General features: G+C 40.3%; 35 protein-coding genes, 9 tRNA genes and 5 pseudogenes. 30 read left to right on the top strand and 19 right to left on the bottom strand.

Annotation, left to right across the window (positions count from 1 at the left end):
• From ATS71_RS15565 to ATS71_RS15540, 5 genes are all read left to right on the top strand, one after another.
• A tRNA-Asp gene (locus ATS71_RS15565) sits at positions 1–77 on the top strand.
• A gap of 37 nt (positions 78–114) precedes the next feature.
• Positions 115–191 (top strand) — tRNA-Asp (locus tag ATS71_RS15560).
• A gap of 1 nt (position 192) precedes the next feature.
• Positions 193–269: transfer RNA gene (locus ATS71_RS15555), tRNA-Asp, on the top strand.
• A 596-nt stretch (positions 270–865) separates the two neighbouring features.
• The gene (locus ATS71_RS15545) at positions 866–1,456 is read left to right on the top strand and encodes an ATP-binding cassette domain-containing protein (RefSeq protein WP_058405640.1); all 591 of its coding nucleotides are present in this window, start codon (positions 866–868) and stop codon (positions 1,454–1,456) included.
• Positions 1,453–2,568: a DUF6136 family protein gene (locus ATS71_RS15540; RefSeq protein WP_058405745.1), complete on the top strand. Its 1,116-nt coding sequence runs from the start codon at positions 1,453–1,455 to the stop codon at positions 2,566–2,568. The genes ATS71_RS15545 and ATS71_RS15540 overlap by 4 nt, the downstream gene beginning before the upstream one ends.
• Here the strand turns inward: ATS71_RS15540 and fadE are convergent, their stop codons facing one another.
• A complete protein-coding gene (gene fadE / locus ATS71_RS15535) occupies positions 2,569–5,025 on the bottom strand; it encodes an acyl-CoA dehydrogenase FadE (RefSeq protein WP_058405639.1) in 2,457 nt (818 codons plus the stop codon).
• Positions 5,026–5,329: 304 nt separating this feature from the next.
• On the opposite strand from fadE, the gene ATS71_RS15530 reads away from it, so the two are divergent.
• Positions 5,330–6,094, top strand: coding sequence for a class II glutamine amidotransferase (locus tag ATS71_RS15530; protein WP_058405638.1), 765 nt, complete (start codon positions 5,330–5,332; stop codon positions 6,092–6,094).
• A 28-nt stretch (positions 6,095–6,122) separates the two neighbouring features.
• Here ATS71_RS15530 and ATS71_RS15525 read toward each other — a convergent pair whose 3' ends face one another.
• From ATS71_RS15525 to cmoA, 5 genes are all read right to left on the bottom strand, one after another.
• A complete protein-coding gene (locus ATS71_RS15525) occupies positions 6,123–6,851 on the bottom strand; it encodes a DUF3108 domain-containing protein (protein WP_058405637.1) in 729 nt (242 codons plus the stop codon).
• A 19-nt stretch (positions 6,852–6,870) separates the two neighbouring features.
• Positions 6,871–7,515: a phosphoribosylglycinamide formyltransferase gene (gene purN / locus ATS71_RS15520; RefSeq protein WP_058405636.1), complete on the bottom strand. Its 645-nt coding sequence runs from the start codon at positions 7,513–7,515 to the stop codon at positions 6,871–6,873.
• Entirely contained in the window at positions 7,515–8,567 is a 1,053-nt protein-coding gene (gene purM / locus ATS71_RS15515; protein ID WP_058405635.1) for a phosphoribosylformylglycinamidine cyclo-ligase, read from the bottom strand. Before purM ends, purN begins: the two co-directional genes overlap by 1 nt.
• A 192-nt stretch (positions 8,568–8,759) precedes the next feature.
• Positions 8,760–9,728, bottom strand: a complete 969-nt coding sequence (gene cmoB / locus ATS71_RS15510) for a tRNA 5-methoxyuridine(34)/uridine 5-oxyacetic acid(34) synthase CmoB (protein ID WP_058405634.1) — start codon at positions 9,726–9,728, stop codon at positions 8,760–8,762.
• A gap of 13 nt (positions 9,729–9,741) precedes the next feature.
• A complete protein-coding gene (gene cmoA / locus ATS71_RS15505; RefSeq protein ID WP_058405633.1) occupies positions 9,742–10,467 on the bottom strand; it encodes a carboxy-S-adenosyl-L-methionine synthase CmoA in 726 nt (241 codons plus the stop codon).
• A gap of 116 nt (positions 10,468–10,583) precedes the next feature.
• Here cmoA and ATS71_RS15500 point away from each other — a divergent pair, with 116 nt between their 5' ends.
• Positions 10,584–11,270: a DUF3334 family protein gene (locus tag ATS71_RS15500; RefSeq protein ID WP_006794039.1), complete on the top strand. Its 687-nt coding sequence runs from the start codon at positions 10,584–10,586 to the stop codon at positions 11,268–11,270.
• 108 nt (positions 11,271–11,378) lie between these two features.
• Here ATS71_RS15500 and ATS71_RS19395 read toward each other — a convergent pair.
• From ATS71_RS19395 to ATS71_RS19195, 5 genes and pseudogenes are all read right to left on the bottom strand, one after another.
• Positions 11,379–11,430, bottom strand: a pseudogene (locus tag ATS71_RS19395) (hypothetical protein); the annotation flags it as partial.
• 1 nt (position 11,431) lies between these two features.
• A pseudogene (locus tag ATS71_RS19390) lies at positions 11,432–11,542 on the bottom strand (hypothetical protein); the annotation flags it as partial.
• Positions 11,539–12,036 carry a M48 metallopeptidase family protein gene (locus tag ATS71_RS15495; protein WP_058405632.1) on the bottom strand — a complete coding sequence of 166 codons (498 nt, stop codon included), beginning with the start codon at positions 12,034–12,036 and terminating at the stop codon, positions 11,539–11,541. The pseudogene ATS71_RS19390 and the gene ATS71_RS15495, both read right to left, overlap by 4 nt.
• A 29-nt stretch (positions 12,037–12,065) precedes the next feature.
• Positions 12,066–12,645: pseudogene (locus ATS71_RS15490) on the bottom strand (DUF72 domain-containing protein); the annotation flags it as partial.
• A 1-nt stretch (position 12,646) separates the two neighbouring features.
• On the bottom strand, positions 12,647–12,914 hold a 268-nt coding region (locus ATS71_RS19195; RefSeq protein WP_327078262.1), incomplete at its 3' end, for a DUF72 domain-containing protein.
• A 248-nt stretch (positions 12,915–13,162) separates the two neighbouring features.
• Between ATS71_RS19195 and aspS the strand changes: the two genes are divergently transcribed.
• Together aspS and ATS71_RS19385 are read left to right on the top strand one after the other, a co-directional pair.
• On the top strand, positions 13,163–14,941 hold the full coding sequence (aspS, locus tag ATS71_RS15485) for an aspartate--tRNA ligase (RefSeq protein ID WP_058405630.1): 1,779 nt from the start codon (positions 13,163–13,165) through the stop codon (positions 14,939–14,941).
• 115 nt (positions 14,942–15,056) lie between these two features.
• Positions 15,057–15,286 (top strand): annotated as a pseudogene (locus ATS71_RS19385) (hypothetical protein).
• A 96-nt stretch (positions 15,287–15,382) separates the two neighbouring features.
• On the opposite strand, the gene ATS71_RS15475 reads toward ATS71_RS19385, so the two are convergent.
• Positions 15,383–15,706 (bottom strand): hypothetical protein, encoded by a 324-nt coding sequence (locus tag ATS71_RS15475; protein WP_058405628.1) that lies wholly within the window; start codon positions 15,704–15,706, stop codon positions 15,383–15,385.
• A 221-nt stretch (positions 15,707–15,927) separates the two neighbouring features.
• On the opposite strand from ATS71_RS15475, the gene ATS71_RS15470 reads away from it, so the two are divergent.
• The gene (locus tag ATS71_RS15470) at positions 15,928–16,647 is read left to right on the top strand and encodes an alpha/beta fold hydrolase (protein ID WP_058405744.1); all 720 of its coding nucleotides are present in this window, start codon (positions 15,928–15,930) and stop codon (positions 16,645–16,647) included.
• 50 nt (positions 16,648–16,697) lie between these two features.
• Here the strand turns inward: ATS71_RS15470 and ATS71_RS15465 are convergent.
• Positions 16,698–17,447, bottom strand: a pseudogene (locus ATS71_RS15465) (alpha/beta hydrolase family protein); the annotation flags it as partial.
• Positions 17,448–17,707: 260 nt separating this feature from the next.
• On the opposite strand from ATS71_RS15465, the gene ATS71_RS15460 reads away from it, so the two are divergent.
• The gene (locus ATS71_RS15460) at positions 17,708–18,547 is read left to right on the top strand and encodes an isopenicillin N synthase family dioxygenase (RefSeq protein ID WP_058405627.1); all 840 of its coding nucleotides are present in this window, start codon (positions 17,708–17,710) and stop codon (positions 18,545–18,547) included.
• A gap of 194 nt (positions 18,548–18,741) precedes the next feature.
• Positions 18,742–20,139 (top strand): DEAD/DEAH box helicase, encoded by a 1,398-nt coding sequence (locus ATS71_RS15455; protein WP_058405626.1) that lies wholly within the window; start codon positions 18,742–18,744, stop codon positions 20,137–20,139.
• A gap of 90 nt (positions 20,140–20,229) precedes the next feature.
• On the opposite strand, the gene ATS71_RS15450 is transcribed toward ATS71_RS15455, so the two are convergent.
• Both ATS71_RS15450 and ATS71_RS15445 read right to left on the bottom strand, forming a co-directional pair.
• The gene (locus tag ATS71_RS15450) at positions 20,230–20,973 is read right to left on the bottom strand and encodes a DUF3307 domain-containing protein (RefSeq protein WP_058405625.1); all 744 of its coding nucleotides are present in this window, start codon (positions 20,971–20,973) and stop codon (positions 20,230–20,232) included.
• Positions 20,973–21,596: a hypothetical protein gene (locus ATS71_RS15445; RefSeq protein WP_058405624.1), complete on the bottom strand. Its 624-nt coding sequence runs from the start codon at positions 21,594–21,596 to the stop codon at positions 20,973–20,975. Before ATS71_RS15445 ends, ATS71_RS15450 begins: the two co-directional genes overlap by 1 nt.
• A gap of 148 nt (positions 21,597–21,744) precedes the next feature.
• Here ATS71_RS15445 and ATS71_RS15440 point away from each other — a divergent pair, with 148 nt between their 5' ends.
• The 8 genes from ATS71_RS15440 (at position 21,745) to ATS71_RS15405 (ending at position 29,922) form a co-directional block, all read left to right on the top strand.
• On the top strand, positions 21,745–22,248 hold the full coding sequence (locus tag ATS71_RS15440; RefSeq protein ID WP_058405623.1) for a LabA-like NYN domain-containing protein: 504 nt from the start codon (positions 21,745–21,747) through the stop codon (positions 22,246–22,248).
• A gap of 163 nt (positions 22,249–22,411) precedes the next feature.
• Complete coding sequence (gene nudC / locus ATS71_RS15435; RefSeq protein ID WP_058405622.1) at positions 22,412–23,332, top strand: NAD(+) diphosphatase; 921 nt, start codon at positions 22,412–22,414, stop codon at positions 23,330–23,332.
• 9 nt (positions 23,333–23,341) lie between these two features.
• The gene (locus ATS71_RS15430) at positions 23,342–24,523 is read left to right on the top strand and encodes a cystathionine beta-lyase (protein ID WP_058405621.1); all 1,182 of its coding nucleotides are present in this window, start codon (positions 23,342–23,344) and stop codon (positions 24,521–24,523) included.
• Positions 24,524–24,667: 144 nt separating this feature from the next.
• Positions 24,668–25,156, top strand: coding sequence for a hypothetical protein (locus tag ATS71_RS15425; RefSeq protein WP_058405620.1), 489 nt, complete (start codon positions 24,668–24,670; stop codon positions 25,154–25,156).
• Positions 25,153–26,061 (top strand): ABC transporter ATP-binding protein, encoded by a 909-nt coding sequence (locus ATS71_RS15420; protein WP_058405619.1) that lies wholly within the window; start codon positions 25,153–25,155, stop codon positions 26,059–26,061. Before ATS71_RS15425 ends, ATS71_RS15420 begins: the two co-directional genes overlap by 4 nt.
• Entirely contained in the window at positions 26,061–26,435 is a 375-nt protein-coding gene (locus tag ATS71_RS15415) for a PH domain-containing protein (RefSeq protein WP_006794021.1), read from the top strand. Before ATS71_RS15420 ends, ATS71_RS15415 begins: the two co-directional genes overlap by 1 nt.
• A 197-nt stretch (positions 26,436–26,632) precedes the next feature.
• Complete coding sequence (locus tag ATS71_RS15410) at positions 26,633–27,421, top strand: putative porin (protein WP_058405618.1); 789 nt, start codon at positions 26,633–26,635, stop codon at positions 27,419–27,421.
• A gap of 224 nt (positions 27,422–27,645) precedes the next feature.
• Positions 27,646–29,922 carry an acyl-CoA dehydrogenase gene (locus ATS71_RS15405; protein ID WP_058405617.1) on the top strand — a complete coding sequence of 759 codons (2,277 nt, stop codon included), beginning with the start codon at positions 27,646–27,648 and terminating at the stop codon, positions 29,920–29,922.
• A 134-nt stretch (positions 29,923–30,056) separates the two neighbouring features.
• Here the strand turns inward: ATS71_RS15405 and ATS71_RS15400 are convergent, their stop codons facing one another.
• Both ATS71_RS15400 and cysK read right to left on the bottom strand, forming a co-directional pair.
• On the bottom strand, positions 30,057–30,491 hold the full coding sequence (locus ATS71_RS15400) for a hypothetical protein (protein ID WP_058405616.1): 435 nt from the start codon (positions 30,489–30,491) through the stop codon (positions 30,057–30,059).
• Positions 30,492–30,634: 143 nt separating this feature from the next.
• The gene (cysK, locus tag ATS71_RS15395) at positions 30,635–31,603 is read right to left on the bottom strand and encodes a cysteine synthase A (RefSeq protein WP_058405615.1); all 969 of its coding nucleotides are present in this window, start codon (positions 31,601–31,603) and stop codon (positions 30,635–30,637) included.
• A gap of 518 nt (positions 31,604–32,121) precedes the next feature.
• Here cysK and ATS71_RS15390 point away from each other — a divergent pair.
• The 10 genes from ATS71_RS15390 (at position 32,122) to ATS71_RS15345 (ending at position 37,294) form a co-directional block, all read left to right on the top strand.
• A complete protein-coding gene (locus ATS71_RS15390) occupies positions 32,122–33,273 on the top strand; it encodes a dicarboxylate/amino acid:cation symporter (RefSeq protein ID WP_058405614.1) in 1,152 nt (383 codons plus the stop codon).
• A gap of 150 nt (positions 33,274–33,423) precedes the next feature.
• A complete protein-coding gene (gene uvrY / locus ATS71_RS15385) occupies positions 33,424–34,074 on the top strand; it encodes a UvrY/SirA/GacA family response regulator transcription factor (RefSeq protein ID WP_058405613.1) in 651 nt (216 codons plus the stop codon).
• A gap of 9 nt (positions 34,075–34,083) precedes the next feature.
• Positions 34,084–35,907 (top strand): excinuclease ABC subunit UvrC, encoded by a 1,824-nt coding sequence (gene uvrC / locus ATS71_RS15380; RefSeq protein ID WP_058405612.1) that lies wholly within the window; start codon positions 34,084–34,086, stop codon positions 35,905–35,907.
• A gap of 42 nt (positions 35,908–35,949) precedes the next feature.
• Positions 35,950–36,495: a CDP-diacylglycerol--glycerol-3-phosphate 3-phosphatidyltransferase gene (gene pgsA / locus ATS71_RS15375; RefSeq protein ID WP_006794013.1), complete on the top strand. Its 546-nt coding sequence runs from the start codon at positions 35,950–35,952 to the stop codon at positions 36,493–36,495.
• A 140-nt stretch (positions 36,496–36,635) separates the two neighbouring features.
• A tRNA-Gly gene (locus ATS71_RS15370) sits at positions 36,636–36,711 on the top strand.
• Between the two features lie 29 nt (positions 36,712–36,740).
• Positions 36,741–36,814: transfer RNA gene (locus ATS71_RS15365), tRNA-Cys, on the top strand.
• Between the two features lie 36 nt (positions 36,815–36,850).
• Positions 36,851–36,936, top strand: a tRNA-Leu gene (locus ATS71_RS15360).
• Positions 36,937–37,001: 65 nt separating this feature from the next.
• A tRNA-Gly gene (locus ATS71_RS15355) sits at positions 37,002–37,077 on the top strand.
• An 18-nt stretch (positions 37,078–37,095) separates the two neighbouring features.
• Positions 37,096–37,169: transfer RNA gene (locus ATS71_RS15350), tRNA-Cys, on the top strand.
• A 38-nt stretch (positions 37,170–37,207) separates the two neighbouring features.
• Positions 37,208–37,294, top strand: a tRNA-Leu gene (locus tag ATS71_RS15345).
• Positions 37,295–37,663: 369 nt separating this feature from the next.
• Here the strand turns inward: ATS71_RS15345 and ATS71_RS15340 are convergent.
• Entirely contained in the window at positions 37,664–39,262 is a 1,599-nt protein-coding gene (locus ATS71_RS15340) for a BCCT family transporter (protein ID WP_058405611.1), read from the bottom strand.
• Positions 39,263–39,374: 112 nt separating this feature from the next.
• Positions 39,375–40,790: an alanine/glycine:cation symporter family protein gene (locus ATS71_RS15335; protein ID WP_058405610.1), complete on the bottom strand. Its 1,416-nt coding sequence runs from the start codon at positions 40,788–40,790 to the stop codon at positions 39,375–39,377.
• Positions 40,791–41,247: the final 457 nt, after the last annotated feature.

Raw genomic sequence — 41,247 nt, 5'->3', positions numbered from 1 at the left:
GGAGTGGTAGTTCAGTTGGTTAGAATACCGGCCTGTCACGCCGGGGGTCGCGGGTTCGAGTCCCGTCCACTCCGCCAACAAATCAAGTAATGACAAGTAAAAAGATATCTCTGCGGAGTGGTAGTTCAGTTGGTTAGAATACCGGCCTGTCACGCCGGGGGTCGCGGGTTCGAGTCCCGTCCACTCCGCCANGGAGTGGTAGTTCAGTTGGTTAGAATACCGGCCTGTCACGCCGGGGGTCGCGGGTTCGAGTCCCGTCCACTCCGCCACTTGTTATTTCCTCAATAACAAGGTTATAAGCATAATTTAGTTCTCACCAAAAGCATTTCTAGTATTTTAAAATTATCAATACTACCAAGCTATTAGATAAATAATTATTTTCATTCATTTTTTGTGTTTTAAATAATACTTTTAAATATACACATGTATTTGCCTTGAATAGGCTTATAACGTCACTGTAGATGCTATTTTTCGTTATCAGATAAAACCCACGGCCTAAATTTTTTACCGCCACAGGTTGCCTCAGAGCTAATTAAGTTGTTTTATATAAATCCGCAATAATACTTAATCATTTTGTGGGGCTAAGCGTGTCGCTACCTTGTTAAAAAATTCTCTTTTACGACAGCATGGTTGCAGAAGGTAGAGCAATGCAGGAGCAATTACCAAGAGCAACTAAATAGCGAATTTTTTGTCTGACTATTAACACGTTTTCCAGCCTCAAAATAGATCATCTAATTAAGCGAGTTGGTATTAGTTTATTTATAAAAATGAGTAAGTACTTCTAGCTACAGCAGTAGTCAAATCAATAAGTTTGCCTCTTTACTTTGTCGGCTTATAATAAAACCTTAGTTTAAAGGGATATTTTATGATTGAAGTCGTTGGCTTAAATAAGCAGTTTTTCAACAATGTAGTTTTCAAAAATTATAATCAGGTTTTTTCAGATCAAAAACTCTGTATAGAAGCGCCTAATGGCCACGGTAAAACTACATTACTTATGATGTTAGCAGGGCTTGATAAACCACAAAGTGGCTCATTTTTATTTGCCGGCAGTACTTTAAGTGAGCCTACAAAAACAGTAGCGATTGCCAGTGACCGAATTACGTTACCTGATTTTTTAACAGCTAAGCAAATCATTGATTTGTCTGTTCGCACAGTCGATTGCCAGTGGCCACATGAATTAGTTAAAGGGTTTAGCTTTACTGAATTTTTAAATACTCGATTTAGTGCCTTGTCTTCGGGCAATCAAAAAAAGTGTCAGCTTATTTTAGCGCTAATGCGAGAGTCATCTTACTTATTTCTTGATGAGCCAAGTGCTGCACTTGATCAAATGAGTATTCAGTACCTTTTAAACTTACTCGATGTTTATTTGATTGATAAGCTGAATGGGCAAATTATTATTACTTGTCATGAGCCTGCAGTGTTTACCACACATGGTTTCAGATGTGTGCCGTTATGAGTTTTGTGAGCGTAAAAAGCAGGCTTGAGCAGTACCATGCGTTTATAAGCTATCGGTACTTAGCGTACACGCTTGAGCTTAAGCAGCTGCTAGTGCAGCTAAAGAGCTTTGGTTTGATATTTTTAGTGGTGTTGGGTTCATCCATTTTGGGCTTGGTGCTGTTGCTCTTTTTAGGTTTAGGGAAAATTATAGACAGTACAGATGCGCCTTTAAGTGGTGCTCAAATGGCGCTGTTTTATTTGTTATTGCAAAGCGTGATGTTAAGCGCAATGAAACCGGCAATTAAGAATAGCAATCAACGGTTATTTCAGCGCACAATCGCTCGTCCAAGCTGGTTAAATTTAGCAGATATAAAATTGCTACTTATTAGCAATGGCTGGCTTATAGCTAGTCTGCTGTTAGCACTTGATTTAACCTTAGTACAGTGGATAAAAGTACCGCACTTTATCGTTTTTATATGCCTTCAGTTAGGTTTAGGCATTACCTGTTTATACAAACCTAGTGCACTCGTTTATGGATTTGTTTTTAGCACTTTATTTTTATTAACTTCTGTTGAGTTATCACCGCTTATTTATCATCTGGGTTTTGCAATTATCTTTTTCTTTAGCATTTTTATACCGGTAATTAATATAAATAGGATGGTGAGTGTGCGATCTTTGTTTGGTTTTTGGTTTTGTTACTTCATAAACCATAGCTGGACGTTGGTATGGCGTATATCGTTACTTTTATGTGTATTTATGGCATCGGCTGCTTTATTAGAAAAGCGTCCAGATCTTGTAAATATACTAGACACTGTGGCAATTGCTTTTATTGTACTTTTTAGCAGCTCATTACAATTTGATTGCACGAAGGTTTATGAACAATACCGCTTGTTTTTCAAAATGACTCATAAGGCGCGAGCGTTTAATATCAGCCAGTTTATACCCAGTATACTGTTGCTTTTAGGAGCCTTTATAACCTATAGCATTACGTTTGAGAGATTAAACAGTATGTTATTAAGCTTGGGTTTTATGTGGTGTTTATTGCAGGTTTATTTTGCACAAAAAAAACCAGCGCATTATGCGCTGGTTTGGATTATTTCTACCGTTGGGCTGCTTGCTTTACTAAATTAGTTAAGCAGCATCCACTTTTGTAATAACACTATCTCGAGCGGCTTTGCCTGCAAGCAAATCAGCAGGGTCAAAGTCATCTACGTTAATTACGTCTAAACGAGCCTGTTCTACAGCGGCTAACTTATCCGCTTCGGCTTGGCTTAAAATACCCGCTTCAAGACCCATTTGCGCTACTTTATCAAGTTGGAAGAACGGCAGTTTGACACCTTTCTCTTTACATACTCTTTCAAATAAAGGCTCAACTTCTAGCACGTCTTTCAGCGTTTGCTCCTGACGGCCTACAAGGTTAAGTGGCTCATTTGTTAAGTAAACATAACTTGCTAAGCGGTTACGCGTTTCGCTAGGCACTTGTAAGATTTGAGCTAGTTTATGCTCTAACTTATCAGTAGGCTTGCGCACCGGGCGACCAAACGGGAACAATAACACTTTCAATACGCCACGAAGTGGTGCAGAAGGCATGTTGTTAATCAAGTCAGCAAGCGCACGTTGACAGTGGTAAAGGTGATCCTGACAGCTCCATTGGACTAGCGCAAAATCTTCTTTCTTACGGCCTTCGTCGTTGTAACGTTTAAGCGTTGCAGATACTAAGTATAGGTAGCTTAATAAATCACCTAAACGTGCAGAAATACGCTCTTTACGTTTAAGAGAGCCACCAAATACAGCCATGCTTATGTCAGACATAAGCGCAAGTGAAGCACTAAAGCGAGACGCTATGCGGTAAAACTCAGCTGTTTCGTCATGGTAAGGCACACTTGTAAAACGAGCACCTGTAAGGGCAAGCCACTTAGTACGCACTAGGTTCGACATAGTAAAGCCAATATGACCCATTAGCGCTTTATCAAATACGTTAAGCGCTTCCTCGCGGTCTTCAATTTCACATGCACCAAGCTCTGTAAGCACAAATGGATGACAGCGAATGGCACCCTGGCCGTAAATGATCATATTACGGGTCAGGATGTTTGCACCTTCAACGGTGATGGCAATAGGTGCACCTTGATAGCCACGACCTAAATAGTTATTTGGACCAAGCATGATCCCTTTACCGCCAAGAACGTCCATTGCATGGATTGTTGCATCGCGCATTTGTTCGGTTAAGTGGTATTTAATAATCGCTGATACAACAGATGGTTTTTCACCTAAGTCAACCGCGCCAGTCGACATGCTTACTGCAGCGTCTGAACTGTATGCGTAACCGGCTAGTTTAGCCATTGATTCTTCAACACCTTCCATTTTACCAATTGGCAAACGGAACTGACGACGAATACGGCTGTATGCACCCGTAGCGGTTGCAATCATTTTAATGCCGCCGGCAGAGTTAGACGGCAATGTAATCGCACGGCCTACCGATAAACACTCAACTAGCATGCGCCAGCCTTGGCCAGCCATATCAGGGCCACCAATAATGTAATCAAGAGGTACAAAAATGTCTTTACCGCGAGTAGGACCATTTTGGAATGGTACGTTAAGCGGGAAGTGACGACGACCAATCTCTACTCCAGGAGTATCTGTTGGGATCAACGCACAGGTAATACCTGGCTCTTTCACATCACTTAATAAGCCATCTGGATCTTGTAATTTAAATGCAAGCCCAAGCACCGTTGCCACGGGCGCAAGCGTGATATAGCGCTTATTCCACGTTAGGCTTATACCTACAACTTCTTCACCATTCCATTGTCCTTTACACACAACACCGTAATCAGGGATTGAACTTGCGTCAGAGCCTGCTTCTGGTGATGTTAATGCAAAACATGGAATTTCATGGCCGCTAGCTAAGCGCGGTAAGTAATGGTCTTTTTGCTCTTTTGTACCATAGTGTTGTAATAATTCACCTGGACCTAATGAGTTTGGAACACCAACAATTGACGAAAGTAGTGTTGATTTACTCGTTAGTTTTTGAAGTACACAAGACTGAGCAAACGCAGAAAACTCTAAACCGCCGTATTCTTTTTTAATGATCATGGCAAAAAATTTATTATCTTTGAGGTATTGCCATACATCTTGCGGTAAATCAGTTAACTCGTGTGTTGCTTCCCAATCGTCTAGCATGCTACATACTACTTCAACAGGGCCGTCTATAAAGGCTTGTTCTTCAATAGTAAGTTTAGGCACAGGGTATTGATGTAGCTTTTTCCAATCTGGGTTACCGCAAAATAAATCAGCTTCCCACCAAGTTGTACCCGCATCGATTGCTGACTTTTCAGTGTCAGACATGCTCGGAGTTACTTTTTTGAATACCGTAAAGATAGGTTTGATGATGTATTGCTGGCGAATACCAGTAACTGAAAGAGGCACTGCGATGACCAAAAAGATCAACCAGCTAATTAAACCAAAAGCACCCGCAAAGGTACCAATTAATAACGTTGCAGCAGAAACACCAAGTGCTGTGTTCCAACTCGCTCTGTGGTAAATCGCAGTGCACAGCAGTACGATTAAACCGAGTGTAAATATGAGTGTCATTTTAATTCCTTAATAGAGGTCAGACCACCTCATTTAGAGTAGCGCTAGTCAGCTCAAGTTTCAAGTAAATTAGCGTGTAAAATTATAGTAAAAAGTCAGAAGTTTTGCTTTACAAAATACCTTTTAAGGGGACGAATAGTGCTTTTTGCCATACACATTATGTTTTTTATTAATTCAGAGCGTTAAAAATTTATAATTCAGGTAGTCATAATGATTTTTTTAAGTAAATATGCAACTAATCTAGCAAAATTTTTTTTGTAAAATGTACTGCTATTTATCCGTATTTTTTAAGGGCTATTTATAAATGTGTGAATTACTTGGCATGTCAGCCAATGTACCTACTGATATCTGTTTTAGTTTTTCTGGTCTTTTGGAGCGAGGCGGTAATACAGGTCCGCATAAAGATGGCTGGGGTATTACTTTTTATGAAGGTAAGGGCTGTAGAACATTTAAAGATCCTGAGCCCAGCTATAAATCTGAAATTGCTAAGCTTGTTAAAGCTTATCCTATAAAAAGCGTTTCGGTTATCAGCCATATACGCCAAGGTAATCGAGGTCGGGTATGCCTAGAAAATACTCATCCGTTTACGCGTGAGCTGTGGGGGCGCGAAATAACCTACGCACACAATGGCCAGCTTTCTAATTATCACGATTTAAAACCCGAATATTATCGCCCAGTGGGCAACACCGACAGTGAACTCGCTTTTTGTTGGTTGTTGGATAAAATTCGTGAAAAATACCCAAAGCGACCTTCTAACATGGCGTCAGTATTTAGATACGCAGCAAAGCTTTCGCATACGTTACGTGAAAAAGGTGTATTTAATATGCTGTTGACCGATGGTGTATTTGTTTTAGCGTATTGCACAAATAACTTACATTACATAACGCGCCGTGCGCCGTTTGGTAAAGCTACATTAATTGATGCTGATATGGTGGTTGATTTTCAAAAAGAGACAACCCCAAACGATGTGGTCACTGTCATTGCAACAAGGCCGCTCACAAACGATGAACGTTGGAAAAAAATGGAGCCAGGAGAGTTTTCGTTATTTAAAATGGGTGAGCTTATATAGCCCACCTATTTTACAAATAAAACTTCAGCTAATTAGCTTGAAGGTTTTTAGTGTGGTCAACCGTTGCGGTTGGGGCAGTCACAGTAAATGAATTCATTTGAACTTCAAACTGTTCAGTGCCTTTTTCACCTTTCCACATGCGCACAAGCATGTAATCCATTTCAGGTGCAAACCAAGCGAGGGCTTGTCGTTTGTCGGTATCGTATAAGCGTTTAACTTTAATTGCTTCAACGTTACCTATAGGCAAAGAAATCATCTCTGTGCCGACCACTTCAAAATTATAATCTCGACGGTTGCCTTTTTTATCAACAAGGGGAAACGAGAAATTTGTTTCTCCTTTTTTTAACCCTTCACGAACCTGAACTTGATACGAGATAGCATCCTGAAAATCATCAGTCCACTCGCACTTTAATGGGTACTCACTTGTACTGCTGGTAACAACCTCATTTTTTTTGTCAAAATCAATTTTGTAGTTTTTATCTGGTCCTGTGCCTTTACGCACCATTGAATAATGATCAGGCGAAACCTTGCCGTCTTTAAACGTAAATTTTGAGGTTTCTTTTCGTGAGTCAGAAAAAATCATCCACTCAATATCACTGTGGTAGGTTAATTCATAGCTTTCATTATCAAGCTTTTTCAGAGAACGGACCGCCGTACCATGATTACTGCCTTTACGCAAAATATCATAGCTGGCTTCGTATTGAGTCAATTCGCCTGCAATAAGGCTTGTTGGAAGTAAAGCGCCCGCACATAGCATTAGGGCGCTTATTTTTTTATTATGGGTAGTGCGCGCCGTGTGCAGGAAGTTGTTTTTTGTCAAGAACCGCATAATCTGCTTCCATAGTAAGTCTTTGTTCACTGAACCATTTGACCACCAAAGGATAAATTATATGCTCTTGTTCGTGCACGCGTTTTGCTAATGTGTCTGCTGTATCATCCTTGAGTACAGGTATTTGTGCTTGAAGAATAACCGGACCACCGTCTAATTCTTCAGTTACAAAGTGAACACTTACGCCATGAACATCGTCTTTTGCATCAATTGCTCTTTGGTGGGTATTCAGCCCCTGGTACTTAGGCAACAAAGATGGATGAATGTTCAACATTTTTCCAATATATTTTTGCACTAAGCTAGGTGTAAGAATACGCATAAACCCAGCTAATACAACTAGATTTGGTTCAAAAGAGTCGATAACGTTCATTAACTGCGCATCGTAGGCCTCGCGCGAGTCAAAATCTTTATGACTAAGGACTTGCGTTGCAATGCCTGCATTTTTAGCACGCTCTAGGCCATACGCGTCTGCTTTATTACTAATAACAGCCGCAATATGTCCGTTTATCTCGCCACGTTCACAGGCATCTATAATGGCTTGTAAATTAGAGCCACTGCCTGAAATTAAAACTACTAGACGAGTGGGTGCCATTACTTAGCACCACCTACAATGTCTACTTGCTCTTCGCCTGGAGCTGCATCTTGGATTTCGCCAAGGTGCCAAGCGTTTTCACCTAAGTCTTTAAGCATAGTTAAGCTTTGCTCAAGTTTATCGGCAGGAACAACCAAAACCATGCCTACGCCACAGTTAAATGTGCGGTACATTTCATGCGTAGTAATATTACCGTTTTCTTGTAACCAGTTAAAAACACTTGGCCACTGCCAGCTATCGCCTTTAACCACTGCCTTAGCAGATGCAGGTAGTACGCGTGGAATGTTTTCCCAAAAGCCACCACCCGTAATATGCGAAAGAGCATGTACGTCAACGTGCTTAAATAACTCAAGTAACGGTTTAACGTAAATACGTGTAGGCTCCAATAAATGCTCGCCTAGTGTTTTACCTTCTATAACTTGATTAGTGTCGGCGTTGGATACTTCAAGTACTTTACGAATTAAAGAAAAACCGTTTGAATGAGGACCGCTAGATGCAAGCGCAATAAGCTGATCGCCTGCAGCTACTTTAGTGCCATCAATAATTTTAGATTTTTCAACCACACCAGTACAAAAACCTGCCATGTCGTAGTCTTCACCATCATACATACCTGGCATTTCTGCTGTTTCGCCACCAATTAGGGCACAACCTGAAATTTCACACCCTTTACCAATACCGGTTACTACGTCTGCTGCTGTGTCTATGTCTAGTTTACCTGTAGCATAGTAATCTAGAAAAAACAGGGGTTCAGCACCTTGAACAATTAAATCGTTTACACACATAGCAACTAAGTCAATACCTACGGTATCGTGCTTTTTAAGGTCAATTGCCATACGCAATTTAGTACCTACACCATCAGTACCCGCTACTAATACTGGTTGTTTATAACCTTCAGGAATTTCGCACAGTGCGCCAAAACCACCAATTCCGCCCATCACTTCAGGACGACGGGTTTTTTTAACTACGCCTTTAATACGCTCAACAAGTGCATTACCAGCGTCGATATCTACGCCCGCGTCTTTATAGCTAAGAGACTGTTTTTGTTCGCTCACAGGTTTTCCTCAAAATAGTTGTTTTGGGTTGCTTAGAAACGCGCGTATTTTACAACAATTGCACCTGCGCGGCTAGCGTAAATATAGCTTTGAAATAATTAACAAGGACACTTGTCCGCTAGTTGCTGTATTAGTAAACAAAAAAGCGCCCAACGGCGCTTTTTAATAACAAAATAAAACTTAATATAGTAATTAGGCTTTAGCTGTGAGTATTGCTCTGAGTGGGGCAGGGTAACCTTCAATGGTTTTACTTGTATCGTTTGGGTCTAAAAAGTCGACTAACGATTCGTTTTCCATCCAATCAGTTTTACGTTGTTCGTCGAGCGTGGTAATTGCGCAATCTTTTATTTGTACATCTTTAAAGCCGACGCGCTCCATCCACAGTTTTAATGCAGCAGTACTTGGAATAAACCATACATTGCGCATTTTTGCGTAGCGGTCGGTAGGCACGAGTACTGTGTTTTCGTCGCCTTCAATTACTAACGTTTCAAGCACCAATTCGCCACCCGGGCGAAGCTGTGCTTTCAATTGTGCTAGAAAGTCGATAGGTGAGCGACGGTGATAAAGCACGCCCATCGAAAATACCGTATCAAAGGCTTTAAGTTCTGGTAGGGCTTCAACACCTAGCGGAAGTAAATGTACGTTCTCGTCTGGGTTATAATGTTTAATGGCCTGAAACTGACATAAAAATAAGTCAGACGGATCAATACCCACTACAAACTCAGCGCCTTCTCCGCGCATGCGCCACAAATGATACCCCGAGCCACAACCAATATCTAACACAGTACGGCCTTTTAACGGCTCAATATGTGGAAGGAGCCTGTCCCATTTCCAATCGCTGCGCCATTCGGTGTTTATTTCAATACCGTGCACACTAAATGGGCCTTTACGCCAAGGCATCATGCGTTTTAATAAATGTGTTGCTTGTTTTTGCTCGCCTTCGCTCATCTCCCCTGGTGCGCCAATCTCTACTTTAGTGGCTATATCAACGTGAGTTGTTTTTACCTCGGGCAAATTTTTAAGTACTTTTTGCCATTTAGGTAAATCCCCGTGGCTTGCCTCTAACTGCCAATGTTTTAATTGAGCGGGTAGAGTTTCTAGCCAGTGGCTAAGTGAGCTTTGTGCAATAGCAGCGTAAAATTGATTAAACCATTGAGACATAAATTACTCTTTATTATTTAATTGCTACCATTGAGCAAAAATTAAAACATTGGTACCACACTTGTGTTTGGCTAAAGCCAATATCACTTAACCTGTTAAGGTGCGTGCTGAGTGTATCGGGACGCATTACGTTTTCTATTGCGGTACGTTTTTGACTTATTTCAAGCTCAGAGTAGCCATTATGACGTTTAAAGTCGTGATGCAAATCAATTAATAAATTATCGCATTGCTCGTTTTCAGCTTTAATTTTTTCGCTTAGTAGTAACACACCGCCAGGCTTTAAATTAGCGTATATTTTTTCAATAACAGCTTGGCGCTGCGCATGAGGAATAAACTGCAGTGTAAAGTTCATTGCCACAACTGATGCATTTTTGATATCAAGCTCGTTAATATCCCCTAAAGTAACGGTTACAGGTACCTCAGATTTGAAACCCTGTAAATGCAGTTTGCAACGTTCAACCATGGCTTGTGAGTTATCCACTGCAATAATATGGCAATTATCGGTGCGAATATTACGGCGTATACTAAGCGTAACTGCACCAAGCGAGCAGCCTAAGTCATACAAGTTAGAATTACTTTGTGCATATTGCCCCGCTAATTTGCCCATAGTGCTAACAATAGTGGCATAGCCGGGCACAGAGCGCTGAATCATATCGGGGAATACTTCAACCACATTTTGGTCAAAGCTAAAATCTTTTACTTGTTGCTCAGAGGCGTAAATACTGTCTTTTATTGTCACGAAGGCAGTCTCTTTAAAAATAATAAGGTTATTTTAACATTTTATGCTGGATAGTCAGTGATAAATTCAGTAGGTTGGCTAGAATTATGAATAATAAGTACAAAAGAGAACGTTAAATGAGCAAAAGTAAAGTTATTAGCACCGACGATATACTAGCAACACTTTGTCACTCAGTGACAGGGGTACTTTCATCAGCAAGTGGTAACGAAATAAGTTACTCAGCCATGGTGCAAAAAATAACACGCACCTGCATGCGACCAGACATTGGTTGCTTTGTCTTATTTGATGGCGGATTTACAGGGCTTGTTGTCACCAACTTCACATCGCAAGCAGCAATGGAAATATACGGCGACTACATGCGTAACATGGGTATGCCGGAAGAAGAAATAGCACATAGCCATTTGTCAGACGATGTTTCAAACGTAATGGGCGAGTTAATGAACCAAATTGTAGGCGACTTTACCTCTAAAGTGCGCGAACAACTTCATACCTCTATTACGCAAAATCAGCCGAAAATGATGGCAATTAATAAACAAGTGCAAATTTCGGTCGATACCACAATGGATCGCCCACAAGCGCGCCGCGTTACTTTTACTACCCGCAATCAAAATATTTTCTACTTAGAACTGGCAATGGATAAAACTGAGTTTATTAAACTACACGACTTTGACATTATTGAAGCCATTGACCCAGACGACATTATCGAAAACGAAGCTAAGCAAAAAGCTGAGAAAGCGCAGGCTAAAAAAGAGCCCGTGCAAGACGATGCAGATGATGACTTTATGGCTGAACTAGGGCTGTAACACCTTAAAGTTAACAGTTTCTAGCTATCAGCTGAAAAGTTATTCAAAAAACGCGATTTGATATCGCGTTTTTATTTATGAATACTTTGATAATTGATTAGGTTGTATTTATATTTTAGGCTGACCGCTGACCGCTGACCGCTGACCGCTGACCGCTGACNGCTGACCGCTGACCGCTGACCGCTGACCGCTGACCGCTGACCGCTGACCGCTGACCGCTGACCGCTGACTGCTGACCGCTGACTGCTGACCGCTGACTGCTGACCGCTCATGTATACGGGTTCTCTCCCATCGCTACCACCACACAAAATATCCGTAAATCCAGCTCCAATTGGTGATAACTCGGCTCCATGTGGCAGCACAGTTTATAAAAGCTTTTATTGTGATCTTTTTCTTTAAAGTGTGCGAGCTCGTGTACAACTAAGGCTTTTAATAATGGCTCGGGGGCACGTAGTAAATCGCTGTTTATGGCTAAATCGTGTTTACGGGTTTTGCCTTGCATACGATAGGTGTGCGTACCCAATGCGTTGGTGACCATGTCGCCTTGTTTTTTAAATGCTGCGCGGCCAAATGGTGGGGCGTTTTTTAAATACTGTTTTTTTAAATCAGTGGCGTAGCTATAAAGTAGTTTATCGGTGGTTATGGTGTGCGCTTGCGGGTACTTTTTAAGTAAGTAGTCACAAACCTTGTTGTTACTAATTAGACTTAATACTTGTTCAACAATATTTGTAGGGTAGCCTGTAAAGTAACGGGCGTATTCACTCATTTTTATGTCTCTATATTCTTGTTTTATTTTTAAAAAAGGGCATGTTGCTGCGCTTCTTTCTCGCCGCTAAACGGATTAAGTACACTATGGTTATACCCAAGATCTTTACAAAATTGGCGTGCAAGTAATGGCGACTCACGATTATCAGCAGTATGAAAAAACACATAAGGGGATTTACCCTCATCAAGCCATTGTTTTACTTTACTAAGCCACGGCTTGTAAAAGGTTTGGTAGTCGTTTTGTAAATCAGCAATCACAAACCGTGCCATAGGCTCTGACCCCGTGGCAATTGCATGCACCGGCAAGTGAGGTTTTTTTTGCTGCGCATCTATTAACGCTTCGGTGGTTGGCTTTACTGCAAAAAGCGCTCGCGTATCCATAGAAATACGATTTATGTTGTTTGCCATTAATAACTGATTAAACGCTATTTCGGCTTCACCTTTTTTAAAAAAATCAGCATGGCGTACTTCTACACCATAGGTAAGCTCTTTAGGCAGTAAGCTAATAAAGTGTGCCAATTTGGATAAATCGTTTGGGCCAAATGCTTTGGGTAATTGCAGCATTATTTGCCCTGTTTTTTCAAGTAAAGGAGCAAATAGGGTTAGCCAANCGGTAAGCTCTTTTTGCACATTGGTCAGCTGTAGTTCGTGGCTAAAACGACGATGAAATTTAAAGGTAAATTTAAAATCGTCAGGTACGATTTGTGCCCAGCGCAAAGCAGTACTGGGTGATGGGTCGGCGTAAAAACTGGTGTTACCTTCTACCGAATTAAAATGCTGCGCGTATTGGCTTAGCATGTCGGCGTTTTTACATTGGCTTGAAAATAAATTGCCCTTCCATGCAGTGCTAGACCACTGAGGGCATCCAATATATAACATAAAAAATAGCTAATAAATTACATCGTGGCGCCAGTGTAGCAAATACCAACAGTGCCTGCTTTAAATTAACACCAACACACCAAACACGCCTAGCATCTTCAACCTACTTGGGTATAATGCAGGGCTTAATTTGAATATTCTTAGATTGCTTACGGCTTTATTTGAAGTGTGGTGGCTCTTTTTTAAATTATGCGCCTATAAAAACAAATAATTTTTACCGTTGAAGCCTTTTATCTGACAGGAAAACTATGCGCTCTATATACTGCGGACAGCTAAATAAAACTCACGTAGATCAAGAAGTTGAACTATGTGGCTGGATCAACAAACGACGTGACCTTGGTGGACTTATCTTTGTCGATTTACGCGATAGAGAAGGTTTAGTACAAGTTGTATTCGATCCAGAAGTTGAAGGACTAATGGATACAGCGAACAAGCTTCGTCAAGAATTTTGTGTTCAGTTAAAAGGGGTTGTACGTGCTCGCCCAGAAAGCCAAGTAAATAAAGACATGGCAACTGGCGAAGTAGAAATTTTAGGCACCGAGCTTACAATTATTAACCGTTCAGAGCCTTTACCGCTTGACTTTAACCAAACAAACTCTGAAGAGCGTCGTTTAAAGTACCGCTATTTAGACCTTCGTCGCTTAGAGATGAGTGACCGTATTAAATTACGCGCTAAAGCTAGCAGCTTTGTTCGCCGCTTTTTAGATGAAAACGGCTTTTTAGACATTGAAACACCGGTGCTTACAAAAGCAACGCCAGAAGGCGCGCGTGATTATTTAGTACCAAGTCGTGTCCACAAAGGTAGTTTTTACGCTTTACCGCAATCGCCACAGTTGTTTAAGCAATTGTTGATGATGTCGGGTTTTGACCGCTACTACCAAATTGTTAAATGTTTCCGTGATGAAGATTTACGTGCCGATCGCCAGCCTGAATTTACGCAAATAGATTTAGAAACCTCGTTTATGAGCTCGGATCAAGTACGTGGTATGACTGAAAAAATGATCCGTGAGATGTGGCAATCATTACTAAACGTTGATTTAGGCGACTTCCCAATTATGCCTTACAGCGAGGCAATGAGCCTTTACGGTTCTGATAAGCCAGATTTACGTAACCCAATGAAATTAGTTGATGTTGCAGATTTAGTAAAAGATGTAGAGTTTAACGTTTTTTCAGGCCCAGCTAATGACGAAAAAGGCCGCGTAGCTGTATTAACAGTACCAGGTGGCGCTAAGCTTTCGCGTAAGCAACTTGACGATTACACTAAATTTATTGGTATTTATGGCGCTAAAGGCATGGCGTGGATGAAAGTAAACGACCGTGATGCGGGCGTTGAAGGCGTGCAATCGCCAATTGCTAAGTTTTTAAACGAAGAGGTAATTACCCAGTTACTTGCGCGTACTAACGCACAAACGGGCGATATTATTTTATTCGGTGCAGATAAGCGCAACACAGTAAATGAAGCAATGGGCGCGCTTCGCCTTAAAATTGGTGTTGATTTAGAAATCACTAACCTTAACAGTTGGGCACCACTTTGGGTTGTTGATTTCCCAATGTTTGAAGAAGACGATGAAGGTACGCTTCACGCAGTACACCATCCGTTCACAGCACCAAAAGATATTAGTGCAAGTGAGCTTGAAGCAAACCCAGCAGCGGCTATTTCAGATGCCTACGATATGGTATTAAACGGCTACGAAGTAGGTGGTGGTTCGGTACGTATTCATAATGCAGATATGCAAGAAGCCGCATTTAGAATTTTAGGTATTGAGGCACAAGAGCAGCAAGATAAGTTTGGCTTTTTACTTGATGCCCTTAAATACGGCACACCACCACATGCTGGTTTAGCATTTGGCCTTGACCGTTTAGTTATGCTTTTATGCGGAACAGATAACATTCGTGACGTTATTGCTTTCCCTAAAACTACACAAGCGTCTTGTTTATTAACAAACGCACCTAGCAAAGCGAATAGTGATTCGTTAACTGAACTGGCAATCAGTGTGGTAGAAAAAGCAGCCCCTAGCGAAGAGTAATTTGCGCTGAGTTTAAAGCGTTGAATTTAAAAACCCTTAAGTTGTTTGCTTAAGGGTTTTTTTGTGGTTAAATTTAGCGCAGATTGTAATTTAACCACTATAAAAAGGAATTTCCATGTCAATTAATGTCACTTTTTTTGCGAGTTTTTAGCTTTTCTTATTGTGCTGTGTATCCCTGTTTTTGCTGTAATTAGCTACAAAATAGGTAAGCGAAAAAGCACCAGCCCCGGTGTTTTAGCCATTGTAGGCGGGTGCTTAGGATTGTTTCCACTATTCGGGCTAATTTATATTGCGGTACTTGCGCTTAGAAAAGATTTACCAGAGAGAGGCGACTATAGCCATTGATAATTGTGAAGAGGAAAGGGTTAAGTATAAAGGTTAGCTAAAACAAAAGAAGCAAAGGCGATACCTAAGCTTCTAAACGTTACATGCGTTGTTTAATTATCGGCTAGGGCCATTTTTATTGCGTGCACTGGCTAGTTGCCTAGCAATCGCTAGTAACGCCGGTGAAATATCGTCAGCGCCATTTTTAATTAAAGCAGTAACATCACCCGATGAAAACAGTCCATCACGCGGTGATTTAATTCCTAATTCACGAACAAAGTCCTTTGTTTTACCTGTACTGCCGGTTTCAATAAACTTAAATATAATGCGTTCATTGTTGTTTTTAGCGGGGGTTTTTAATGTGCTAATTTCATCATTAATTAAGGTTAACTTTTCTTCTAGAATTTCAATGCGCTGTTCAATGGTGCTGTATGATTTCATGTGTCGGATCTTTCACTGAGTATATTGGAACAATTGCGCCTATTATCGCACAATTTTGCGGATGCGGCTGTTAGTCTTTTTCAACATTTATTAATCTGCAGTTTAAATGTAATAAATTTGGTATAACCACACAGACTATTATTACTTTAAAGGCTGTTATTAAGATTATAAAACGCCTAAACTAACTGGTATTAATTATAATAAACAATATGTTAAGTAATATGCCTCAAACACTTTTTTATCTCACACTTCTTTTTATAAGTGTAAGTTCCTATGCAAGCGAAGCGTTTATTACAGACATCAGCCGTGATCGCGAGATCCCAGTTAGCATTTCGTTACCAACAAATAACGTTAAATGCAGTAAACAAAATAAATGCCCCGTTTTCTTTATAAATGCAGGGTATGGTATGAGCCATAATCGCTATACTTTTGCCAGTGATGAGTTTAATAAACAAGGTTATCTAGTAATTGCAGTGGCCCACGAATTGAAAACCGACCCTACGTTAAATGTACATCCCCCTTACATGACTACCCGCATGGAGAACTGGCATCGCGGTGTGGTCACTCTTAAGTTTTTAGTCAATGAATTAGCAGCCAAATACGCAGAGTATGATTTCTCAAAGCTCACTTTATTTGGTCATTCTAATGGTGGAGATATTTCAGCCTTGTATGCCGCAATGTACCCTGATGAAGTAAGCGTTGTAATTACGCTTGATCATCGTCGTATGTTATTGCCTCGTAATAAAAATATTCGTGTACTAACACTCAGAGCCAGTGATTACCCAGCTGATGCAGATGTGCTTTTAAGCGATAAAGAGTTGGACGAATTTCCGGTTACTCAAATTCGTATTGAAAAATCTCGCCATAACGGTATGTATGATGGTGGCCCCAACTGGCTGGTTAAGAGAATGAGTAAAGAAATTGCTAAGTTTATGAATTAGTAGGTTAACGCGCCGTTTTAGCAGCGCGTAATGGCAAGTTCTTCTTATGCGAAATTTACGTAGCGGTTTGCCCAATGTGCAATGATTGTTGCAGCGTAGTCGGCATCGCTTTTATTAGTAAGCAAATGATCGGCGTTATCGAGGCTTATAAAGCTTTTTGGGTGCTTAGCGGATGCGTAAATTTTTTCAGCTTCAGTAATGTTTACGGTTGTATCAACCGGTGAGTGCATTACTAATAAAGCGCGTTTAAGTTTACTGATGTGGCTTTTATCGTATTTAGCTATATCGTCGATAAATTGCTTTTTAATGGTAAATTCGCGCCCAGCCAAACTCACTTTTGCTTCGCCATCTGCGTTTATTTCATCTAAATGGGCTTCAAAATTATGTGCTACATGTTGCGCATCTGACGGTGCGCCAATTGTTGTGATAGCTGTAACTTCAGGAATATATTGTGCAGCAGCAAGCACGGCAGCTCCCCCTAAACTGTGACCAATGAGCAATTGCGGGGCTGCAAAATGCTCACGCAGATGATCAGCTGCTGAAACTAAGTCTTGAATGTTTGATGAAAAGTTACTGTTAGCAAAGTCACCATCGCTGTTACCGAGGCCTGTAAAATCAAAACGCAGTACAGCAATTCCTTGTTGTGTTAAAGCACGGCTAATACGCGTTGCTGCGGCAATGTCTTTACCGCAGGTAAAGCAGTGGGCAAATAGGGCATAAAATTTTATGTTGCTATCGGGGAGTTCAAGTTGTCCGGCAAGTTCTAAGTTATTACTTTTAAAAGATACTTTTTGTCGCATGGGGCGCCTTTTTGAACCAATAAAATACGTTGTAATACTAGACCAGATATAAGTACTAATGAATGCAAATTCAATGGCTTTTATTTATTGATCTTGATCAACGCACGCTTTGATGGTGGCACTTTACGGACATATGTCCTTATGTTTTTGGGGCTGTTTGTCTATCCTCGCATGGCGCTATAATGAAGTCCTTGCTACTTTATATACTTAAAAGTATTTGAAGTACTTCACTTCAAACAACCTATTCACTGGAACGTACAATGCAATTACCTACTGTTGATTATAAAGCTCCCGATGCGGCTGCACAATTTGTTGAATCGTTAAGAAACACTGGATTTGGTGTTTTAAAAAATCACCCAATTCCACAGTCTTTAGTTGAGTCTATTTACAAAAACTGGCAAGACTTTTTTAACTCAGAGCAAAAGCACGACTTTTTATACTCTAAAGAAACACAAGACGGTTACTTTCCGCCTTCAGTGTCTGAAGTAGCTAAAGGCTTTACCATTAAAGACATTAAAGAATACTTTCATGTTTACCCAAATGGGCGTGTACCTGCTGATCTTGAAGCCGACGTACGTGAGTACTACCGCTTAGCAAATGAGTTTGCTGCAACACTTTTAAGCTGGGTTCAAGCTGAGGCGCCTGCTGATGTGCGTGCTAAGTTTTCGATTGATCTTAAAGATATGATTGCAGACTCTGATCAAACATTGCTACGTATTTTACATTACCCACCAATGACGGGTGATGAAGAGCCTGGTGCTATTCGTGCTGCTGCTCATGGCGATATTAACTTATTAACCGTATTACCAGCATCAAACGAGCCAGGCTTACAAGTTCAAAAGACAGACGGCGGTTGGTTAGATGTACCGTGTGATTTTGGTAGCCTAATTATTAACATTGGCGATATGCTGCAAGAAGCATCTGGCGGTTATTTCCCGTCTACTATTCACCGTGTTATTAATCCAACGGGTAAAGCGTCTACTAAGTCGCGTATTTCATTACCGTTATTTTTACACCCTCGCCCAGACGTTGTACTTTCAGAGCGTTACACCGCGGATAGCTACTTGCAAGAACGTTTACGCGAGCTAGGTGTTAAGTAATACATAAGCTTAATTAAGCCTTACTGTTAGGTTTAAGCATTACCAAAAAACGGCTTTTAGCCGTTTTTTGCGTTTTAGGCCTAGTAATATAGGGCTTCAATTGAGCGCAAAGTAAATAATGTCATGCATTCTAGCCCACGACAGGTATAATGCGCGCAACTGGCCGTTTTGGCCTTATTTAAAAGAGAGTTTATATGAGTTTTGAAGGTCTAGGTTTATCACAGTCTTTAGTTAATGCGGTTTTAGAAAAGGGCTATGAAACGCCAACGCCAATTCAGGCTCAAGCAATTCCTGCAATTATTGAACGTCGTGATGTAATGGCGGCGGCACAAACTGGTACAGGTAAAACAGCGGGTTTTACGCTGCCACTTATCGAACGATTATCAACAGGCCCAAAAGCAAAAAGTAACCATGTACGTGCGCTTATTTTAGCACCTACGCGTGAGCTTGCACTGCAAGTAAGTGAAAACGTTGAAGAGTACGCCAAGCATTCAAATGTGAGTTCGTTTGTTGTGTATGGTGGCGTTAAAATTAACCCGCAAATGCAGCGCTTGCGCAAAGGTGTTGATATTTTAGTGGCAACGCCTGGGCGTTTAATTGATTTACATAATCAAAATGCCGTTAAGTTTGATAGCGTAGAAGTGCTCGTTTTAGATGAAGCTGACCGCATGCTTGATATGGGATTTATTCACGATATTAAACGCCTTATTGCTAAAATGCCTGCTAAGCGCCAAAACCTCATGTTCTCGGCTACGTTTTCAGATGATATTCGAGCGTTAGCTAAAGGATTAATAAACGATCCGGTTGAAATTTCAGTTGCTGCAAAAAACACCACAGCTAAAAGTGTAACGCAAAGTGTTTACGCGGTAGATAAAGGCCGAAAAACAGCCTTACTCAGCCATTTAATCCGTAGCAACGATTGGCAACAAGTGTTAGTTTTTAGCCGAACTAAACACGGTGCCAACCGATTAGTTAAGCAACTTGAACGCGATGATATTGTAGGCGCAGCGATTCATGGTAATAAATCACAGGGTGCCCGTGTAAAAGCGCTAGATGGTTTTAAAAGCGGCGAAGTGCGTGTGCTAGTAGCGACTGATATTGTGGCTCGTGGTCTCGATATTGTTGAGCTCCCGCATGTAGTAAACTACGACTTACCTAATGTATATGAAGATTATGTACACCGTATTGGTCGTACAGGGCGTGCCGGTGCATCGGGCCATGCAATTTCGTTTGTAACGGTCGATGATGCAGTCGATTTATACGGTATTGAACGCTTTATTGGTGAACTTATTCCTCGTGCAGAAGAAGAGGGCTTTGAGCCAGTAAACCCAGTAGCAGAACGCGCATTAGACGCACGACCATTACCTGCTAAAAAGCCGAAGAAAAAACAGCCTTTTAATAAACCTAAATCGGACAGTAGTAAGCCAAATAGTAAAAAGCCAAATAATGGCGGCAACGGTACGGGTCCTCGTCGTGGCGGTTCTAAAAAACCTGCTGCTAAAACAGATGACAACACACAAAACCCTTGGGCAAAGCGCCAGTCGGTAGGCGGAAACAGCCAGCGCCGTCGTCGTCCAAATAATAATGACTAATACCAATTTGCAATAATACTTAATTACCTAGCTTTAATTAGTTAGCTCTAATAAAAAACGCGCTAACTTTTAACGGTAGCGCGTTTTTTGTTAGTGTATTAAATACTTTACCATTAAACCAACAAACAAAGTCACACTCACGCTTAGTAGTGTGCCAAGCATGACGTATTCAGTAAGCTTTTTATCTTTACTAGCGCTTAAGTCGCCAAATCTAAAGACCGACTTAGCTGCTAATAAAAAGCCAACACCAGCAAATTGATCAAGCAAAATAAAGCTTAGCATTAACACGCGCTCTAACATGCCAATACTTTGCCCAGCAAGTACCAAGCTACCATTACTACTAAAGTTACCCGTTAAACGCTCTAGCATCATTCTAATAAATACTGCACTTGGACTTAAAATAATTAAATATCCACACACAACCCACAACACATTTGGGTTAGTGACAAGTGAATATAGGGTTTCTAAAAATTGCGTGTTATCGCTCAACCACACGCTTAAATAGATTATTACGGCTATATGGGCGAGCTGATCCAATAAAAAGGGCACTACACCTTTGCTTGAGTAAGATTTAGCTATATCAATAGCGTAATGGCTAAGCATTATAACAGCCGTTGCAATAACAACACTGCTAGTTTGTTGCCAGCCATAAGTGTATTCCCACACGCTGATAATTATTGCGCTAGTAATGCCATGCACTAATACATGAAAATACAGTTTAGTTGCCTTGAAGTGGCGGGTATTTCTGTCGTTAACCCAGCTCATAGGTTGCCAGTAAAAATCAGCCAATAAATGGCCAATAATTAGGGCTACGAGTAAAAACGAAAAAGCCATTAGCATCTTCCTTGATTTATATTTTTTATAATGTTGCTCGCATGCTCTAAAAATCGTTCGATAAGTTGGTAATGGGCTAAATTAAGTAGCTTAGTTACGTTTTCTCTGCTGGTTTTAAGATCTTTTGCTAAAGCTGCATGGCTGTTATCGGTACTCGTTAAATAGGCGTACAAAGCATTGGCTTGTTTTTGCGTTATTTTAGTAAGGAGTACATCAGCAAAGGCTAGATTAAGGTTTAAGCTTTCATGGATGTTTTCAAGGGGAGTACTAAATAAAAACCGTTGATTGGCTATTTGATCAAGGCCATGACCCGAAAGAGTAAATGCTGACCCCGTGGCTGTTTTTATATCATTACGCGGGTTATCTATTTGCCCAATAGCCATACTTTGCCTAACTTCGTACCCCGATGCCTTTAAATATAAATAAATCAAAACAGCATGCTTAAACAAATACTCAGGGTTATTAATTTGTAGTTGAAAAGAATCGCCTCGGTAAATATTCCACAGTGTACTCTTGCCCGATACACTACGTAAACTTTGCTCTAGCTCATAAAGCATGGCATCGTACTGATGTTTAGGAATAGTTTGCGATTTAATAATATCGCCGCTGATCACACCAATCATAACAATCCAAAATAGTTACTTTTTAAAATGTAACCAAAAATGGTTACATGACGCTATGTAACTAATTTAGGTTACTTATAAGCAAATAGCAAGGTACACTGAACTTTAAATTATTAGGCTATGGCTATTATTCTGACTAGGGCATTACATGACTTCATTAAACCCGCAGCAAAACATTAAACCGCGTGTAGGCATATTTGTTGACGTACAAAATATTTATTACACGTGTAGAGAAAGCTATAGAAAAAACTTTGATTACAATGCTTTTTGGCGAGTTATGCAGGAGCAATATGAAATCGACTGTGCTTTTGCCTACGCTATTTATCGTGGAGATGAAAAGCAAAGTCAGTTTCAAAACATTTTGAGAGCGATTGGTTTTGAAGTAAAACTAAAGCCGTTTATTCAGCGCCGAGATGGCAGTGCTAAAGGCGACTGGGACGTAGGTATAACTATCGATATGCTAGAGCAAGGAAAGAACCTCGATAAGGTGATTTTACTCTCTGGCGACGGTGATTTTGCACTGTTACTTGGGCATTTAAAAAATGAATATAATGTGCCGTGTGATGTATACGGGGCAGACAAGTTAACCGCCGAAGTACTTAAACAAAGTGCAGAACAGTTTCATTTGATTGATGATAGTTTATTACTTTAAAGCTTTAAAAATAGAGGCTAAGTGCCTGCAACATGAGAGTTTTTAATACAGAGCCTATATAGTTCATTTAAACCTAATATAGGCTTTTTTTATTGGTGTAATCAATTGGGTTTGCTAGGTGGTTATGTTAATTTTAAGCGATAACGAGTAATTAAGGATTTACATGCTCAACTACAGTGATATGCCGCTTGATAGATGCTCCAATGTACGAAAAGACCCAACGTGGTTTAAAGGTCAGATGTCGTCGCAAAGCGTGTGGCTTTTGGTAAAAAACAACGAGACATTATTTATTAAAAATACGCCTCAAATAATGTTTTTACCGTACGAGCAGATTACACAGCTAAACTTAACCAATGCCCTGTTTTTAGGCTTAAACACCACAAAAAAGGGAGTATTTGCCCTCGATGTATCTGATATTGACGACACAACCCTTGCCCCCATAATAAGTGGCGCAGAGTTTATGGATATTCGTAAACAGGGGCCGCTTGTTGATATAAAAGAGGGGTCTATTGCTGCGCTTGCCCGTGGGCTATGTTATTGGCATGCAACTCATCGTTTTTGTGGGCGTTGTGGCAGTAAAAACCACTTAGTTGAAGCGGGGCATTCTCGTTTATGTGAAAACGAGCGCTGTAAACACCCCACGTTTCCTCGTACCGATCCTGCGGTAATCATGGTTGTAACTAAAACGTTTGCCGATGGTATTGAGCGTTGTTTGCTTGGCCGCCAAGCAGTTTGGCCTAAGGGAATGTATTCTTCATTAGCCGGCTTTGTAGACCCAGGTGAAACTTTAGAGCAAGCTGTTGCCCGTGAGGTAAAAGAAGAGGCAGGGGTTGAGGTTAATGACGTCACTTATGTAGCGTCTCAGCCTTGGCCATTTCCTTCATCTATTATGCTTGGCTTTTTTGCCAAGGCAACGTCTGAGCAAATTAACGTAGATAAAGACGAGCTTGACGATGCTAAGTGGTTTAGCCGTGAAGATTTGGCAAATTTTGGTAACTGGCATGACGAAGGCGAGCATTTAAAACTTCCTCGTACTGATTCTATTTCTCGCTATTTAATTGAACATTGGCGTACTAATCCATAAGGAATAACCATGTCGAGTAACAGTAATAAAAATACTCAGCTTGTGTCATCTGGACGCAAAAAAGCTTACACCCATGGTGTAGTAAACCCCGTAGTGCAGCGCGCATCAACGGTGGTATTTGATTCAGTTGCAGAACTTAAAGAAGCGGCAAAAAAACGTGGCGATAAAACCCTCTTTTATGGGCGTCGTGGCACGACCACACACTTTGCATTGCAAGAGGCTATTACCGAGTTAGAAGGCGGTGAAGGGTGCGCACTTTATCCATGTGGGGCTGCTGCAATTAGCCAAGCGTTATTGTCGTTTTTAAAAACGGGTGACCATATTTTAATGGTTGATAACGCGTATGAGCCTACTCGTGATTTTTGCGATAAAATTTTAGCAGGGCTTGGAATTACCACGACTTATTACCCGCCAACAATTGGTGCAGGCATAAAAGAGTATTTTAAGCCAAACACCAAGGTGCTATTTTTAGAATCTCCTGGCTCCATAACTATGGAAATTCAAGACGTACCAGCCATGGTAAACGTAGCCAAAGAACATAACGTAATGACCATGCTGGATAACACGTATGGAAACGGCCTTCATTACCGACCGTTAGAGCATGGTGTCGATATTAGTATTCAAGCGGCAACAAAGTACATTGTTGGTCATTCAGATGTAATGATGGGGGTTGCAGTGGCTAATAAAAAATATTGGCCAACGCTTCGTGAGCATTCTTACTTATTAGGGCAGTGTACAAGTGCTGACGATGCATATTTGGCACTGCGCGGTTTACGCACGATGAGTGTGCGTTTAAATCAGCATGAAAAGGCGGCGATAGAGGTGGCAAAATGGCTTGAGCAACATGAGTTAGTTGATCACATTCGCCATCCAGCCTTTGAAACCTGCCCAGGCCATGCGTTTTTTAAGCGTGACTTTGACGGCAGTAATGGCTTGTTTTCAATTGTTATGAAAACAGGGAATCAAAAAGCCATAGATGCATTTTTAGATAGCCTTCAGCATTTTAAGATGGGTTTTTCGTGGGGGGGCTTTGAAAGCTTGGTCACCGCCAATTTAACCATGAAAGGGCTGCGTTCAACCACCGGGTGGGATTTAGGACCGGTTATTAGATTGCATATTGGCCTTGAAGATATCGATGACTTAACAGCTGATTTAGCCCAAGCGCTTGAGGTATACAAGCAGCATTTATAATTACGCGCTAGTTACATTTAAATGGTTTGTTACAAAGCTCACTCTTCGTGGGCTTTTTTTTGCTGGTAATTCAAGGTGTTTACACTTAGTGTTGTTACATTAAGCTTTAATTTGCAGCATTAACAACGTCATTAAGGATAGTCAATGGCAACACCATTACCAATAAACGTAGGACGCTTAACCCAAATTGCGGGTTTTGATCTAGTGCGTATGTTTTTAACTAAACGTGGGCTTATAGCCCTTGCGGCATTTGCACTTGTTTGGTTAATTATTTTGCGCTACCCGATAGGGCTAGTGGGGGGCGTTGGCCGTGCATTGTCGATATTTTTAATTCTTATAGTTACATTTACACCGTTTGTGGCGTTAATGACTTTAATTAATACTTTTGCACGCTCGTCGCGATTATCAATTGTACTCGCTATTTTATACTTTACAGCAGGTGGTATTGTAGTCGGTTTATTACAGTGGCAAATACCGGTATTGAGCGTGCTTGATTATTTATTTCCGGGTGTACAAATAGAGCAACTTGCGGGGCAAAACCTGCCATTATTAAGTGCTTTGGTAATCCCACTTGTACAAACCGCAGTGCTACTTGCCGTGGCTCAACGTATTTTTGCAAGGAGCTCACTATGAGTACACTAATTACAGGGCGTAACTTGAGTAAGTCGTACGGCTCTAAACTTGCGCTTAACAATGTGAACTTTGAAATTGAGCAAGGTGCGCCCGTTGCACTTGTTGGTCCAAATGGTGCGGGTAAAACGACGTTATTTAGTTTGTTGTGCGGTTATATATCGCCAACCAAAGGTGAGCTTGAAATACTCGGGCATAAACCAGGCAGTGCTGCGTTATTTAATAAAGTCAGTGCTTTACCGCAGGATGCGCAGCTCGACCCGCGTTTTAATATAGACAAGCAACTTGCTTTTTATGCCAAATTACAAGGTATGAGCACCAAGCAAAGTCACACAGAAGCATTGCGCGTGCTTGATTTAGTTGGGCTGCGTGAAATTGCTAAAAACCGCGCAAGTGATTTATCGCATGGTATGCGCAAACGTGTAACCATAGCGCAGGCTCTTATTGGTTCGCCGCAAATTGTTATGCTAGATGAGGCAACTGCAGGACTTGATCCTATTCATGCCAGAGAAGTACGTGAGTTGGTGTCAACGTTGAGCTCTGAAGCAACCTTTATTTTAAGCTCGCACGATTTAACTGAGCTTGAGCGGTTATGTTCCCAAGTGCTGCATTTAGATAAAGGCGTATTGAGTGAGCATCAAACAAAAGTAAATCAAACCGACAAACACTTTTACACATTAATGCTAAACGAGATGTATGAAAACGTTGAGCAACAGTTACAGTTACTCAATGGTGTAAGCTCTGTTTATATGAGCCAACACAAAGAGTATGTTATTGAGTACAACCAATCTGAGCAGGCACTTGATATTGCACTATTACAGTTTTGCCACCAACATAATTGGCAATACAGGCAATTGGTTAATGGCCATACATTAGAAAATCAAATTTTTAAACAGGAGAAAGCATAATGGGTTTATTAAGCGGATTAATGGGTAACGCAAGCGAAGTTGATGATTCTGATTTAGAAAAAGTACTCGCTAATACATTAATTGAGGGTGAGCACGTCGAAAAAGCCTATAAAGTTATTCGCGATATGTTCATTTTTACAAACAAGCGCTTAATTTTAATTGATAAGCAAGGTGTAACTGGTTCTAAAATGGAAATGGTGAGTATTGCTTACTCTAAAATTACCAAGTTTAGCAAAGAGAGTGCAGGGCACTTTGATTTAGATGCAGAGCTTAAAATTTGGATTGGATCTGACCCAACGCCACTTACAAAAGAGTTTAAAGCGGGCGATAACATTAATGAAGTTTACAGAGTAATTAGCCAGCACGCTCTATAATTGTACAAATACTTTAAGTAGTTGTTGACTAAATGTAGCAACTACTTTAATTTTACAGTTTCTTACACCTCCTTACAATTAACTCAACAAATACAATAGTTTAATTAAGTTTTCATTCAGTTTCTCGGCGTTAGCATGTGCCCACTTTAGTAATTTAGCTAAAGCATAAAACGCAATGTACAAAGGGAAGTCTTACAATGAAAAAATTAGCAGTTATTATTTCAAGCATTTTATTATCTAGCACTGCGGCTGCTGCAGACAGCTATAACTCAATCAGTAACTTAAGTTACAAAGACAGCGACAACAACGATACCGTTGCTGTAGATTCTATTTATTACCTATCGGCTAAAAAAACATTAGGCCCGTACGACCAATTTGAATACATTAATAAACAAAGCAACATTTACGGCGCATACGCTGATGACGACTTTAGCGATACAACGTTAGTTGGTGGTGAGTACTTTATTAATGAGTTTGTTATTGGTGCGTCATACACAAACCTTGATGTTGGTAATCATAACGAAGCATATACAATTTCTGGCGGTTACTTTTTTAACCCAGATTTACTTGCAAAAGTGACGTTAGTTGAAAATAAAGATGGCGAAGACTTCGCTTTATTCGATTTAGCGTATAACCATATGCTAAACACTACCGATTACATTGGCGTAACGGTAACATCTGATGACGACTTTGATTACCGCGCCGTCGCAGCTAAATACTTTATTGATTTACAGCAAGGTAACTACCTAACGTTTGAAGGTAAATACGAAAGTATTGATGACGCTGAGAACCAATGGGTGGCAGAAACGAATTACTATTTTTCAAAAGCGACCTCTGTATTTGCAAGCTACGATAAACAAGATACGTACAGTTTTGGCGCTCAGCACTTTATTAACAAAAATATTGGTCTTAAAGTAGGTTACGAGAACAATGCTGATGATTCTGATAACGATGCGTACTTTGCTAATATGCGTTTTCAGTTTTAATTAAGCGTTTAATCGCATAAATTAAATCAGTTAAGTAACAAAAAGCCCACATTTGTGGGCTTTTTGTTGTGTGTAATAAACGTGTAATCCTACTTATCGTTATATTTTAAAGTGCAATTAGCTAGGCTCATCATTTTAGTGGCACTCGACTGGCTACCCATTGTATTTAAACTAAGATGGGCCATACTTAGGGTATTATTTTTTAATGTGAAAGGAATGTACGCATGTCGGTATTTATCATTTTACTGGTTGTAATAGTGGTTATTTTTGCTGTTAAAGATATTCGCCTAAACCTGATCAGTAGACCCACGTTTAAAATGTTTAAAAAAGTACTTCCACCGCTTTCGCAAACAGAGCGAGAAGCAATGGAAGCGGGTGATGTTTGGTGGGATGGAGAACTATTTAGTGGTAACCCTGATTGGAAAAAATTACACAGCTTTCCAAAGCCTGAATTAAGTGAAAAAGAAAATGCATTTATGGCTAATCAGGTAGAAACCTTAATGGCCATGCTTGATGATTACCAAATAGTGCAAAAAGATAAAGACTTGCCAAAAGAGGTATGGGAATACTTAAAAACAGAAGGTTTTTTTGCGCTGATCATTCCAGAAAAATTTGGAGGTCGAGAGTTTTCTGCCATTGCTAATTCGACCATAGTGTCAAAAATTTCAACAAAAAGTTTAACTGCGGCTGTGACTGTTATGGTGCCAAATAGTTTGGGGCCGGGTGAGTTATTGCTACATTATGGAACTAAAGAGCAACAAGACCGCTGGTTACCCACCCTTGCCAATGGCGAAGATGTACCATGTTTTGCACTTACCGGCCCTGAGGCGGGGTCTGATGCCGGTAGCATTCCAGATTCTGGCGTTGTATGCAAAGGGCAGCACAACGGCGAAGACGTAATTGGCCTGCGTTTAAACTGGTCAAAACGTTACATTACGCTTGCACCGGTGGCCACAGTATTAGGGCTTGCCTTTAAAATGTACGACCCAGATGGTTTACTAGGAGACGAAAAAGAGCTTGGTATCACGTGTGCGCTTATTCCAACCGATCATCCCGGTGTGAAAACAGGTGAGCGCCATTATCCACTGAACATGGCATTTATGAACGGTACAACCTATGGTGAGGACGTGTTCATCCCGCTTGATTGGATTATTGGGGGTCAAGAATGCGCAGGACGTGGTTGGCGCATGCTGGTGGAATGTTTAAGTGCAGGTCGAGGTATTTCGCTACCGGCGTTGAGTGCTGCAACCGGTCATTTAGCAGCTAAAATGACTTCAGCATATGCCATGGTACGCCAACAATTTGGTGTGTCTATTGGGCAATTTGAAGGCGTGCAAGAGGCCCTTGCACGCATTGGCGGTTTAACTTACACCCTAGAGTCATGCCGATTAATGACGGCAGGCGCAATAGATTTAAAACTCAGCCCTTCGGTTGTCACTGCAATTGCAAAATATCATATGACTGAGATGGGCCGTACTGTTATGAACGATGCAATGGATATTCATTCGGGCAAAGGTATTCAGGTTGGGCCTAACAACTATTTAGCACATGGTTATATGGGAATACCGGTTTCAATTACGGTAGAGGGCGCAAATATTTTAACCCGAAATTTAATGATATTTGGCCAAGGAGCTACCCGCTGTCATCCATTTGTTTTGAAAGAAATGGAAGCCGCTGCTCTTGAAGATGACGATGCTGCTCTGAATCAATTTGATGGTTTATTAATGAACCATATATTATTTGCAGTAAGTAATGCCAGCATGGCATTTATACATGGTTTAACACGTAGTTATTTTGCAAAAGCGCCAGTTGGTGGCGAAACTGCCATTTATTACAAGCATTTAAGTAGAATGAGCAGAAGCTTGGCTATTTGTACGGACGTGGCAATGTTAATGTTAGGAGGTGAGCTAAAACGTAAAGAGATGATATCAGCCCGATTAGGTGATGTATTGAGCCACTTGTATTTAGCCTCTACGGTTCTAAAGCGCTACGAAGACGAGGGCCGTCAACAAGCCGACTTACCTTTTGTTAAATATGCGATAGAAACATCATTATTTGAAATAGGCCAAGCGTTTGATGGCTTTTTTAAAAATTTCTCAAACCCAGTTATTAATTTTGTGCTTAAACGTATTGTATTTCCAATTGGTAATCATTATGAAAAACCGAGTGATGAAATTGCACAACGTATTTGTGAACATATGACTCAACCCGGTGTGTTTAGAAATCGTTTAACGCATTTGTGCTATGTAGATGAAAACGCGGGTACTGGAGTAATGGAAAGTGCATTTTTAGCTATGCACGATATGCAAGCCCAGTTTAAAGATTTAAAACAATGGCAGCGCAAAGGCAATATTCCTGCAACACTCGATATTGAGGGGGCAATTAATTTTGCATTAAATAATGACTTAGTAACGCAAACCGATGCTGATGCTATGCACCATGCCAATAAGCTACGCAAACAAGCAATAGCTGTTGATAATTTTCAGCAAGGTGAGTTGTAATCTCCGTTCGCTTAATTAAATGATCTACTTTAGCTCCGCAAAATGATTAAGTATTATTTCGGAGTTGGTATAACTAATTAATTATTGAGCAAATAAAAAGGCCTTACATGTGTAAGGCCTTTTTATTAATTACTTTAACGTGCGTATGGGTCGGCGACTATTTTATCGATATACCATTTACCTTTTTTACGTAGCATTTTTACGCTTCGCATATCATCTATTTTGTTACCGTTTAAATAACCAGTAAAAATAAGATTTATTTTAGCATTGTCGCCATATTGCTCGCGCACACTCATGTTGGTCATATCAACTTCAATAACAACCTCATCGTACTGCATGTTAACTAAGTTACGCGTAAATTGTTTGGCTGTACCGTACGACTTCATAATTCGCGTAAGGTTGGGTGTAGCCATGGTTGTTGCTTTTTGAAGATCTTGCTGATTGTACAAGGCGTCAAAGTAAGCTGTTGCGGTGTCGCCGGGTGAATCACCAAGTTTTTTCACATCATCACTACAGGCAACTAAAAACAAACACAGAATAAGGCTGACTAAATAGGTTATTTTTTTCATGTTAATTTTTGTTAGTTAGTTTTATTTAAGTGTGTGGTGAATTAGCTAATATGTAAAGACATGGAAGGTAAATAAAAAGATATTACAGAGTAAATAATAAAAAAGGATGCCTAGGCATCCTTTTAAAAAGTACTTAGTAATGCTTATTGAACAAGCTCTTGGTCACTAAACTCTTCATCAAAGAGTGGGCTTGATAAGTAACGTTCAGTAGCACTTGGCAAAATAACAACAATGTTTTTGTCAGCATTTTCTGGTTTTTCAGCAATTCGTTTTGCTGCTACTACTGCAGCACCTGAAGAAATACCTACTAGTATGCCTTCTTTTTTCATTAGCTCGTGTGCCATTGAAATCGCATCTTCGTTAGATACTTGCTCTGCAGCATCAATTAAGCTCAGATCTAGGTTGCCAGGAATAAATCCTGCACCAATACCTTGTATTTTGTGTGGCCCTGGCTTAACTTCTTCACCGGCAAGTGTTTGGCTGATTACCGGAGAGTTAGTTGGCTCAACAGCAATAGACTTAACGTTTAAACCTTTTTCTGTTTTAAGGTAACGACTAACACCTGTGATAGTTCCACCAGTACCTACACCCGCTACGAAGTAATCTACTTTGCCGTCAAGCGCGTCAAAAATTTCAGGACCTGTAGTCTCAAAGTGTATTTTTGGGTTTGCTGGGTTTTCGAACTGCTGTAGCAAAATGTATTTTTCTGGGTCTGTTGCTTGAATTTCTTTTGCTTTTTGTATTGCACCATTCATGCCTTTAGCACCGTCTGTAAGTACAAGGTTAGCACCCAGTGCTTTAAGTAGTTTACGGCGTTCTAAACTCATTGTATTGGGCATTGTAAGCGTTAGTTTATAACCACGTGCTGCGGCAACGAAAGCCAGTGCAATACCTGTGTTACCAGATGTAGGCTCGATAAGTTCTTTACCTTCAGTTAGCTGACCTGCTTTTTCAGCCTCCCAAATCATCGATGCACCAATACGGCATTTTATACTAAAGCTTGGGTTACGCGCTTCCACTTTAGCGAATACATTCCCACCTGTAACACGTTTAAGTTTTACCAGCGGTGTATTACCGATACTTAGTGAGTTATCTTCAAAAATAGTAGACATAATGTTCCTTTGGATACAATCTGATCAACGTGCTAATAGCCTTTGCTACTAACTATATGTTGACACTTTACTGAGAGTTTAAAAAAATAAAAGTAAAGTTTGGCTATAAGATATATCGATTGAGCTTATAACTAAGTGAAATAAAAATCTATATTAGCAGTGCCTTTTGTTATTAGGTGCGCATATTAAGTTTAATGATAAGACGCTTTTATTAGTCATGGCGATTTTTTACTCATAAATAAACTAAAGAAAAGTGTAAATACTAAAAGCGTAGCCTTTATATACCAACACAGTCATACGCAATTTTTTACGCGCTTTTAATTGGCTTAATAGGTACAGGCTGTATGCACTAACAACCAATAAATTGAATGAATTTGGCGTTCGATAATCTACTGAGCGCAGATGTACTTTTATATTGATGATTATTTATGCAAATAAACCTTAGTTCAGCGGTTTTATGACACAAGCTAATCAAAACATGATAAAAACGTTTATCTAATAATAATTGAGTAATAAAAATGAAGTTAATCTTAAAGTTAATTGCCGGTATTGTGGCTGGTATATTGGTGGGCTTTTACGTGCCTTTAACAGGTGTTGAACTCTTATTCACGGTTAAAGAGTTAATTGGTCAAATTATTTCCTTCACTATTCCTCTTATTATTTTATTTTTTATAGCTTCGGGTATTGCCGGGCTTCCTAAAGGGTCTGGCCACTTACTTGGTAAAACGGTTGGATTTGCTTATAGCTCTACCGTTATTGCCGGCACGCTTGCCTTTTTGTTAGTCAGTGCTGTTATTCCATTTTTAAGTGGCGGTATTACGTTCGAAGCCGAAGTGGCCACCGAGATAGGCAGTTTTATTGATATAGAAATCCCACCACTAATGGGTGTGATGACTGCGCTTGCGACGGCTTTTATATTTGGCATTGGTATGAGCCAGCTTGAATTAGACACACTTAAAAAGGTATCAGATCAGGGACGTGATGTAATAGATGCCTTATTGTCAAAAGTGATTATTCCTGCATTACCATTTTATATTGCAGGTGTGTTTGCTGAAATGACTGTAGCGGGCACAGTGATTGATACGCTGCAAACATTTGGAGTGGTATTAATTGCGGCTCTTGTTATGCACTGGTTATGGTTAAGCGTTTTATATATTGCTACGGGAATTTTGTTAAAGCGTAATCCACTTGAGCTAGTTAAAAATATGTTACCTGCTTACTTTACTGCATTAGGTACTATGTCGAGCGCGGCAACAATCCCAGTATCTCTGCAATCAAGTAAAGCAAATAATGTAAAAGAAGATGTTGCAAACTTTACAGTACCTTTATGTGCCACCATTCATTTGTCGGGTTCAACTATTACCATTGTTACGTGTGCTATGGCTGTTATGTTTTTATCGCCAGGTATGGAAGTTCCATCGTTAATGGGTATGTTGCCATTTATTTTCATGTTAGGTGTTGTGATGATAGCTGCTCCAGGCGCACCGGGGGGCGCGGTAATGTCGGCTCTTGGCCTTTTAACCAGCATGCTTGGATTTAATGAAGGGGCAGTAGCGCTAATGATTGCATTGTACTTAGCACAAGATAGCTTTGGTACAGCATGTAATGTAACAGGCGATGGCATTATTGCACTGTGGGTTGACCGTTTTAGTGAAAAATCAGCGTCTTAAAGTGCTGGGCACATTGACTCCAGTAGTTATAACTTTAGTTAATGTGCCAAAATGAGAGCGATAATATTAGTTATTGTTTCGCTTTAACTGTGTTAATGTGACAAATTGAATTATTTAGACGCGTATTGTTGAGTTAATGAGGGTATTGCATTGATTAATGTACTTTTAGTTGATGATCATGAACTAGTACGAACCGGGATCAGGCGCATTTTAGATGATGTGCGTGGGTTTAAAGTTGTAGGTGAAGCAAAAGACGGTGAGGCAGCCGTTCAGTTTTGTCGACAGCACACACCTAACATCGTACTTATGGATATGAATATGCCTGGCATGGGTGGATTGGAGGCAACTAAAAAGATTTGTCGCTATTGCCCTGATGTAAAAATTATTGTTCTTACCGTTAATTGCGAAGATCCATTTCCGTCTAAAGTAATGCAAATTGGTGCACATGGTTTTCTTACCAAAGGAGCCGGCTCTGATGAAATGGTTCGTGCCATTCGTTCAGTCCATGCAGGTCAGCGCTACATAGCGCCTGAAATTGCACAACAAATAGCACTTACGCAGGTTACTGGTCGCACAGACGAAAATCCGTTCCAGAGTTTATCCGAGCGCGAACTTCAAATAATGCTTATGATCACCAAAGGTGAAAAAGCACAAGATATTGCAGAACGCTTAAATCTAAGCTCTAAAACAGTTAATAGCTATCGTTACCGTATGTTTGAAAAATTAAACGTAGGTGGCGACGTTGAACTTACACATTTAGCTATTCGTCATAAGATGATTGACATAGACATTTCGTACTAATCTTTTTATATGTCTGAATTTGATCACGTACACTTTTTAAAAACGCTATCAAGCGAGCCTGGTGTATACCGCATGCTTGATAGTGACAACCAAGTTATTTATGTTGGCAAGGCTAAACAACTAAAAAAACGCGTAAGCAGTTACTTTAGATCCAACATCACTGATAGCAAAACCCGTGTTTTAGTCAGTAACATCAGTGATATTGAAGTTACACTGACTAATACCGAAACCGAAGCGCTACTGCTCGAAAATAACCTCATAAAAAAATATCAACCTCGTTACAATATTCTATTGCGAGACGATAAGTCGTACCCTTACATTTTATTAACACACCACAAACATCCTCGTTTAGCGTTTCATAGGGGTAGCCGCAAGATAAAAGGCGAGTACTTTGGTCCATTTCCGAGTGCAGGTGCTGTTTCGGAAAGTTTGCGCTTAATGCAAAAGATATTTCCAGTTCGCCAGTGTGAAGATGCCTATTATCGCGCCCGAAGCCGCCCTTGTTTGCAGTATCAGCTCAAGCGATGTTCTGCACCGTGTGTCAATAAAGTTACCGAAGATGATTACAGCGAACAAGTTGATTATGTCCGTAAATTTTTAACGGGTAAATCGGATGAAGTGATTGCTGAGCTAATAAAAAAAATGGAAGCGGCTAGCATGGAGCTCAATTTTGAGCTTGCAGCAAAAGTACGTGACCAAATAATGCTACTACGTAAAATGCAGGAGCAGCAGTCTATTTCAGGTAATTTTGCAGAAATGGATGTGGTGGGCTTCGCGCATTTAAATGGGTTAAACGGCATACATTTACTCATGATCCGCGATCACAAAGTATTAGGCAGTAAAACGTATTTTCCTAAAGTACCGAAAGATTCAAGCGAGCAAGAGATTTTAACCTCATTTTTAGGGCAGTATTATTTAGCGCCAGGTGCAACAGGGCGTATTGCTAAAGAAATTATACTTCCGTTTGAAATAGAAGAAAGTAGCGCGCTAAGCGAAGCACTTACGCAAATCAGTGATCGCAAAGTGGCGCTTAAAGTGGTTACGCGTGGAGAGCGGGCGCAATATCTTCAACTAGCAAATAAAAATGCGTTAAACAGTATTGCTGTCAAACAAAGTACACAAGACTCTATTAATAAACGCTATGCCCAATTAAAAGCAACATTACGTTTAGATGATATAGCACGGATGGAATGTTTTGATATCAGTCATACCATGGGAGAAAACACGGTAGCAAGTTGTGTTGTGTTCGATTCGCAAGGACCAAATACAAAAGAATACAGGCGCTACAATGTAACCGGCATAACTGGTGGTGATGATTATGCAGCCATGGAGTTTGCTTTAAATAAACGTTACAACAAACTCGTTGATGAAGACAAAATTCCCGATGTTATATTTATAGATGGTGGTAAAGGACAGTTAGGACGGGCAGAGCAATATTTTGCTAATTGGTCTCATACTAAAATGCCTCTTTTAGTAGGGGTTGCAAAAGGCACAAGTCGTAAACCTGGTCTTGAAACCTTACTTATAGATGGAGGGCGTAAAACAATCCCGATGGATTCTGATGCACCTGCACTTCATCTTATTCAACATATCCGTGATGAGTCTCACCGTTTTGCAATAGCAGGGCATCGAAATAAGCGTCAAAAACAACGCACACAATCCTTGCTAGAAGAAATAAATGGAGTAGGTTCTAAGCGTCGCCAAACATTATTAAAATATTTAGGGGGCATGCAGGGGGTAAAAGCTGCTAATATAGAACAATTAAAGAAAGTTCCCGGGATCAGCCCTGACATGGCTGAGAAGATATTTAACCATTTACATGACAAGGGCTAGCCCTTCATGCGAATATAAAAGAAAAGACATATCCAAGTAGTTATGTGGAATATTCCAAACACACTCACAACATTTAGACTTTTTCTTATCCCCATTTTCTTGGTGATATTTTATTTGCCTTATAGCTGGGCTTTTTTTGCTGCCGCTTTTATTTTTTGGCTAGCATCAATTACCGACATACTTGACGGTTACCTTGCAAGAAAACTAGAACAATCAACACCATTTGGCGCTTTTTTAGATCCTGTTGCTGACAAAGTAATGGTGTGTGCGGCACTTGTTGCTCTCTCAGATCAATATCAGTCAATGTACATGACTATTCCTGCACTTATTATTATTAGTCGTGAAATTGTTATATCAGCATTAAGAGAATGGATGGCTGAGCAGGGCAAGCGTGGCAACGTGGCTGTATCAAATATGGGTAAAATAAAAACTGCTGCGCAAATGTTAGCCATCATTGGATTGATTTGGCAATATGATACATGGATGAATTATTTAAGTTTTGGACTACTCTATATAGCAACGTTTTTGACCTTGAGTTCTATGCTGCAATATTTGAACGCAGCATGGAGTGAATTGACCAAAAATTAACTGTAAATGTATAATAACGCACCGTTTTAGATAAAAAACAAGCAAACAGTTCAAAACTAGCATTTTTTGTATTGACGCGTTTAATAATCTCTGTAGAATGCGTCCGTGTTGAGAGGGCATAGCCCCCAAGATAACGAAATGCGGCACTAGCTCAGTTGGTAGAGCGCGACCTTGCCAAGGTCGAGGTCACGAGTTCGAGCCTCGTGTGCCGCTCCACGTTATCTAAGGTTGTACCCCAGTACTGGGGCGGAATGGCAGAGTGGCCATGCACCGGATTGCAAATCCGTTTACCCCGGTTCGACTCCGGGTTCCGCCTCCAATCAACGCTCCACATGCTTTAAATAGCAAACTCGATGCCCGAGTGGTGGAATTGGTAGACACAAGGGATTTAAAATCCCTCGCTCTTAGAGTGTGCCGGTTCAAGTCCGGCCTCGGGCACCACTTTGTGGTTTAGTTATATGCACCAACATATACCTTTTAAAAAGAAACTTTAGAATTAATATGATGCGGCACTAGCTCAGTTGGTAGAGCGCGACCTTGCCAAGGTCGAGGTCACGAGTTCGAGCCTCGTGTGCCGCTCCAAATTATTTGGAAGGTTAAGGCGGAATGGCAGAGTGGCCATGCACCGGATTGCAAATCCGTTTACCCCGGTTCGACTCCGGGTTCCGCCTCCACATAATTTACTCCACACGCTTTAATTAGCAAACTCGATGCCCGAGTGGTGGAATTGGTAGACACAAGGGATTTAAAATCCCTCGACTAACAAGTCGTGCCGGTTCAAGTCCGGCCTCGGGCACCATCTTTACTAAAAACTAAATTAAATAGTCTTAATTTAAAGCCACCCCTCACTTTAAAACACCTAAAGTTTGCTAGTTTAAGTTCCCACATTTTATTTTTAACACCAACTTACCTCTAATATATTTTTTACTGTGACTGAAAAAAATAAGAACGATAATGATTTAATTACTATTGGCAATTACACCTGCATCTACACTTAAGTAAATCAGATATTTTTAACGGTGTGCGCGAAAAATTTGCCCTATCTAAATGATGAAGTAACATTGGGATCTGATGTTAATGAATATGAATATATGTAAGGCGTGTCTAAGGTAAATTTTAAAGTCGATGTGTAAGCGACCCATCAGGGCCACTTACAAAAGATGAACTGTTATTGCAGTTTACTTTGGGCTTTGTAAAACGGGTATTCACTTAGTAAGCCCTGTATAAGCGCAACGCACATTAAAATTAGTATTATTGAAAACGGTAGGGCAGTTGTAACGACTCCTGATTGAAGTGCTTCTAATGCTTGCGAGCCTCCAACCCAAAGTAATACTGCTGCTATCATACCTTCTACAGTTGCCCAAAATATACGTTGTGGCACTGGTGCATCTATTTTACCGCCAGCAGTTATACCGTCTATTACAAGCGATCCCGAGTCAGATGAAGTAATAAAAAAGACTAAAACCAAAGCGATAGAAATAATAGAGATAAAGCTAGAAAACGGAAGCTGTTCGTAAACTTGAAATAAAGTAACTGAAATATCAGTTAAACCATTTTGACCAAGTGGCCCAACTTTCTCTATAACTTGTGTAATTGCCATATTACCAAATACACCCATCCATACTAAGCTAAGCAGAGTTGGTAGGCCTATTACAACAAGTAAGAATTCTCGTACAGTTCGCCCTTTAGAAACCCTAGCTATAAACATTCCTACAAATGGTGACCAAGATATCCACCACGCCCAATAAAATACAGTCCAAGAATGCATCCAGTCTTCATCGGGTCTATTAAAAGGATTACTCAATGGCACAAAGTGTTCTGCGTATGCTTTAAGGGTAAACCACACGGCAGGAATTGAATCAGAGACTGTAAGTACGATAACAGCTAACAATAAAATAAACGCGCAGATTAAATTAACATTGCTTAGTACTTTTACACCGCCTTCAATACCTCTAATAACAGAAAAAATAGCAATACAAGTTACTAATCCAATAACTGATATTTGAAAAGCTGTGCCGAAATCTGTACCTAATAGGTAATTTATTCCACTGGTTGCTTGTTGTGCACCAAGCCCTAACGATGTAGCTAAACCAAATAAGGTAGACAGTACCGCAAGTATATCTATGATATGTCCAAGCCAACCCCAAGCACGATCACCAAATAAAGGGTAAAAAACAGAACGTATAGATAAAGGAAGACCTTTGTTGAATGCAACAAAAGCCAGACTTAGCCCAACCACGGCGTAAATCGCCCATCCGTGTAAGCCCCAGTGGTACATAGTTGCACCTAAAGCTAATGAATGTGCTTGTGCTGAATTTGCCTCAACTCCCATGGGCATATGATACCAACCGGTATAATAGGCTGTTGGCTCTGCAACTCCCCAAAATAGTAAGCCAATTCCCATTCCTGCTGCAAAGAGCATGGAAAGCCACGACATGTAACCATGTTCTGGACGAGCTTTTATACCTCCTAAACGAATTTTACCTAAAGGGGAAAATGCTAAAACACCGCAAAAAATCACAAAGGCGTTGGCTAATAGCATAAAGTAACTATCGAATTGATTAATAATAGCGTCTTTAGTTGAAGTTAGTGCATCACGGGTAAGTGTGGGGTCAAAAACTAAGGTAAGTATTACAAATAAAACAACTAAAAATGCGCTTATTCCAAATACAGGGTTATGGATGTCGAACCCCCATTTTTGCACATTATCTTGTCCAACTTGATAATCAGTCGTGTCGATACTGTACTTTTTTGTTACGTCATCCATTAGGTCTCCTTTTTTTACAGATAACTTTTTAATGCATTCCTATACGTCAATAAATATAAAGTAGTAGTAAAAATAAATCTAAAAAAGCGAGCTGGAGCTCGCGATTTAATTTTTATTTCCAGGCCAGAGGGTCGACCTCTTTATTTAGCTTTGGGTGTTTGCTCTTATCAAATGTAGGAGTTAGGCCTCTTTTGCGTTGTTCGTTGTAATCTTTTGAAAGCCATATCACAACACCTGACAACATAAAAAGTGCAATAACATTAACAATAGCCATTAAACCCATTGATATATCGGCTAATGTCCAAATTAACCCAAGCTCACCTACTGCCCCGAACATAACCATTCCTAAAACAATCAAGCGAAATATAAACATTCCTTTCTTAGAGTTGTGTTCTAAAAACATAAGATTGGTTTCTGCATAAGAGTAATTCGCAACGATAGATGTGAAAGCAAAAAATAAAATTGCGATAGCAATAAAGTAGGTGCCCCAACTTCCAACATGCTCTGTTAATGCGGCCTGAGTAAGTTCTATACCCAACACTCCTGACTCAGGTATTAATTGTTGAGATAATAAAATAAGTGCAGCAGTCGCAGTACAAATTACAATTGTATCAATAAAAACCCCAAGCATTTGCACATACCCCTGTGATGCTGGGTGAGGGGGATAAGGGGTTGCAGTTGCTGCAGCATTAGCAGCACTACCCATACCCGCTTCATTAGAAAACAATCCCCGTTTAATTCCTTGGATCATGGCTTGTATTACACCATAACCTATTGCGCCAGCACCGGCTTGTTCTATTCCAAAAGCACTATCTATTACCAGCATAAATACATCAGGAAGTGCGCTTAAGTTAACAGCACAAACATAAAGCGCAACACACAAATAGGCTAGAGCCATAAAAGGAACAACCATTTCAGCAAATCGAGAAATTGTTTTAAGGCCGCCAAAAATTATGATCCCAGAGCCAATAACTAAACAAAGACCCACAATATATTTTGGAATATCAAATGCTACTTCAAAAGCGGCTGCAATAGAGTTTGATTGCACAGCATTAAATACCAGACCAAAAGCTAAAATTAAACACAGTGAGAACAAAACTCCCATCCAACGCTTACCTAAGCCGGTTTGCATATAGTACGCAGGACCACCTCTAAAATTACCATCACTATCTTTAGTCTTGTATGCCTGAGCAAGTGTACTTTCAGCAAAACTTGTTGCCATACCAATCAAAGCAATTAACCACATCCAAAAAATAGCACCTGGGCCACCAAGGTATAATGCAACAGCGACACCTGCCATATTGCCAGTGCCCACTCGGGCTGCTAGTGAAGTACAAAAAGCCTGAAATGAAGAGATCTCGTTATTACCGCACTTTCGAGAGCCAAACATAACCTTGAACATATGTGGAAATTGTACGAATTGAATAAAACCCAATTTAAAGGTAAAGAATAAACCCGCTGCTATTAATAAGTATACGAGAACGTGACCCCATAAAAGGCCACTAATACTATTTATTATATCTGCCATAACTACTACCTAAAGACATGTGTTAAAAAAGTGACCGCAACTTACCATAGGAATGACCAAGTGTTTAGGATAAACGGCCATAAAAGTAGAGTTATCAACAGTGGGTTGTGGGTAACTTGTGTTTAGGGTGTGCGCTTGCTTGGGGTGTAATTTAAATAAGTTTTTTAGTAAAAAAAGGCTTGCGTTAAATTCGCGGCTCCCTATAATGCGACCCCACTGAGACGGCAGAGCAGGCAACGCTTAGCGAGGCAAGCAAACCACTTAGTGAGTCGAGTGAAACTTAGGTTTAGATTTTTATAAAGTTTAAAATTAAGTGTTGACAAAAACACAGGAAAGCGTAAGATTCGCTTCCCTTGAGTCGCTAAGGCAACTCAAACGTTCTTTAACAATATAAAGCAATCATCTGTGTGGGCACTCGTACAGATTGAGTTCTAACAGCCAAACTACTTCGCTCTTT

This window comes from Pseudoalteromonas sp. H71 (assembly GCF_001468485.1).
Lineage (GTDB): Bacteria > Pseudomonadota > Gammaproteobacteria > Enterobacterales > Alteromonadaceae > Pseudoalteromonas.
This window is presented reverse-complemented; position numbering and strand designations above follow the sequence as displayed.

Excerpts from the sequence above, each read along its gene's own strand:
- ATS71_RS15545 (WP_058405640.1), top strand. The coding sequence starts at position 866 with ATGATTGAAGTCGTTGGCTTAAATAAGCAGTTTTTCAACAATGTAGTT.
- ATS71_RS15540 (WP_058405745.1), top strand. The coding sequence starts at position 1,453 with ATGAGTTTTGTGAGCGTAAAAAGCAGGCTTGAGCAGTACCATGCGTTT.
- fadE (WP_058405639.1), bottom strand. The coding sequence starts at position 5,025 with ATGACACTCATATTTACACTCGGTTTAATCGTACTGCTGTGCACTGCG.
- ATS71_RS15530 (WP_058405638.1), top strand. The coding sequence starts at position 5,330 with ATGTGTGAATTACTTGGCATGTCAGCCAATGTACCTACTGATATCTGT.
- ATS71_RS15525 (WP_058405637.1), bottom strand. The coding sequence starts at position 6,851 with ATGCTATGTGCGGGCGCTTTACTTCCAACAAGCCTTATTGCAGGCGAA.
- purN (WP_058405636.1), bottom strand. The coding sequence starts at position 7,515 with ATGGCACCCACTCGTCTAGTAGTTTTAATTTCAGGCAGTGGCTCTAAT.
- cmoB (WP_058405634.1), bottom strand. The coding sequence starts at position 9,728 with ATGTCTCAATGGTTTAATCAATTTTACGCTGCTATTGCACAAAGCTCA.
- ATS71_RS15500 (WP_006794039.1), top strand. The coding sequence starts at position 10,584 with ATGAGCAAAAGTAAAGTTATTAGCACCGACGATATACTAGCAACACTT.
- ATS71_RS15495 (WP_058405632.1), bottom strand. The coding sequence starts at position 12,036 with ATGAGTGAATACGCCCGTTACTTTACAGGCTACCCTACAAATATTGTT.
- aspS (WP_058405630.1), top strand. The coding sequence starts at position 13,163 with ATGCGCTCTATATACTGCGGACAGCTAAATAAAACTCACGTAGATCAA.
- ATS71_RS15475 (WP_058405628.1), bottom strand. The coding sequence starts at position 15,706 with ATGAAATCATACAGCACCATTGAACAGCGCATTGAAATTCTAGAAGAA.
- ATS71_RS15470 (WP_058405744.1), top strand. The coding sequence starts at position 15,928 with ATGCCTCAAACACTTTTTTATCTCACACTTCTTTTTATAAGTGTAAGT.
- ATS71_RS15460 (WP_058405627.1), top strand. The coding sequence starts at position 17,708 with ATGCAATTACCTACTGTTGATTATAAAGCTCCCGATGCGGCTGCACAA.
- ATS71_RS15455 (WP_058405626.1), top strand. The coding sequence starts at position 18,742 with ATGAGTTTTGAAGGTCTAGGTTTATCACAGTCTTTAGTTAATGCGGTT.
- ATS71_RS15450 (WP_058405625.1), bottom strand. The coding sequence starts at position 20,973 with ATGGCTTTTTCGTTTTTACTCGTAGCCCTAATTATTGGCCATTTATTG.
- ATS71_RS15445 (WP_058405624.1), bottom strand. The coding sequence starts at position 21,596 with ATGATTGGTGTGATCAGCGGCGATATTATTAAATCGCAAACTATTCCT.
- ATS71_RS15440 (WP_058405623.1), top strand. The coding sequence starts at position 21,745 with ATGACTTCATTAAACCCGCAGCAAAACATTAAACCGCGTGTAGGCATA.
- nudC (WP_058405622.1), top strand. The coding sequence starts at position 22,412 with ATGCTCAACTACAGTGATATGCCGCTTGATAGATGCTCCAATGTACGA.
- ATS71_RS15430 (WP_058405621.1), top strand. The coding sequence starts at position 23,342 with ATGTCGAGTAACAGTAATAAAAATACTCAGCTTGTGTCATCTGGACGC.
- ATS71_RS15425 (WP_058405620.1), top strand. The coding sequence starts at position 24,668 with ATGGCAACACCATTACCAATAAACGTAGGACGCTTAACCCAAATTGCG.
- ATS71_RS15420 (WP_058405619.1), top strand. The coding sequence starts at position 25,153 with ATGAGTACACTAATTACAGGGCGTAACTTGAGTAAGTCGTACGGCTCT.
- ATS71_RS15415 (WP_006794021.1), top strand. The coding sequence starts at position 26,061 with ATGGGTTTATTAAGCGGATTAATGGGTAACGCAAGCGAAGTTGATGAT.
- ATS71_RS15410 (WP_058405618.1), top strand. The coding sequence starts at position 26,633 with ATGAAAAAATTAGCAGTTATTATTTCAAGCATTTTATTATCTAGCACT.
- ATS71_RS15405 (WP_058405617.1), top strand. The coding sequence starts at position 27,646 with ATGTCGGTATTTATCATTTTACTGGTTGTAATAGTGGTTATTTTTGCT.
- ATS71_RS15400 (WP_058405616.1), bottom strand. The coding sequence starts at position 30,491 with ATGAAAAAAATAACCTATTTAGTCAGCCTTATTCTGTGTTTGTTTTTA.
- cysK (WP_058405615.1), bottom strand. The coding sequence starts at position 31,603 with ATGTCTACTATTTTTGAAGATAACTCACTAAGTATCGGTAATACACCG.
- ATS71_RS15390 (WP_058405614.1), top strand. The coding sequence starts at position 32,122 with ATGAAGTTAATCTTAAAGTTAATTGCCGGTATTGTGGCTGGTATATTG.
- uvrC (WP_058405612.1), top strand. The coding sequence starts at position 34,084 with ATGTCTGAATTTGATCACGTACACTTTTTAAAAACGCTATCAAGCGAG.
- pgsA (WP_006794013.1), top strand. The coding sequence starts at position 35,950 with ATGTGGAATATTCCAAACACACTCACAACATTTAGACTTTTTCTTATC.
- ATS71_RS15340 (WP_058405611.1), bottom strand. The coding sequence starts at position 39,262 with ATGGATGACGTAACAAAAAAGTACAGTATCGACACGACTGATTATCAA.
- ATS71_RS15335 (WP_058405610.1), bottom strand. The coding sequence starts at position 40,790 with ATGGCAGATATAATAAATAGTATTAGTGGCCTTTTATGGGGTCACGTT.